The organism is Gilvimarinus chinensis DSM 19667, assembly GCF_000377745.1.
GTDB lineage: Bacteria > Pseudomonadota > Gammaproteobacteria > Pseudomonadales > Cellvibrionaceae > Gilvimarinus > Gilvimarinus chinensis.
The window spans coordinates 346029-403699 of record NZ_KB898708.1 but is presented as its reverse complement, the minus strand read 5'-3'; the positions used below and the strand labels follow the sequence as shown (position 1 = coordinate 403699).

The window sequence follows — 57671 nt, the reverse complement described above, 5'->3', positions numbered from 1 at the left end:
CTATAAAGCTGACGAAGTTTTAGAGCTGGGAGAGGTGCAGTGGGCGATCAATTTGTGCCAGCAGGCGTTGGCCATAGATCCAGATAACGCACACGCGTTTTATCAGCTCGCCTGTGCCAAAACTATGCTGGGTAATTACGATCAGGCGATTCACTATTTAAGTGAAACTCTTGAGCGCTCAGAGAGCTATCGTGAAACCATGATGGATGATCCCGCGCTTGAGCCTTTGCATGAGCTGGCGGAATTCAAGCAGCTTCTCACTTCTAGCCCCGTTGAGTCCTAAGCCGAAGTTCAAGGGCCAGTTGAACTCTATATGCCATAGGTTTTGCAGGGTAGAATGGGTTTTTGCATAACTTATATCGGCACTTATGACTAAACAATTCTCGGTTGAAAGCGACTACCAGCCTGCGGGTGACCAACCTACTGCAATAGCGGGGCTGGTAGATGGTCTCGAATCTGGTTTGGCTCACCAAACCCTACTTGGGGTAACCGGCTCGGGCAAAACTTTTTCCATCGCCCACGTGGTGGCTCGTGCGCAGCGGCCCACCCTGGTGATGGCACATAATAAAACTCTGGCCGCACAGCTGTACGGTGAATTCAAAGAGTTTTTTCCTCACAATGCCGTTGAATATTTTGTTTCTTACTACGATTATTACCAGCCCGAGGCGTATGTACCCTCGTCAGACACGTTTATTGAAAAAGATGCCTCGGTAAACGAGCACATAGAGCAGATGCGTTTGTCGGCGACCAAAGCGTTAATGGAGCGCAAAGACGCTATTGTCATTGCAACCGTGTCGGCCATTTACGGCCTGGGTGACCCAGAATCTTACTTAAAAATGATTCTTCATTTGGTGCGCGGGGATCGCATTGATCAGCGAAAGATTCTGCGACGCTTGGCCGAGCTGCAATACACTCGTAACGATATGGATTTTCAGCGCGCAACCTATCGTGTGCGTGGTGATGTCATCGATATTTTCCCGGCGGATTCTGAGTTTGAAGCGGTACGGGTTGAATTGTTTGATGATGAAATAGAGCAGATTTCCATTTTTGACCCGCTGACCGGCGAGGTGCTGAACAAGGTGCCTCGTATGACGATTTACCCTAAATCTCACTATGTAACGCCCCGCGAGCGTATCGTGCAGGCCATTGAGGATATTAAAGTCGAGTTGGATGAACGGCTGAAACAGCTGCGCGACAACGACAAACTGGTTGAGGCTCAAAGGCTGGAGCAGCGCACCCGCTACGACCTGGAAATGATGCAAGAGCTTGGCTACTGTAACGGCATCGAAAATTATTCCCGCTATCTGTCTGGGCGAGACCCAGGCGAAGCGCCTCCTACGTTGTTTGATTACTTACCTGCAGAATCGTTGTTGGTCATCGACGAGTCCCATGTGACTGTGCCGCAGATTGGCGCCATGTATAAAGGTGATCGCTCCCGTAAAGAAACCCTGGTGGAATACGGATTTCGCTTACCGTCGGCGCTGGATAATCGCCCCATGCGCTTTGACGAATGGGAGGCGAGGGCGCCGCAGATGATTTTTGTTTCGGCCACTCCCGGACCCTATGAGAACGAGCACGCCGGTCAGGTAGTAGAGCAAGTGGTCCGCCCCACGGGTTTGGTGGACCCGGAGGTGGAAATTCGGCCCGCTACCACTCAGGTGGATGACGTGCTATCCGAGTTAAAGCGCAAGGTTGAGGCCGACGAGCGGGTATTAATTACGGTATTAACCAAGCGTATGGCTGAAGATTTAACGGAGTATTTGATCGAACAAGGGGTACGGGTACGCTACTTACACTCAGACATTGATACGGTCGAACGGGTCGAAATCATTCGTGATCTACGCCTGGGGGAATTTGACGTGTTGGTGGGCATCAACCTGTTGCGTGAAGGCCTCGATATGCCGGAGGTGTCTCTGGTGGCCATTTTTGATGCCGACAAAGAAGGCTTCTTACGCTCTGATCGCTCATTGATTCAAACCATTGGCCGCGCGGCGCGAAATGTGAACGGCAAAGCGATTCTCTACGCTGATCGAATAACAGGTTCCATGCAGCGTGCACTGGATGAAACTGAGCGCCGTCGTGAAAAACAAGTTCAACACAATCTTGAGCATGGCATTACCCCTCAGGGTATACGCAAAAACGTGGCGGACATTCTTGAGGGCGCGCAGGTGCCGGGCGCTGGCCTTAAGGGGCGGCGTAAAACCGATAAACGCGGTGCGGCAGAGTCGGTCGTTATTGCTGAAGGTGGTGATGTCTTTAAGCAGATCGAGCGCCTGGAAAATGAAATGATGAAGGCGGCAAAAGATCTTGAATTTGAGAAAGCAGCCGCGCTTCGGGATCAAATTCAAAGCTTAAAGCATCAAGCTGCGGGGTAGTGAAACGGTTTTTTTCGGTTGTTAAAACTGTTCCACAACCAAGCGAATGCCAATGTCTGTATGGTAGGTGTGCTGCGGTTGAAAGCGGCGGCTGTAGCTGTTTATGGCTTCAGCGTCATCATTCATTGAGCCGCCCCGTACCACACGGGCGGGGCAGTTTTCTTGCTGATAGGCCTGGCTGGAAGCGTCAGCGTTGTCATAAGTGTCGCGATAGCAGTCTTCAATCCATTCGGCAACATTCCCTGCGGTATCGTGCAAACCAAAGCCGTTGGCGGCAAAACTTCCCACCGGGGCGGATTCAGAGCGAAATAAACCAGTGTACTCACTGTCGCAATGGCGGCGGCAATTGGCTTTGCCACTGGCGTCTTCTGGGTTGTCACCCCACCAATAGGCGGTGTTTTTCCCCGCTTTAGCCGCGTATTCCCATTCGGCTTCGGTGGGCAGGCGGTAGGTTTTTCCCGTTTGGTTGCTGAGCCATTTGGCATACAGCTTAGCTTCTTCCCAGCTGATATTAATGACCGGGCGCTGTTCTCGGCCCCAGCGATTATCACCAGGTAAGGGCATAGACTGATGCTTTGCAAAACGCTCGTACTCTTCAAAAGTGACTTCGTACTTGCTCATGGCAATAGCATTTTCTAGCGTGACTGTATGACCCGGACTTGCTGCGGTTTCCGGCCCCCCCATATTAAAGCGCCCAGCAGGGATAACTGTCATTACTGGCCCTTTGCCGCCACTGGCCAGGCTGTCTTGAAATTCGCTGCCGGGTTCACGAGAGGGCGCTAAAGTAACCTCAAGGCGTACATCTTCATCTTTAATTTGCGTCCACTGTAAATATTTGCGGTATCCGGGGGCTGTGACCTCCACCTGATAACGACCGGAAGCAAGGGCAATGCCCTCGTGATACTTTTCGCGAATGTTCATTATGCGCACCCGTGCATTGGCGGGTTTAGTCTGAACGGCAAGAGCAAACAGCGTATCACTTTCGTTGGGTTCGGCAGGTATTGACGATTTAGCTGCATCAGAAGCTTGTGCAGAAACTGCGCTGCTGTCTGGCTCGATGGCAGTGACGGTTTGCGAAGCTGGTTCTGATTTATCTTTGTCGGCTGGTGCGGCGTTGTCGTCAGTTGTCGTCGTCAATGAAGTTTGTTCATCGGCTAGGTTTGGGGTTAGCGCGTTGTTGTGCTCCGCTGCCAAAAGCGGTTTATTTTTAAAGGGCTCTACGCTTATGGGGGGCTCACCCGACCCTGTTTCGTATTGACCGGTCGCACTTGAAGCCTGGCCGGCTGAGGTTGATTCTGATGTGCTTAACGGGCCATGAAGGGTGGTTGTTAACTCTGGCTTGGTGTTGCTTGAACCTTGCCAAATCAATAAAACAATGGCGATAACACAAACCGCACAAGCCGCGATTATTAGCTGTCTATTTAACAAAGGAATCTCTCGCCAGGCAACAAGCAAAGTGTTTGCCTGGGCTTGAGGGTGAACCTTGGTTTCAACCAGTGTGTTTTGTTGTGTTAAGCGATGGGTCGAAGTGTCGATTTGGTTGTCCTGGCGAAAGAAGCCGCGTTTTTTATTAAATCGCACAGCACTCACATAGGATATGCCCATGGCCACGCCGTTTTTCACACTGGCTCGGGTTCGCCGTGCCAGCAGGTTGAACAAGTTACCGAATTGACTAACCAGCCCACCCTGAGAGGACAAAAAGTCTTCGCCTTGTTCTCGCATTTGCAGTTGCAGCACATCAATGTCATGAACAAGCTCACGACCATTTTGATAACGTTTGGCGGGATCCTTATCCAAAAGTTTATCAAGTATTGGTTGGAAGCGAATGTAATGGGAGGGTAAAGCAGGCAGTGGGGCGGCCAAATGTTTTAGTGCGATCGCCACAGCCTCTTCGCCCTGATAAGGTACAGAGCCTGTGAGCATTTCATAAAAAACTATCCCAAGACTGTAAAGGTCAGACCGAGAGTCCACCGCTTTACCCCGCGTTTGCTCGGGGCTCATATAATGAGGGGTACCTACAACCGTACCGGCGTGGGTCGCTCGTGAATGTAATGATTGCGCTCGCGCCACGCCAAAGTCAGTGAGCACTGCAGACCCGTCATCACGGAAGAGAATGTTCTCCGGTTTAATATCTCTGTGAACATAGCCTTTTTCATGGGCGTGATCTAATGCGGCGCCGATTTCTTTTAAGATTTTCAGCGCTGAGGCACCCTCCATTCCCGCAAGCATTTTGTCGTGAATGGAGCCTCCGGGGAGGTAGTCCATTGCGATGTAGTTCAAATTATCATGCTTGCCAATGTCGTAAATCGAGACAATATGCGGGTGTGATAATTGACCGACGATATTGGCTTCACGCTGGAATCGTTCGCTAAAACTAGGATCGCCATTCAGGGCAGGGGACATCACTTTCAGTGCGACCACGCGGCCGACACTTTCTTGAATAGCCAAATACACGGTCGACATGCCACCGTGATTTATTTTGCGAATTATTCTATAGCCGGGTATTTGCATGTCGGTTTAGAAAGTCGTCCAGTAAAGCAAGGCAAAAAGCGCTAGCAGTGCCGCACTGTATATAGCCGCATCCAGGCGACGATTATGAGTAAATACCGGCACCCACTCCAGTGCCGAGAAAAAACCTGTTTTGGGTTGTTTCGGGGCGGCTATAATCTGGACAGTGACATTGTCGCGACCGCCAGCGTTCAAAGCCGCTTTAACCAGCTCACGAGTGGCCTGCTCGGGGGATCGACTGCGCTGTAAAATTGCGCTTATTTCGGTCTGGCTCAGCTCATCTGTTAATCCGTCGCTGCACAGAAGCAGCCATTGTTGTGCCTGCCAGTTGCGGCTCAGGGTGTCGACTTTAACCGTATCCATTTCCTGAGAGCCCAGGCACTGGGTAATAATATTTTTGTCTGGATGGGTTTCAGCATCGGCGGGGTTAATGGCACCACTTGCAAGCAGCATCTGCACATAGGAGTGGTCGGTCGTTAGTGCTTGCAAGCCATGCTCTGGAGAGTATTGATAGGCGCGGCTATCGCCCACCCAGGCAACCTCGAAGGTTTCACCGTGATGTTTCAGGGCGACCACGGTCGAGCCCATTCCCTCTGCGCCAATGCCGTTGTCGGCTGCGGTTAAAATGGCGCGATGCGCGCGTTGTATGGATTCGCTAAGAGGCAGACCTGAGTATTCTTTCAAGGTGTCGCGTACGATGGCACTGGCGACTTCACCGGCGTCGTGGCCACCCATGCCATCGGCGACCATCCATAACGCCTGGTCGGGCAAGCTTAAGAAGCAATCTTCATTATTGCTTCTTTTGCTGCCTGGGTTGGTCAACGAACTTGAATCCAGTTCTTGCATAGCTGACGGTTTCATCCCGGTTATGGCTTACATTGGTGTGTTAGCCATACTACTCCATCGGTTATTGTTGTTGGCGGGACCCAATAGGTATTTTTGTAATTGGGGCGCCGCCATTTTCTGTCTTTCCTTGAGTTAATACTTGCGCCAGTTTACAGGTTTTTTATCTCCAGCCCCATAGTTTCCGCGACCTGTTTTGCTGAGCCTGGAATCACCGCGGCAAGGCTCGCGCGCTCTGGCTGTAAGTAGGTTTTAGCCACTCGCTTGAGGTCTGCTTCGGTGACGTCTAGCACTCTGGCGCGAAAGGATTCTCGCTTTTCGCGGCTGCGGCCAAACAGCTCGGCATGGAAGGTTTGCTTTGCTTCACCGGCGGGAGAGGCGGGCTTGTCGATGCTGCTGATTACGCCGAGGATAGACTGTTCGATTTCATCGCTCTCAATGGGTTCGTTTATTGCCCATTGTATGGACTTATCAAAGTCGGCAAAGGTGTCCGCAAAGCGCGGGTCTCGGTATGAGAAAAATCGAAAAGCGCCGCTGTTGTTGTCTTGGCTGGCTCCACCACCGTAAGCGCCACCCTGTTCACGAATACGGGTATGTAAAAAACCATTGCGTAGCACGCCGGCGAGTACGGTGAGTGCTGGAGCGTCAGTATGATCCGAAGCAACCGTTGGATAGGCCTTGGCACAGAAGTTAACTTGCGTGTTGGTAACCCACGCTTGTTTGATCTGCTGGTTTACTGGAATAAACGTAAGCGGGTTGGTGTGATCGGATGGGGGCTGTTGCCATACGTCGGCTAATTGCTCTCGATTGGCGTCTAGTTGTTCGGGCTCGGTCACTAATAACAACTGGCGTGGTGCCCGCAGTAACTTTATATGTAAGCGCTGTAAATTCTCGGCTAGTTGCTCCCGTCCCTCTGCTGTGGAGTTATTGGTGTCCAAGGCGATGAGCCGTGAAATCGCTTCCAGACCGCCCAGTTCGTGAGACAGTTTGGCCGAAGGCGATAAGCCTGCCGCCGCAGCGGTCATGGCAAGACCGTGCCCATTTCCAGTGATTGATTGTTCGCGGCGGGCGCGAGCTTGGGCAATCAATTCACGCAAGCGATCGTGTTCATCAAACCGAGCCAGGGTGAAGGTGTCATTGATAAGCTGCGCACAGGCGTGTGAATTACGCGTCAACGCTTTTGCGGAAAGTGTTAGATAGGCAGAGGTCGCCTGTGGGTCGGTACCGTTACTGCGAATGGATACCCGAGCAGTGATAGCGCCCACCAGTTCTGCTTGTTTTTGTTGTACGGCTAAATAATCCAGATCACCGTGGCCGACTTCGGTAAGGCACATGCTGTAAATTGCCAGCAGTTGTTGTTCCTGCTCACTTAACTCGGGCAGCTGTACTACCAGCTGTTGATACACCAGCCCATTGGTACCTACACCATAGCAACGCAGCGGATAATTACCGAGCCTTTCCTGAGTGCCAGCGGTGTAAGGCATGGCGGCGGGAATATCTTGTAAGGTAACCTTGGGTAAAATTGAGTCATCGTCTTTTTGCGCCTGACGCTTTGCCAGTGCTTGGGCCTGAGCTACGATGGATTCAGATTGCTCTTGAGTCAATGCACTTTTAATGCTGGCTAAACGAGCTGTTTCTGCCTGTTGAATACGCTCGCCCATTTGGGTGTCAGGGCGCAGTGTTAAGGTCACTCTGTGGCTGTTATCTAAAAACAGCTTCTTTATAGTGCGTTGCACGAAATCGGGCTCCGCTACTTTTATACGCAGGCTGGCCAGTGCGCTGTCTAAATCCAGTTGCGCAATTGGGTCGCCACGGTGGGTGGCGGCGGTGAGAGCTGTCATAATCAGCTGCAAGCCATAGGGGAGGCCGTCGCCGCCCACTTCGCGCTGCGATAGCTCCAGTTGATGTAACGAGGATTCGAGTGCGGCTGCGGGCACTCCGTCGCGCGCCACTTGCTCCAGAGTACTAACAATTAAATGCTCGATTTCTAGGGTAGATTGGCTCGCGCAGCCTTCAAGACCGCAGACAAAACTCATTTCATATTGGCTGTCGTCCAACCCGCACAGCGGTGAGGGCGCCTGCCCAAGGTCGGTTTGTTCCAACGCCTTTTGCAGCGGCGATGCACTGTTGTCCAGCAAAACACTGGCTATTAGGTGGGCTTCGAGGGCGGCTTCCAAATCTGTGGCTTTGTTCAACAGCCAGCCGATGACAACGTGGGTTTTGTTGTCCTTGGTTTCTGACTCGTCGGCATCAAGAGGGTAAGCGTCTTCTACACGAATTGGGCTGTGCAGGCGTTTGAGTGGCGCCACCGCAATTTCGTGGTCGAGCGCTTCAACCCCGTTCAGCGCCTGGGTTTCGAAACGCGCCTGATGGGTTGCGGCATCGATATCGCCGTAAGTCATAAAAATCGCGTTACTGGGGTGATAATGGGTGCGATAAAAGGCTTGCAGCTGTTCGTAGGTTAAATCTGGAATATGTTCGGGATCACCGCCGCTGTTGTAGTGGTAGGTGTTGCTGGGAAATAAATGGCTGGAGAGCTTTTGCCACAGTTGCGCCGGAACAGAACTCATGGCGCCTTTCATTTCATTGAAAACAACACCTTTATAAACCAGCTCTGATTGCGGGTTGTCGGCTTCGGCGAATTCCAGTCGATGGCCTTCCTGGGCGAAGTCCAGTTTGTCGAGCGAGGCAAAAAATACGGCGTCCAGATACACATCCAGAAGATTGTCAAAGTCTTTACGGTTTTGGCTGGCAAACGGGTAGGCGGTCCAGTCGGAGCTGGTAAAGGCGTTCATAAAGGTATTCAGTGAGCGCCGGGTCATCATAAAAAACGGGTCGCGAACCGGGTATTTGGCACTGCCGCAGAGGGCCGTGTGTTCAAGGATATGAGCGACCCCGGTTGAGTCCTGAGGCACGGTGCGAAGCGCAACCAAAAAGACGTTTTCGCTGTTGTCCGATGCCAGGTGTATGTGCTGTGCGCCGGTTTGGTTGTGACGATAGAGCTCAACGCGAAGGTTCAGGGCGTCTAAGTGAGCGCTGCGCTCTAGGGTAAAAGCGGGGTGGGTATTGCTCATAGTTTACTCAGTTAATGGGTTTACTTCTGTTGGGGTCGAAACCGACCAGGGTGTCCATAAATTGATCAAAATGGTTCAGTAGTGGACGATAGGTGGCTTCACACGTTTCAAGCTGTTGCAAAGCGTAACAACTTGCTTCCAGTGTGGAAAGCTGCCAGTTATTTTTTGCTTTTCGGATACGATAATTGCCTGAGTACTCTTTGCTTAACGATAACCGCGGCAGCTTGGCAAGGGTGGGGTTCAAAAACAACATTTTATGGCTTTTACGCCAAGTGGCATCAATAATAATCAGAGTTTTCGGCTGGTCGGGGGGGGGCGTGTTTGCCGCTGGGCCACCATCGGTTGGTGGGTAAAGTAAAACGGCCTGCTGTAAATAGGCTTCGAGTTGTGCAGGATTAAATTGCTCGCCAATCAGCAGCTGTGAATGATTTAACGAACGGTGCAGTAGTTCGCCGGTATTCTTGGCGTGAGCCGTTTCATCCGGGTGCTGCAAAATCAGGGTAAAGGTACGGTTGTCCGTTGGTGTGATAAACGGACACAGGCAGCGTTGCTTGGGTCTGTCGCACAGAGGACACAGGATACGTTTACTGGGCACGACAAGCTGGCGACAGAGCAGGAACGGGCAGGGGTGAGTCGCTGCTTAGCAGCTTGAGCTTTTGTGGTCGGCTGAGCTTTTTTATTGCCGCTTCGCGTTTGCTGGCACTGGAGCGATCTTGATAAGGCTCCACTCGGCACAGCTTGCGCGGGGCACTGGTGCGAAAAAAACGGGCGCCCGCTTTGCCCTGGCAGTGTTCGCGCCAGCGTCGCTCTACGTCGGTGGTGATGCCGGTGTATAACTGGCCGTTGTCGCATTCGATAATATAGGTGTACCACATCCCGCTATAATAGCGCCGCACGCGCCAGACGGCGAGCATAATCCGGAGCTTGTATGCCAAAACAAACCACACAAGATGATCGAAACTTCGACGATTTGGCCGAGCGCTTTAATCGCAATATCTACGGAGGCCTGAAGGGTCAAATCCGGCTGGCAGTATTGCAGCGCGACTTTGCGGATTTTATGCCTATTGCACCTTATGTTCCTCTCACCCCAAACGGCCATTTGCGCATACTGGACGCTGGTGGCGGACAGGGCCATTTTTCGCTGCCTTTGGCCGCAGCAGGCCACAGTGTGATGTTGTGCGATATTTCAGCAAAAATGCTGGATAAGGCTCGTGACCGCGCTCACGATTTAGAGTGCCTGCAGCGCGTCGAATTTAAGCACCAAGCAGCGCAAACGCTAAAGGCGGATGAGCCGTTTGATGTGGTTATTTGTCATGCTTTGCTGGAATGGGTGGTGCAGCCTATGGAGTTGCTGGCCAGGCTGCTTACTAAAGTAAAGCCCGGTGGCTATATGTCGGTTATTTTCTACAACCAGCATTCGCTAGTGTATAAAAACCTGCTGCGAGCGAATTACAAAAAAATTCTAAATCAAGATTACAAGGCGTATCGGGGCAGCTTAACGCCCATCAATCCGCTGTTACCAGAACAGGTGAGAGAGTTTTGCCGCGAGAGCGGGTTTCAGCAGCTATGTTGCAGTGGCATCAGAGTGTTTCACGACTACATTTTAGACCCGCAGTTGCGCGCCGCGGACCCTGATGCCGTTATTCAACTCGAGCTGGCTCACTCTCGTCAATTACCCTATCGAGATATGGGGCGTTACATCCACCTGCTGCTAAAACGATCAGACCTGTAGGGACTTCAGCAAGACGTCCTTAGCCTGATTGATTCGACTGGCCAGGTAATCATTGCCCCCGCGATCCGGGTGCACCTTTTGCATTAGGCGTTTGTGGGCTGTAATGATTAATTCTTTATTCAGGCGTCCTGCCGCGAGCTCCTGTTCAAGCCCCAGAATTTCAGCGGCTTCCTGTGGCTGGATCACTCCACTGGTTTGTGTTTTTTTAGCGCGCAAAAAGGGTAATATCTGAGGCAGTAAGCTGAGTAAAGGTTTGGCCAGTGCTACCAGGGCACCTAGAGCTGCGCCCAGCCAGTGAATCCTGCCGGTGAGGGCTAAGAACACCAGTGCGATGATGAGCAGAACAGCTAAAAGCTGCATGATGGATTTACGTTTTTGTTGCGAAGGCTGCTTTTTTAACCAGGAATAGCCAAAGAAGATAAGCCCCAGCAGCAGTAAAACAGGTAATAATCTAAACATATCAGAAACGCGCGCGGGTTCGGTATAGAGTAAGTTACTTTAACAGATGGCCGTAGCTCTCGGTAGCGAGGTTTTAAGGTCGCTTAATCCCCGAGTGTCGGTTATCCTTGCGGCGAATCATGTTGACTGACCGCCAGGCTTGGAGAATTCTTATGTTGCAGTTTTTACGCTCAGCGGGGCAAACTCTGGCTGCAACGGCACTTGTGTCTTTAGTGGGCTGTGGCGGCGGTGGCTCGGATAGCTCCTCTGCATCGAGTGTGGCGCAAAGCTCTATTTCCAGTGATGTCCCCTCATCTTCTCAAGCTTCTGAGTCTAGTTTGAGCAGCTCACAATCGTCTAGCCCGTCCTCCTCGTCGGTGAGTTCAGAGGCTTCTCTCTCTTCCAGCTTGTCCAGCTCAAGCACCGCCAGCTCTGAAGCGACGGTCACATTGTCTGGCTCGCTCAGCTATGATTTTGTGCCTGTGTCCACCCAAGGCCTGGATTACAGCGCTACAGAGTCTCGCCCCATTCGGGGGGCGGTGGTGAATTTATTGTCGGCATCTGGGGAGGTGCTAGCCTCCGTTGAGTCGGATGATGCCGGTGATTACCATTTTGAGGTTACCGCCGCAGAGCAGGTGCAGTTAGAGGTTGAAGCTCGCTCAAGGCGAACCGGCGATCAACGGTGGCACTTACGAGTAGAGGATAACACCTCAGGTAATGCGCTCTATGCCATGCGTGGTCGCTTACTGAGTGTGGGGTATGCGGATTCGGTGCGGGATTTACATGCCCCCTCAGGATGGACGGGCTCGAGTTATGGCTCCGACCGCGTTGCTGCGCCCTTTGCAATTCTAGATACCGCGTGGGGGGTTCTGCAGCAGGTGCTTGCACTCGACCCTCAATTAGCGTTGCCGGTGTCTAGGTTTCGGTGGTCCATTCATAATAAGCCTAGCGTGGGTGAGGTTTCTAATGGCGATATAGGTACCAGTTATTACGATGGGGAAGCGTTGTATATTCTTGGGGCTGCCGATTTTGATACCGACGAATATGACCGTCATGTTATCGCCCATGAGTGGGCGCACTTTTTTGAAGATGCCGTCGGCGGGCGTTTAGATTCTATTGGTGGGCCCCACGGACAGGATGATAAGTTGGATCTGCGGGTGGCCTACTCTGAGGGCCTGGCGAATGCCGTTGCTGGCTTCACCTTATCAGATCCGATTTACTTAGACAGCCTCGGGGCCGGTCAGCGCCAAGCGGTAGGGTTTGATATTGCCCGTGGTGTGGTAGAGCAGGGGGGGTGGTTTAATGAATCCTCATTACAACAGGTATTTTATCAGTGGATGAGTGAGGTAGGACTGGCGCCGCTCTATTTCACCCTGGGGTCGACGGGATATGAAAACAGTGATGCTTTTGCCAGTGTATTCTCGTTTACTGCACAACTGGCTCAAGAAGCCCCCGATTCCTTGCCGCGTTTCACTGAGTTGGCGACTGGGCAAAATATCAATAGCCTGCACCGCTTTGCGCAAGGCGAGAGCAATAGCGGCAATACCCCAAATGCTTTGCCTGTGTATGAAGAATTGATTGTGGGGCAGACGCTTCGCGTGTGTAGCTCGCAAGAAAACGGTCTGGTCGGTGGGGGGTACGAGTCGAACTACAACAAACTCGGTTACAGCCGGTTTATTCGTTTTTCGCCAGAGCTTCCAGCGCTGTACGAAATTCAGGTTGAGGTTGCGAGTACTCCTGTTAATGAACCGGACCCAGATTTTGAATTGTATTGGCGAGGCTCTCTTGAAGGCGGTGGTTTTAGTTCGGAAATCGGCCGCGAGAAGCAAACTCTAGCGCTCAGTGCGCAAAAGAATTACATTTTGTCGGTTTATGATTACGCCTCTCACCCGAATATTGGTACGGCTTTTTACGAGCCTACCTGTATGGATGTCAGTATAAATGCCGTAGGAGCAGAGCCATGATAACGCGGATTCAACGCTGTGCCTTATCTCTTGCGCTGGTATTGGTTCTTTGCGCTTGCGGTGAACAAGATGTGGCAAATAAGAGTAGTGCCGCACAGGACGGTTCACACTCACACAGCGTGCACACGGCTGGCACAAGTCAGCAGGTGCGCGGAAAACCCTCTTTGAATGTGCAGTTGCTAACGCCTGAGTTTACGGTTGCCGGCAACGGTTTTGAGGAGGTTGAGCTACAGCTGGCGGTTCCCCGGTCAGAGGAGTCCTTAATCGTCAGTTTTGAACCTTCTCAAGCGGTTGATGTGTATGGCGAGCTGACTCAGCAGCTAGCGGTGGTTGATGGTTTGGTCCGAGTTCCGACTCAAGTGAGAGTGAAGCACTCAGGACGGCACCACTTAAATGTATTGGTAGAAATGCTCCCGTCATCTGGCTTGAGTAAACGCTCGTTTGCTATTTTGTTGGTTGCTGGCGACGAACCTGAAGCCTCTAACAGGCAGCTAAAAGTTGACAGTGCTCCACAAAAAGTGATTTTGCCTGCGCAAGAAACCGTCTATTAACCGTTACAGCCCTTTCATTAAAACAGAGGCCAATAGTGACTCAATTTACCTTGCTACCTGAGTGGTCGCCGCAGGCGGCTGTTATGTTGACTTGGCCGCACCCTGACACAGACTGGGTGGATATTTTAGAGCGAGTAGAGCGTGTTTATGTTGAGCTGTCGAATATCATAGTTCAGCGCAGCCACTTATTGATTGTCGCCCCCCAGATTATACACTCTCACATTCAACGACTTTTGATAGCAAAAGGCATATCGACCTCTCGCTACAAGCTGTTTGCTTGCGCAACCAATGATACCTGGGCGCGTGATCACGGGCCTTTAACCGTGAGTGATGGCAAGTCGACAAAGTTATTGAACTTTGTATTTAATGGCTGGGGTGGAAAATTCGAGGCAAGCCTGGATAACCAAATTAATACGTATTTAGACGGTGCTGACGTCTTCAGTTGTGCTATGCAGTCTATTGATTGGGTCTTAGAAGGCGGCGCTATCGAAATTGATAGTGTGGGGACTTTATTGGTTACCAGTGCCTGTTTGCTCAATCCAAATCGCAACCCAGGCGACGATAAAAAACGGGTCGAGCAACGGTTAACTGAATATTTAGGTGCCAGAAAAATTAATTGGCTGGAGAGTGGCTATCTCGCGGGTGATGATACTGACAGCCATATAGATACCTTAGCTCGACTTGGGCCGGACGGAGCTTTAGTGTATGTAGGGTGCGATGCGCCAGATGATGAGCATTACGACGAGCTGCATCAAATGGAGCAGCAGTTGCAAGCCTTGACGGACGCGAATGGCAAGCCTTATCGGTTACACCGGTTGCCTTGGCCGGCCCCGATATTTGATAGTGATGGGCATCGCTTACCGGCGACTTATGCAAACTTTTTAATCTTAAATGATTCGGTGCTTGTGCCAACTTATAGTGATGAGGCAGACACGGAGGCGCTTGCTGTGATTGGTCGAGCTTTTCCAGGCTATGAGATAATAGGTATCAATTGTCTCCCTTTGATTGAACAACATGGCAGTTTGCACTGCGTCACTATGCAAATACCTCACGGAGCTATCGAATTTTGAATCAATTGAACGTTGGAATTGTGCAGCAGAGCTGCTCTGCTGATTTAGAGGCAAACCTCGACAAGAGCGTAGCCGGTATACGTAAAGCCGCCGCCGAGGGCGCCAGCTTGGTCGTGCTACAGGAGTTGCATCGGGGGTTGTATTTTTGCCAGCAAGAGGATGTGGCCGAGTTTGATCAAGCCGAAACTATTCCCGGCCCAAGTACGAATCGCCTGGGTGAGCTGGCGCGTGAGCTGGGTATAGTGATCGTCGCCTCATTATTTGAAAAGCGTACTACCGGCTTGTATCACAATACCGCCGTCGTTATTGAGCAAGATGGTTCGATCGCTGGAAAGTACCGCAAGATGCATATTCCCGATGATCCGGGGTTTTACGAAAAGTTCTATTTCACTCCAGGGGATCTTGGTTTTACACCCATTGACACATCCGTAGGCAAGCTGGGTGTGCTGGTTTGCTGGGATCAGTGGTTTCCAGAGGCGGCACGTTTAATGGCAATGGCTGGTGCTGAACTTCTAATTTACCCAACCGCGATAGGCTGGTTTCCGGGTGATGACAGTGCAGAGAAACAGCGCCAGCAAGATGCTTGGGTGACCGTGCAGCGCTCTCATGCTGTGGCTAACGGGGTACCGGTGATTAGTGTTAATCGTGTTGGTCATGAGTCCGACCCTGCCGGAGGGGAGGGCATCGACTTCTGGGGGCACAGCTTTATTGCCGGCCCTCAGGGGGAGTTTTTAGCAAAACTTGGTGATGCTGAAGCCGTTTCTGTGGTCGCTGTGGATAAGCAGCGTTCCGAAGATGTCCGTCGAATTTGGCCTTTTTTGCGTGATAGACGGATTGATCACTACGGTGATTTGACTAAATTACTGCGGGATTGAAGTGGCTGATTCGGATTCATCTGAACGTTTTCAAAACAGCTGTAAAGCTGGCGATGACTGCCCCTGGGTTAATGAGGTGCAGGTTTTGCGTGAGCAGGTAAAGTTGTTATCGGAGCAGGCTCATACCGATGCCCTGACCGGGTTGTATAACTTCCGTTATTTCAACCAAGCACTTGGCTGTGAGATGGAGCGCGTTCAGCGTACAGGTCAGCCGTTATCATTAGTGCTTGCCGATGTGGATCATTTTAAGCGCTTTAATGATCGCTATGGCCATGAGCTGGGTAATACACTGCTGCAGCAAATATCGGTTTGTTTTGAGCAACAACTGCGCAAACTTGATATTGCTTGCCGCTACGGCGGTGAAGAGTTCGCTTTAATTTTACCCTCTACGGATTTATTTGAGGCTCAAGCTGTCACCCAGCGAATACGCAAAGAAGTTGCGAGCTTGAGGGTGATTCACAGCGAAGGCGAGGTGTACACCACGATGAGTTTTGGGATTGTTTGCTATCGGGCGAATCAGTCTCACTCGTTGAATGAGTTGGTTTCACTGGCCGACGCGCAACTTTATCAGGCCAAAGAAAGGGGGCGTAATCGGGTGTGCGTTGCGGCCGACCCTGTCCCCATAGATGCAGTAACCAATGAAGAGAAAGCGGCTTTGTTCGCCTCTATGCGAGATCCTATTAACGAATCAGATCCCCCTACCAGATAAGAGGAGTCGGTATGAGTTTTCCCAAAGTGGGTAATTTAGCCCCCGTGTTTACGTTGGAAAATCAGCGAGGCGAGAAAGTTGCCTTAAAAGACTTTCGTGGCACGAGTAATGTTGTGGTGTACTTTTATCCAAAAGCGATGACGCCTGGGTGTACAACTCAGGCTTGTGGTATCCGCGATACTAAAGAGGAGTTGGCTGCACTGGATACGGTTGTGTTGGCCATCAGTCCAGACCCCGTTGCACGGCTGGCCAAATTTGAAGACAAACATGAGCTGAACTTTAATTTGTTAAGTGACGAAGATCATAAAGTGGCTGAAAAATATGGGGCGTGGGGCCTGAAAAAGTTTATGGGGCGTGAATTTATGGGGGTATTACGAACATCCTTTTTTATCGACAAAGAAGGGCGTTTAAGACATATTTTCGACAAAGTTAAAACAAAGTCCCACGATCAGGATGTACTTGCTTACCTAAAAGAAAACTTCTGATTTGACATTAACAGTTTGCTCTAACCGGTTCTTCTTATAGAGTTTATTCCTGAAGTGGGGCCGGTTTGTGACCGGCTGCATAAAACCACAAAAAGGCCGCTACAAGTGTCAAAAATATCCGCCATCTGACTTATACTCTTCGCAGCCTAATCATTCGCTGATGAGATATATGCCATCGGCTTCTAAGGTTGGGCGCAGAGTGACAATAGTATTCTTAATAATGCGCCAAAGTTGATTGTTATTCTGGTGCGATAACTATATATTTTGCAGACGACAGAGACGTACATTTATGCTTTTAGCTAATGGCACAAGGAGCGCCCCATGATTCAATTGCAGCGGTTGAGCCCTCAAATTACCGATGCGGACGGCTTTACCCGATCAGGTATCCGTTCTTATCATGAGTATGTAGTCCTCGCTGAGTTGCCGAATGTCGAAGGCGTGTCTGCTAAGGTGCTAGAAGCCCTGCAGAAGCGTGTTGGTCATTCTCCCATGGCCATCGAGTATATAGCGGAAGACCTGGCCTTATCGAAGCGTACACTGCAGCGCCGTTTACAGCAGCAAGGTGCCAGTTTTGCTCAATTACGCGACAGTTTGCGTTTTCACTATGCAATAAAGTATTTGATTGACGACCACATGAGTGTTGATTCTGTATCGTCTGCCTTAGATTTCTCAGACCGAACAAGCTTTACCAACGCATTTAAGCGTTGGACCAACCTCTCTCCAAGCGTATTCCGTAAGTTGTTTCGCGATTACGCATAAAGGGTCTGCGTTACCTCAATCGCCTAAAAAACAGTCGCTTTTGCGGCTGTTTTTCATTTCAATTGCCGATCTTAAGCAAAAACGGTAGAGTTACGCCTTTTTTAGCCTGCGAGGTAATTCCATGAGTTTTTTCGTCCAGAGTGCTTGGGCCCAAGCTGAAGCCGCTCCACAGGGTGCCCCGATGTTTGTCAATCTGCTGATGTTTGGCGGCTTGTTTTTATTTATGTATTTGCTAATTATCCGTCCTCAGCGCAAGCGCCAAAAAGAGCATCAGAATTTAGTCTCTGCTTTGCAAAAGGGCGATGAGGTATTACTTACCAGCGGAATGCTCGGTAAGGTGATGAAGGTGGACGATAACTACATCGTTTTAGAAACGGGTAATAATATCGAGCTTAAATTCCAGAAAGTCGCTGTTCATGCCGTTTTGCCAAAAGGCACCATTAAGTCTATTTGAGTTTGGCTAAATAGGCTGGCTTTTCTTTATTCTGGCTCCACTTATAATGTGCGTAAACACAGGTGGAGCTCAGGATGAACCAACTTAAATTCCCTCCGCGCCTCTGTCTGGCGCAACTGCCAACACCTTTTAAACCCTTACCAATACCCACTTACTCGGGTGATCGACGCTTGTGGATTAAGCGCGATGACCTTACCGGCTCGCTACTGAGCGGCAATAAGGTTCGCAAGCTGGAATTTACCTTGGCAGAGGCGCTCTCCCAAGGCGCCGATACCCTGATTACATGCGGTGGTTTACAGTCCAATCATTGTCGGGCCACCGCGGTTCTTGCTGCTGAACACGGGCTGGGTTGCGAGTTAATTCTGCGAGGCGACCCGCCAGCTGTTAGCGATGGCAATATGCTTCTCGCTCAGCTCGCCGGCGCGAAATTGCACATTTATGGCGCAAGAGAATATCAGCATAAGCTGTCCAGCTTGCTAGTAGATCATAGCGAGCAACTGGTCCGAGAAGGGAGGCGCCCCTACATCATCCCTACGGGGGCCAGTGACGAAGTGGGATTGTGGGGGTACGTCAAAGCAGCTCAAGAGCTGGCGAATGATTTCCAGTCCGAGGGGCTCGAAAGCCCTTTGGTTGTCTGCGCTGCCGGCTCTGGTGGCACCTTGGCAGGTCTTGCTGCTGGTCTGGCTCATTATTGTCCACAGGCCCGTGTGTTGGGAGTCGCGGTGTGCGATAGCGCCGCTTATTTCCGTGCCCGTGTAAAAGAAGATATTGCCGGGGCTATGAAGCGCTACAGCGACAGTGGCCTTAGTGTGCCCGATAACTATTGGGTGAATGATCAGTATATAGGCCCTGGCTATGCACTTGGCTACCGGTCACTGTATGACTGTATCGCGCGCATTGCTGCCAATACCGGCGTTATTCTCGACCCGGTGTATACAGGTAAGGCGTTTTACGGCATGTTAGATTTGCTGGAGAAAAGTCAATTGAGACAGAGTGATATTGTTTTTGTGCATACCGGTGGAATATTCGGTGTTTTTCCTGAGCGCGAGGCAATGCAAATTAATAACCCTTGAATAGCGGACCAATCATGGAAGTTTTAGAGCAGTTTTTCTCGACCTTAAGCGGTTTTATTTGGGGTAAGTATTTCCTTTTGTGGCTGCTGCCGTTGGTGGGCGTTTTTCTGATGATTCGGCTGGCGGGGTTCCCTTTGCGGCGTATACCCGAGGCCTTTGCTCGTTTGTGGCGAGGCAGGCAAAGTAATGCCGAAGGGGAAGTTACACCGTTTAACGCTCTGATGACGGCTTTGTCGGCCACTATCGGTACGGGCAATATCGTCGGTGTTGCGACCGCTATTGGTTTAGGCGGTCCTGGTGCGCTCTTTTGGATGTGGTGTATGGCCCTTGTGGGTATGGCAACTAAGTACGCTGAGGCCGTATGCGCCGTGCATTTCAGAGAAAAAGATGCCTCGGGGCACAATATCGGTGGCCCCATGTATTACATCAAAAATGGTTTGGGTGCCCGCTGGCTTTGGCTGGGTGGCGCCTTTGCCTTTTTCGGTTGCATGGCTGGGTTCGGTATCGGCAACACTGTACAGGCGCACTCGGTGGCGGATGCCCTCTACGGTAGCTGGCAGGTTCCTAAGGCCGTCACCGCGGTGATGCTAATGGCCTTAGTTGCTGTGGTGCTGGTGGGTGGTGTTAAGCGTATTGGCGAGGTGGCCGGGCGGCTAGTGCCCACCATGGGCGTTGCTTACGTGTTGTGTGGCCTCGTTGTTATTGTTGTGAACATCAGCTCGGTTCCCGCGGCTTTCGCTTTGATTTTTGACAGCGCCTTTAATGGCACCGCTGCTGCTGGTGGTTTTGCGGGTGCCAGTGTGGCTATGGCTATTCAGTTCGGTGTGGCACGAGGCGTGTTTTCTAACGAAGCGGGGCTTGGCAGTGCGCCTATTGCTCATGCTGCTGCTAAAACAAATAATCCCGTAGAGCAGGGCATGGTCGCTATGTTGGGAACCTTCCTCGATACTATTGTTGTTTGCTCAATTACTGGGCTTGCGATTATTTGTACCGGCGTTTGGCAGGGGGAAGCTCTGGGCGCACAAATGTCTCAGGCCGCTTTTACAGCGGGCTTACCGGGCGGGTTCGGTGAAGTGGTAATTACGTTAGCGATTGCCCTGTTTGCTTTTACTACGTTATTAGGCTGGAGTTATTACGGCGAACGCTGTGCTCAATTCTTATTTGGTGCGCGAATTATCATGCCCTTTCGGGTTGTTTGGGTGTTGGCGATCTATGTCGGGGCTACTGCTGATTTGTCAGTGGTATGGATTGTGGCTGACGTACTCAATGGCTTGATGGCCGTGCCCAATTTAATCGCACTTATATTGCTGTCGGGGCTGGTGGTGAAATTAACCCGCGAATACCGCAAAAAGCATTAAAAACAGTTGGCTGGACGCGGAAGTCCAGCCAATTTATTAACCATTAGCGCGGGATGGGGTGGAAAGAGTTGGAGTAAATAAATGCTTCGCCCTTTCTCTTTGCCTAAGTGTTGCTGAACATAGCGCACCAGAGCACGGCTGGCTGGAGCAAGTTCAAATTCGCGGTAAAACTGTTGTACTAAATCAATAACTTCCCAGTGAGCGTCGCTCAGCTCAATCTGGTTTTGTTCAGCAAGGATTGTGGCTACAGTGGGTGACCAGTCCTGTAAGTTACACAGGTAACCGTCATTGTCTAATTCTGGCAGGGGTATTTCATTCATGATTCGTGTAGGGCGAGATTCTCAATTAACCTAATACCAGCTTTGAATGCACTGATGCTCGCAGCTTAAGCGCACAAAGTCTTTGTCGTCGATCAGTGTAATTCCCTCGAGTACCTGCAGCTCGCCGCGTGCCAGAGTGTCCTGTTTTAATGCGTACACCGACACACCCAGTTGTATTTTTGCGCGAATATCTTCGGCGCAGGGCGACTGAGACGTGCCGCCGTAAACGCCGTCCTCAATAAGAAGTAAAGCGTCTTCGTTGGTGCACAGAAGTAGACAGCTGTGCAGACAGTTGTCGGTAAAGGGGGATTTATTAACCGTATGCAGTGTGCTCATTAAAAGCTAAGGATGTGTTGTTGTGACGCAATGAGCGCCTGAGTCTGTTCATTGGTTAGCAATTGTACGTTATTTAAGCTAAGAGAGTCACGGCTTATGCCTCTCGATTGTAGCGAAGGCTCGTGGACGTAGACTTCTTCTACCCCAAAAATAGGTAGCGCACTGAGGTTTTTGGTGATGTCTTTCTGGTTGATGTGCGAAGGCTGTTGACCTTTAAGTAGTTGCCACACCCCGTCATCCATAAATAACAATTTAATGTCCTGTTCGTAGGCGGCGGCGGCTAGCACCGTGTCTAAGGCTTCACGCGCCAGGGCGTTGCCAGAAGGGGTATGACGGCTGATGCATAACATACTGGTCATTATTTAAGCCCCGAAAGTGATGGTTCGATCGGATGTGGCAGATGCCTCGATCAATTGCCCCAAACCGCTTAGGGTAAAGTCTTGCGAGAGATTAGCGGCACTTTTTTGGTAGCGTTGTTGTTCATCTGCATCTAAAACACCGCGCCTGAGCGCTGCCGCGATACACACGATAGCGTCTAACTGGTTCTCACGGATAAGCGACTGCCACTGCTCAGTCAGTTTGTATTCGTCCTGAGGGGGTGCGGATAAGGATGATCCCGTGTGCACACCGTCGCCATAAAAAAATATTCGTTTCAGGGTATGACCTTGTTCCAGTGCGGCGCGACAAAAGCGAAGTGCGGTAGAGTTTGCGGCGCTGGAGTAGGGCGCACCTAGAACGACAACGGTAAAAATCATTTGATAAGTCTGGATAGTAAAAAGCCCCTTGCGGGGCTTCTTGAGGGTGCTTTTAGTCTTCTGCTGCACCCAATAAGTGGAGCAGGCTGGTAAAAATATTAATGATAGCTAAGTACAGGCTGGTAGTTGCCAGAATGTAATTACGCTCTCCGCCATGGATGATGTTGCTGGTTTGAAACAGGATGATAGCGGACATCAACAAAATAATACCGGCAGAAAATACCAGATGAAGAGTTTCAAGGTGGTAGCCAAACAAAGAGGCGCCAACCAGAAGCAGCATAGCGCCCAGCATAATCATAACGCCCATCACCACAAAGCCTTGCAAAAAGCTGAAGTCTTTACGGCTAATCAGTGCGTAAGCAGAAAGGCCGAGGAAGGTAAAAGCGGTACCGCCTAAGGCTTGTAGAACTATCGTGCCGCCATTAGCGGTGGCAAGGTAGTAATTTAAAATCGGGCCCAAGCTTGCACCGATAAGGCCAGTAAAGGCAAATACCACTACCAGGCCAGTGGCAGAGTTGGCGGTACGGGGCAAGACAAACCAGATCAGCCCCATGGCTACGAGCGACATAACTATGCCCAGCGTGTGTGGCATATTCGCAGCCATAGCGATGCCGGCAGTTACAGCGCTGAATGCTAAAGTCACAGACAGTAATAAGTAAGTGTTGCGCAAAACGCTACTGACTTCAGCGGACTGCGCAATAGCAGAATCTACAGTGCGTATTTGTTCCATGAGATCTCTCCGGTTAAGGTTGACTGCGGCCAATCATACAAGGTTGATTAGGCAAAGCAAAGATATGCAGGTACTTATGTTGGGGCGTGTTTTGTGAGTTGCAAGTGTGAGCAATAGGGGGCTCAAACATAAAAAAAAGCGCCTTGCTCTGAGAGCAAGGCGCTTTTTAATATGGCGGAAGGGCAGGGATTTGAACCCTGGGTAGGCTATTAACCTACGCCGGTTTTCAAGACCGGTGCATTCAACCACTCTGCCACCCTTCCGAGGTGGGGCAAATTATACATAGGTTTTTTTCTGGAGCAAGCGCTGTTAAGAAAAAAAACACTATTTTTCCATAACTTATGGGTGGTCTGAAATAAAAAAAGCCGGGCGTTGCCCGGCTTTTATACGAACTGTCCGATTACTGAGCAGGTTCGCTTTGAGTGGCTTTCACTCGCGGGTCGTTGCTGGGTCTTTGCAGTGGCCGCGGGTTGTGGTTCACCCGTGCTGGCTGGCTGGTATCCAGGGCGCGAGGTAAGGGGCGGTCACGTGTCTCGGTCAGTATTCGTACTTTTTGCACAGGCTTGGGGGCGACCCGTGGGTCGTTTTGTGCCCGGCTAAATGTGCGCACAGCTTTTTGCGTGCCGTTTTTGCTGGCTATGGTCAATGTCTTTTCCTGAGACGCGGGTGCCTCCTCTTGGCTCGCGGGTGCAGCGCTATCATCTTTGGGTTCGGCAGCGTTTTCGTGCTGAACGTTTTCGATGGTCGGTTCAACATTCTCAACGGTGCTTTCAGATTGATCGGCAGCTACTTTTTCTGCTGCAGTCTCCTCATTTAGCTCTACGGCATCAGCTCGAACGGCTTGATTGGCTGGTTCCGCTTGCTCCGAAGCTTCGAGCGTGCCAGCTTCGTTCGTCTCCGTCGCTGTTGGGGTTTCCAGTGCTGCATCGGTACTGGGTGGCTCTTGTGGCGCAATTGAAGGCTGTTTTTCAGCTTTAGGGGCGGCCAAAGGCTGCTCATTTACTGAAGGCTCTTCTGATTTCCCGGAAGCCTCCTGGGCTGCGATTGGCTCTTGTTTTGCCGTTGGCGGCTGCTGCTCTTCGAGTTTGGGCTGTGCTTCACGCTGATGTGGAGCTTGTTCTGCATCAGAGCTCTCAGCGTTAACGTTTGCCGGTTGGGCCGAAGGAAGTTTGTCGTTTTTGACATCCTGCTTGCCGGTTTGGGTGCTCTTTTCTTGAGTGGCAGCTTCCTGCGCGTCGATAGCCTGATTTACCTGGGCGTGTAAGTCCTGGTTTGAGGTGCTGTCTTCGCGGCGACGACGGCGCTGGTTGCCGCGGCGGCGACCAGAGGGGCGCTTAGCTGGGCGTTGCTCGTCGTTATTGTCATGGCTTTGGCTGTCTTGAGGCTGCTTTTGTGACAGGCCCTGAGTGCCGTTGTCGCTGCCTTTGTTGTCGCCAAGATTGTTACGCTGTTCGTCGCGGTTGCGATTGCGATTTCGGTTGCGTCCACGACGATTGCGATTGGAGCGCGATTCGGTGCGCTGCTCGTTACTGTCGCTATCTTTCGTGTTGCGCTCTTTGTTATCGCCAGAATCCTTTTTGCTTTTTTTGCTCTTCTCGTCGCGATCATCCTGACGACGTTGACGGTTTTGTGGGCGACCGCGACGAGAACGCTGGTCACTGTTTCTGCGTTTGTTCTTGGGTTCTGGCTCTTTTTTCTCTTCGCCTTCAAAGAGTTCTTGCAGCCAGTTGATCAGGCGGGCAATTAAGCCTGGCTCGGCTTTGGCCACAGGAGCTGGCGCTTGTTCAGCTGGTGCGGTGGGCTGCACCAGTGGTTGCGGCAGTTTTACTGGCGCGGCTTCGGTAATTTGCTCGTGCTCGGTGTGCTCTTCTGAGGCGACAATCTTGTAACTGGTTTCCAGTGTGCCTTCGTCGTCATCGCGCAAACGCTGAACTTCAAAGTGCGGTGTGGTCATTTCATTGTTGGGCACGACCACGACGCGGGTTTTGTTGCGCTGCTCAATGCTGAAGATCGTTTTGCGTTTTTCATTCAGCAGATAAGTGGCGACGGAGGTGGGGGCAATAGCTCGAATTTCAGCGCTGCGCTCTTTCTGTGCCTCTTCCTCTACTAGGCGTAAGATAGAAAGTGCCAGTGAGCGGGTGCCGCGAATTGTGCCCTGACCATTACAGCGTGGGCAAACTTTAGAGTGCACTTCGCCTAAACTTGGGCGCAGGCGCTGACGGGACATTTCCAGCAGGCCGAAGCGCGAGATGCGACCGATTTGGACGCGGGCGCGATCCATGGCAAGGGCGTCGCGAATACGATTTTCCACTTCCCGTTGATTGCGGCTGGCCTGCATATCGATAAAATCGATTACGACCAGGCCGCCCATGTCTCGCAGGCGCAGCTGTCGTGCAATTTCGTCAGCGGCTTCCAGGTTGGTTTGCAGGGCGGTCTCTTCAATGTCGCCGCCTTTGGTGGCGCGTGAAGAGTTAATGTCGATAGAAACCAATGCCTCGGTTACGTCGATAACAATTGAGCCGCCAGAGGGCAGTTTCACTTCGCGCTGGAAGGCGGTTTCGATCTGGCTTTCGATCTGGTAGCGGTTAAACAGCGGAATGTCGTCTTCATACAGTTTAACTTTGCTGCCAAAATTCGGCATTACCTGGCGAATAAAGCCCGAGGCGAGGTCAAATGATTCTTTGTTGTCGACAATGACTTCACCGATGTCTTGGCGCAAGTAATCTCGAATTGCACGGATGATAACGTTGCTTTCTTGGAATAAGAATGTGGGTGCTTTGCAATTTTGTGCACCTTGGTCAATGGACTCCCAAAGCTGCAACAAATAATTCAAATCCCATTGCAGTTCTTCAGCGCTGCGGCCTACGCCCGCGGTGCGAATAATAATGCCCATGCCGTTGGGTATTTCAATTTGGCTCAAAGCATCGCGAAGTTCGGCGCGGTCTTCGCCTTCAATGCGCCGTGAAATGCCGCCAGCGCGAGGGTTGTTGGGCATCAATACCAGATAGCGACCTGCCAGACTGATGAATGTCGTCAGGGCAGCACCTTTGTTGCCGCGCTCTTCTTTATCGACTTGAACAATTACTTCGGTGCCTTCTTTGACGACGTCTTTGATCTTTACGCGGCCGTCGGAATCGCTGGAAGATTTGGCAAAGTATTCGCGGGAAATTTCTTTGAGGGGCAAAAAGCCGTGGCGCTCGGCACCATAATCAACAAAAGCGGCTTCTAAGCTGGGTTCTACCCGGGTGATACGGCCTTTGTAGATGTTGGCCTTTTTTTGCTCGCGGTTGCGGTTTTCAATATCGAGATCGTACAGCCATTGGCCGTCAACCAATGCTACGCGCAGCTCTTCTGGCTGGGTAGCGTTTATCAGCATTCTTTTCATGCGTTTCCTAGTCTTTCCTGTTGGGCGCAGCGGGGCCCTTGGCGACTAATCAACGCTGTGTGTCTTGCACAGCTCATTTTGGTCCTGTGCGTTAGTGAGCACAGTGACAGCTGACGGATTGTTATTGAACTTCGTCGTCGGTTTGTGCGCGTTGGGCGCAGGGTTCAGCAAACCGAAGTGTCAATATTGTTTTTAAATCCGTTTACCGATTTGGCCAGAACTGACTGGCGCTGTTAAATTGCTTGTCTGTGCAGGTAAGGCTAAGGCCTTCTTTCCTATGAGTGTGTCGGGAGCTTTAGGCTCTCTCATCGTTCAAGTTCTGCCAGATTTTAGCTGGTATATATACAAAACACATCGAGCGGATTAATCGCATTGCGCCTGCTGCGCAATGGTTTTGGTGTTCGCGCTGCCGTAAGCATGGCTTAGCTGAATAGCTTTGGGCGCGCGTCGCACCTCTCATCACTTCACTGGGGCCACCGCATCAATCGTTTACGTTGGGCGGCACCTCGGCTGGCAGCGGTATTTCCTCGCGACACGCCTGATACGCAATGTCCGGAAACCTGCCTGTCCCAGCAGGGCCGAATATAACAGTTAAGACAAAGCACGGCAATCGCATTTTGCTTTTGCAGTTTGTGCCTGCCGGAGAGGGAATGCTGCTAAAATCCGCGCCATGAATACTAAATCTATGTCTTTTAATCAGCTTGATGAGCGTTTCAGTCGAGTTCAGTACCTTACTGTCGACTCTGATCAGGCTGGTCAGCGAGTCGATAATTATCTGGTGGCACGCTTAAAGGGGGTGCCGCGCACCCATATCTATAAGTTGTTGCGCAAGGGAGAGGTGCGTGTCAATAAAGGAAGGGTGAAAGCTGATAGCCGCCTCGCCGATGGAGATGTGGTGCGCCTGCCACCGCTTAAAGTGGCTAAGCGCGAACCGCCTAAAAAGCTCAGTCAAGGGCTTGGCAGGTTGCTTGAAGGTTCAGTGTTGTTCGAGAACGAAGGTCTTTTGGTGGTGAATAAGCCCCCAGGGCTCGCTGTGCATGGAGGTAGTGGTGTGAGCCTTGGTTTGATAGAGGCGCTGCGGCAGTTGCACCCGGAAGCCCGCTACTTGGAGCTTGTGCATCGATTAGATAGAGATACTTCGGGCTGCATAATGGTGGCAAAAAAGCGCAGCTATTTACGGTTTTTACAGCAGTCTCTGCGTGAGAAGACTTTGGGCGCCGGCGGGATTACTAAGGTGTATCAGGCGCTGGTGCTTGGTTGTTGGCCAGCTAGGGCGACGCGGGTGAGTGCGCCTTTGTTAAAGCTTGAGGCCTCTGGTGGGCGTGAGCGAATTGTAAAAATTCATCCTGAAGGTAAGTCCAGTCTGACCCAATTTAAGGTTTTGCAGCGTTATGTGGGGTTTACCTTGGTGGAGGCGAGACCTATAACCGGCCGAACCCATCAGATTAGAGTGCATGCGCAGTCTAAGGGCTGCCCTCTGTTGGGCGACGAAAAATACGGTCGTGATGAGATCAATGAAAAAATGCGGGCAAACGGCTCTAAGCGGCTTTTTCTTCACGCGAGTGCCCTTCGTTTAAATTTGCCTGATGGTCAGGCGGTTGAGGTGAGTGCGCCCCTGCCTGATGATCTGCTAAGCGTGCTTAATAATCTGAGTCTAGAGGTGTAGGTTTGCTGTATATTTTTGATTGGGATGGAACTCTTAGTGATTCCACTGCAACGATAGTGACTGCTATGCAGCGAGCCGCTGAGGATATTGGTTGGCCTCGCCCCGACGATGATGCCGTCCGTAACATTATTGGTTTGGGTTTGCCTGAGGCGCTCAGTGTTATGTATCCAAGTGAAGAGCCTAAAAGCCTGGAGGCGATTCGAGACAGGTATCGTCATCATTATTTAGAGTTGGATCAGGCCAAGCCCGCCGAGTTTTACCCCAAGGTGAAAGAGTCATTGGATAGTTTGCGCTCAGATGGCCACATCTTGGCTGTGGCAACGGGCAAAAGTCGCCGGGGGCTTGATCGCATTTTAGGGGTGATGGGACTCGGTGGTTACTTTCATGCTACCCGTTGCGCTGATGAGACTGCATCTAAGCCAAACCCTTTGATGCTGCAAGAGTTGCTTGCGGAATTGGTGGTGCCCGCCAGCGAGGCGGTGATGGTGGGCGATACCGAATATGATATGGATATGGGGCGAAGAGCTGGGATGGCAAGGTTGGCGGTAAGTTATGGCGCCCACAAGCCTGAGCGTCTATACCCTTACGCGCCTGATCTATGTATGGATTGCTTTAGTGAAATACTTTCTTGGCGCAAGCGGGATTCTTAACTTGAAAGTACATCAATACCAGCTTCGTATAATAGGGCGGTGAGGCGTATTAAGGGTAGGCCAACCAGTGTGTTGGGGTCGTCTCCTTCCAAGCGTTCGAACAAGGCTATGCCCAAGGCTTCGGACTTGAAGCTGCCGGCGCAGTCAAAGGGTTGGTCTTGCTCCAGGTAATGCTCAATTTGTCCGTCCGTGAGTGTGCGAAAGTGCGCTTTGTAAGTTTCTACTGCGGTGTGGTGGTGCCCGGTGTTGGTGTTTAGCAGGCATAACCCGGTATAGAAAATAACGCTTTTACCGCTTGCTGCTTTTAGCTGAGAAAATGCATTTTCTTTGCTGCCTGGTTTTCCGCACAGCTTGCCATCTAGGCTAGCCACCTGGTCGCTACCAATAATAAGGCTGTTGGGGTGGGTACTTGCCAGGGCTTCTGCTTTTAGTTGGGCCAGGCGAAGGGCGAGAGCATCAGGCTTTTCGCCGGCTAGTGGGGTTTCGTCCACTTCAGGTGCTTGCCATTTAAAGGGGTGTCGGAGTTTTTCCAGCAGCTCTCGGCGGTAGCGTGAGCCAGAGGCTAGCACTAGTTTGGGTGTTTGGTTTTGCGGTGACTGTTGCATATTGGTCTCTATGTTTATCTTTATGTCTCTGATAAATGCCGGTTTGATTGGTCGGGTAAAAACGTTGGTTTTTACAGTTGGCTGCACTCAATTGCGTGAGGTTATCACTGTGCAGGGCTAAATTGGCCTAATACCTTGTGTTTAACGGGTAAAAAGACCAAATGTCTTTGACAGACCGCCACTGTATCCCTATTATTGCGCGCTTATGTCTCAAGCACCCATAAATCAGTCATTGCCAAGGCGCGGCGACCCGCGTAAATACGCTCAACAGGGTGTAGAGTTGGTGGGTTTTTTGGCTCTAGAGTCGCTACCGCGTCTGCAGGGTGCTGTGACGGGTGACAGTGCAAGTTTTGATGTGCTGTTATCATTCCGGATTGATGAAGATGGTAAAAAGGTTCTCGAGGGGACGGTTAATGGTGAGGTCAATATGATCTGCCAGCGTTGTCTTGATACCGTTCTGGTGCCTTTGAGCTGTAATCTCAGGCTCGGTATTGTGTGGAGTGAGGATCAGGCTCGGGCCTTACCGCGCGATCTCGATCCTTGGATTGTAGGTGAGGGTGCAGCTGACTTTTACGAAATTGTAGAAGAAGAGTTGCTGTTAAGCCTGCCCGCGGTTGCTTATCACGATTATGCGTGTGTTCCTAGTGAGCACTTCAGTAGTGGAGCAGCCGAGGTCGAAGCAAGCAGCAAACCCAAGCAAAACCCGTTTCAAGTTCTGGAGCAACTTAAAGGAACGCCGAAAAAGTAGTTAAGTCTACCAGAGGCGCCCCTGCTTCAGTTTATTGTTATATAGGAGTTAATCATGGCCGTTCAACAAAACAAAAAGACACGTTCTAAGCGCGGTATGCGTCGTTCACACGATGCGCTGACCGGGCAAACCTTGTCTGTAGATCCCACCAGTGGTGAGAAGCACTTGCGTCACCATGTGACGGCTGACGGTTTTTACCGTGGCCGTAAGGTGATCGATAAAGCATCTGACGAGTAAGTTGTTTGGTAGGAAGACGATTTAGCATTGTCTACTCCAATACGGCTAGCACTTGATGCTATGAGCGGGGACTTCGGTCCCCGTATTACTATTCCCGCTGCGCAAAAATTCGCGCAGATTGCACCTCACGTGCATTTACAAGTGTACGGTGATCCGGTCGCTATTCGCGCTGCCGCCGATAACGCGCTGCCTGCCAATATCAGCATTCATACTGCACACAGTGTTATACCCATGGGAGCTGATCCTAGAAAAACCTTGCGGCAGGGGCAGGATTCTTCGATGTGGTTATCGCTGCAGGCGCTTGCGGATAAGCAGGTGCAAGCCTGTGTTAGTGCCGGGAATAGTGGGGCATTGATGTTGATAAGCAGACGTGTGGTCGGGGTGATACCTGGCGTTGAAGTCCCTGCCTTCAGTAAGGTCATGCCCGCTGAATCTGGTTTTACCCTCATGCTGGACTTGGGGGGCAATCTGCACTGTAGCTCTGAGCAGCTTGTTCAGTTTGCTCGTATGGGGCAGATTCAAGCTTGTGCTGCTGGTGTGCAGAGCCCAAGAGTTGCGCTGCTTAATATTGGCGCCGAGGCTGGTAAAGGTACTCGTACTATTCGTGATGCTGCTGCGATTATGGAGCGAGCGGCGGATATCAATTTCTTGGGTTACCTTGAAGCCGATGCAATTTTCAATGGTGAGGTAGAGGTCATTGTGTGCGATGGCTTTAGTGGTAATGTTGCCCTTAAAACCAGTGAGGGTGTTGCTCGCTTGCTGACTCGCCGTATTGAAAAAAGCTTCGCGTCAGGTCTCGGGCGCTTGGCTGGCCTGCTTTTATGGCCCATCCTCAGACGCTGGCGGATGGAGTTTAACCCCGATGCTTACAATGGCGCGGTGCTGGCTGGCCTGGATGGCGTAGTCGTGAAAAGCCACGGCGGGGCAGGCGTTGATGCCACAGTTAATGCGCTGCATTTGGCGCTCGAGCATGCTCAAACAGGGGTTCCTGAAAAAATTGCTAAAGCCGTGACATCGTTTTAAGTGGCACAGAAAATAGAGTTTCAACCATAAGAGTTAATGATTATGACCGCAGCAAATCTCGCATTTGTATTCCCCGGGCAAGGCTCGCAAAAAATAGGCATGTTGGCCGAGCTTGCGGCGCACTACCCCATAGTTGAGCAGACATTTGCCGATGCGTCGCAAGTGCTTGGCTATGATCTCTGGCAGCGTGTGCAAGAGGGGTCTCAGGACGAAATTAATTTGACTGAATGCACTCAGCCATTGCTGTTAACGGCAAGCGTCGCTTGTTGGCGGGTGTGGTGTGAGAAAGGTGGGGCTACGCCCTCTATGATGGCTGGGCACAGTCTTGGTGAGTGGTCTGCCCTGGTTTGTGCGGGCGTCGTAGCGTTTTCTGATGCGGTTGCGCTGGTACGTCAGCGTGGCAAATTGATGCAAGAGGCCGTGCCAGCGGGTGTGGGTGCTATGGCTGCCATTATCGGTTTGGATGACGCTGCGGTTAAAGCGGCTTGCGACGCGTCTGCGCAGGATGAGGTTGTTGCGCCTGTGAATTTTAATTCGCCTGGCCAGGTGGTGATTGCGGGGCATGCCGATGCCGTGGCACGTGCCGTCGACGCGTGCAAGGAGGCCGGCGCTAAGCGGGCCTTGCCGTTGCCGGTGAGCGCACCTTTTCACACCTCATTAATGCAGCCTGCTGCAGAGCGCCTTGCTGAACAGGTGCAGGCAACCCGATTTAGTGCGCCGCAGGTGCCAGTGGTTCATAACGTGAATGCGGCCTGCGAGTCTGATCCAGACAAAATTAAAGCCTTGATGATTGAGCAAATATACGCTCCTGTGTTGTGGGTGGATTGCGTTAAGACGATGCAGGCGGGCGGCGTTGAGCGATTGATAGAGTGCGGGCCGGGAAAAGTGCTGGCGGGCCTTGCCAAGCGTATTGATCGCGCATTGAACGCCACCTCGGTGGAAGCTCCAGAGGAATTTGAGGCGGCACTTGCCTCCTAGAAAATCACTAAAGGATGTTTTTTAACATGATGAATTTAGACGACAAAGTGGCTTTGGTTACCGGCGCAAGTCGCGGTATTGGCGCCGCAATTGCGCAGCAGCTCGGAGCGGCAGGTGCTGTAGTGATTGGTACCGCAACCAGTGAAAAGGGTGCGGCGGCCATTACTGAAAATATTCAGTCAGCCGGTCACAAAGGCTGCGGTATGGTGCTGAATGTCACTGAGCCGGAGTCGGTCGCAGCGCTGCTTAAGCGAGTCAATGATGAGTATGGCGTGCCGGTAATTTTGGTGAATAACGCCGGAATCACCAAGGATAATCTGTTGATGCGGATGTCTGATGAGGAGTGGTTCGACGTGATCAATACCAACCTGAGCGCGGTGTATCGCTTAAGTAAAGCGGTGTTGCGCGGTATGATGAAAGCTCGCTGGGGTCGCATTATCAATGTTGGTTCTGTGGTTGGCTCTATGGGTAATGCGGGGCAGGCTAATTACGCTGCTACCAAGGCTGGCGTGGCGGGGTTTGCTCGATCACTTGCCGCTGAAGTGGGTTCGCGCGGCATTACTGTGAATACTGTGGCGCCGGGCTTTATTGATACCGATATGACCAAAGTTTTGCCTGAAGAGCAAAAAGTAGACTTGCTAAATCGTATTCCACTTGGCAGGCTGGGCAAGCCTGAAGAGATTGCCGCTGTCGTGGGCTTTTTGGCGTGCGATGCTGGAGGTTATGTTTCCGGTGAAACAATTCAGGTTAATGGCGGCATGTATATGGGATAATTGCTTCTCCAAGCAATTGTTTTTAAAAAGAAAATTAGCATAGGGTAAAGTTTTTTTGTCCGATGCGTTACAACACGGCGAAATTCGATGTAAAATGCGCGTCGATTTCGCCGTAGATAATCTGGAACCGCCACTGTGGTTCGGGTGCGGTTTCGTCGATACTACCTACTAGGAGTTGAATTAGATCATGAGCAGCATTGAAGAACGCGTAAAAAAAATCGTTGCTGAGCAACTGGGCGTTAAAGAAGATGAAGTGAAAGCCGAGGCTTCTTTCGTTGAAGATTTGGGCGCGGACTCTCTGGATACTGTAGAGCTGGTGATGGCTCTGGAAGAAGAGTTTGAAACTGAGATTCCGGATGAAGAAGCCGAGAAGATCACCACTGTTCAGTTGGCTATCGATTATATCAATGCCAACCTGGCCTAATCTGCGAATTCTTTGAATCCAGATTTCAGCGAAAGCCGTATTATTGAAAAATAGTACGGCTTTTTCTTTTATATATCGCGTAAAGCGGTGTCGTTTAACAGGCGGGCGAGGTGTGTGAGCCTTGCTGCGGGAGATAAATAAGTGTCGCGTAAGAGAGTAGTTGTTACCGGATTGGGCATGGTCAGCCCGTTAGGCAATACGGTTGCGGATACCTGGGGTGGAATTCTCAATGGTAAGAGCGGTGTCGAACCAATTACCAGTTTTGATGCCTCTGCGTTTAGCACACAATTTTCTGCGTCTGTAAAAGACTTTTCGGTAGACGGTTATTTCGCGCAAAAAGACGCGCGTAAAATGGATCGGTTTATTCAGTTTGGTATGGTTGCCGGTATTCAAGCCATGCGGGACTCAGGTCTTGAAGTGACCGATGAAAACAGCGCCCGTATGGGTGTGTCCATCGGCTCTGGTATTGGTGGTATTGGCACCATTGAAGATGGCACCTTGGTTGTAGAGCACAAGGGGCCGCGCCGTATGTCGCCATTTTTTGTGCCTGGCGCGATTATCAATATGATTGCGGGCAACTTGTCCATTCACTATGGATTGCGTGGTCCCAATCTGGCTGTTACCACAGCCTGTACCACGGGCACGCACTGTATAGGTTTGGCGGCTCGTTCAATTATGTACGGCGAGACAGATGTTATGTTAGCTGGCGGTGCCGAAATGGCGACAACTCCCGTTGGATTGGGCGGTTTTGCTGCCGCGCGAGCGCTGTCTAGCCGAAATGATAACCCAAAGGCGGCAAGTCGCCCTTGGGACAAAGATCGCGACGGTTTTGTGCTGGGGGATGGTGCGGGTGTATTAGTGCTTGAAGAGTACGAGCACGCCAAAGCGCGTGGCGCCAATATTTATGCTGAGTTAGTAGGCTTTGGCATGAGCGGCGATGCCTATCACATGACCTCGCCACCCGCAGACGGTTCTGGTGCTGCATTATCGATGCAAAATGCCATTAAAGACGCGAATATTGCCCTTGAAGATATTAACTATATTAATGCGCATGGTACATCCACCCCTGCTGGGGATGTGGCGGAGTGCCGGGCGGTTAAGTCGGTAATGCAAAATGCGGTGGATCAGGTGGCGGTCAGCTCTACCAAGTCCATGATTGGGCACTTATTGGGAGCAGCTGGGGCCGTTGAAGCTATTTTTAGTGTGTTGGCTATTCGCGACCAGGTAGCTCCGCCCACAATTAATCTGGATAACCCAGATGAAGAGTGTGGCGATATTAATCTTGTGCCGCATACGGCCCAGGAAAAAGGCATACAGGCAGTGCTGTCAAACTCCTTTGGTTTTGGTGGCACCAATGGTTCACTGGTGTTTTCTCGCTTGAAATAAGCGGCATATTTTCTAAGAAGACGGGCCATGGCCGATAGCACAAAGCCTCAGGTGTGGATTGATGGCAGGCAGGCCGCGGGTCTGTCTCCCCTCGATCGTGGCCTGGCCTATGGCGATGGTTTATTTGAGACTATCGCCCTTTATGGAGGCCACGCGCCTCTACTTTCCCTGCATTTAAACCGGCTTAAACAGTCGGCCGCTGCCCTCAGTATTGATATTGCCGACGAGACTCTCATCAATGGCTTAGAACCAGTATTGGCGCTGCTGGATGCCAAGGCTTGTGGGCTTATAAAAATTATTTTAACCCGAGGTGATGGTGGCAGGGGTTATGACCCTTCTGGTGCCGATCAAAGCCGCCTTATTTGCTTCTATTTCCCGGATTTTATGCCGTTGTCAGACGATCAGTGTGTTAACGCTGTGCGCCTATGCAGACAGACACTAGGGCGTAATCCCACGCTGGCAGGGCATAAACATTTAAGCCGGTTAGAACAGGTTTTGGCTCGAGCGGAATGGCGTGATCCTGCTGTGGCCGAAGGATTGTTGTGCGACTCTGAGGGTGAGGTGATAGAAGCTACCGCAAGCAATATTTTTGTGTTCAATAACGGTGCTTGGGTAACGCCTGTGTTGGATAACTGTGGTGTAAGAGGGGTTATGAGGCAGCTGCTGAGTGACGATATTATTCCGGCATTAGGTCTCTCGGTCATTGAGCGGCGGTTACGTCTTGAAGACTTAAAAACTTCTGACGAACTGATTATTTGCAACAGCGTTAGAGGTGTTAGATCTGTCGGCGTGATTCTGGATGAAGGTGGTAAACCGTGGCACGAATATTCCGGATTTGCTCGTGCTGTTGAGTTACAGAAATCTGTGCGAACGCACTTTGAGAGGGCAATAAATTAATGGTTCAGCTTGCGGTTAATGTTGTTAAAAAGCTGTTATTGCTCGCGGTTTTAGCCGCCCTGGTTGCTGGCCTGGGGGCGTATCAGTATTTTAAAAAATGGCTCAACGAGCCGATGATTGTCGGTAATAATGGCTTGGTTTATGAGCTTCCTGCTGGTGGCAACCTTGGGCAGGTAGCTAATCAGCTAGCCGGGCTTGCGGTGTTAAAGCATCCGCAGGCATTGGTGCTGTATGCAAGACTTACGGGACAGGCTTCTGTAAGGGCGGGCGATTACCGCTTTGAGCCAGGTACAACGCCGGCCGAGCTGGTGACTTTACTGCATACGGGTAATGTTATTGAATACGCTGTGGCGATCATTGAGGGTTGGACCTACGCTGAGGCCGTAGAAGCGTTATCGCGAGCGCCACGGGTGACTTCTCTCTTGCACGAGAAGCCGCTTGAAGAGCAGTTAGCGCTGCTTGATTTGCCTATTGAGCATCCGGAAGGTTGGTTTTTTCCTGACACATACCATTACGATGGCGGCACTACCGATGTTGAGATTATGCGGCGCGCCTATGAAAAGATGTCTGCCACGCTGAACAGTTTATGGCAGGAGCGAGATTTAGCCCTTCCTTATAAAACGCCGTACGAGGCGCTCATTATGGCCTCGATTGTTGAGCGTGAAACCGGCGCTGCCTGGGAGCGGCAAAAAATTGCGGGGGTGTTTGTTCGCCGGTTGCAGCAAAACATGCGCTTGCAGACGGATCCAACCGTTATTTACGGCATGGGCGAGAGCTACCAAGGTAAAATCAGCAGTGCTGATTTACGTCGCAATACACCATATAACACTTATACAAATCACGGCTTAACGCCTACACCTATTGCATTGCCGGGGGAGGGGGCGCTTTATGCGAGCATGCACCCCGAAAGCGGCCAAGACCTGTACTTCGTCGCTAAAGGTGATGGAACCCACGTTTTTTCGGCCACTTTGGACGAACATAACAAAGCGGTGCGCGAGTATCAGCTGAAAAGGCGTGGCGATTATCGTTCCACTTTGCGGCCTTGATGCGGCATTTTCTACCCAGGATTTAAAGCCTCACTACACTTCTGTCGAGGGTGGTGCAGGTTAAGTTGAAGGTAGGAAATCTTCTGCGCAGGTTATACAATACCCTGTTTACTTTCGCCTAATTTATTCTCGTTTGGATTCTGAGCTTTATGAGCGACAACTCTTTAGCGGATGCGCCGGCAAGCGAAAAGCCAGCCCATTTTCTGCAAAATATTATTAAACGTGATCTTGCTGAGGGTAAGGTGGCGTCCATCAGTACCCGCTTTCCTCCTGAGCCGAATGGTTATTTACACATCGGTCACGCCAAATCCATCTGCTTGAATTTTGGTCTGGCTCGTGAATTTGGAGGTCAGTGCAATCTGCGATTCGATGACACAAATCCGGAAAAAGAAAGCGAAGAGTTTGTTGAGTCCATCAAGCGCGATGTGACCTGGCTGGGGTTTGAGTGGAGTGGCGATATTCGCTTTACCTCAGACTATTTTGATCGCTTGTATAACTGGGCGCTGGAATTGATTCGTGCTGGTAAGGCTTATGTCTGTGATCTGAGTGCTGAGCAAGCTCGGGAGTATCGTGGCACCTTAACCGAACCCGGTCGCAACAGCCCCAATCGTGATCGCAGTGTGGAAGAGAATCTGGCGCTGTTTGAGAAAATGAAACTGGGCGAGCTGGAAGAAGGTAGTTGCTCGTTGCGCGCAAAAATTGATATGAGCGCTCCCAATATAAACCTGCGTGATCCGGTTATTTATAGAATCAAAAAGGTACATCACCACCACACAGGCGATACATGGTGCGTTTACCCCTCATACGACTTTGCCCACGGGCAAAGCGATGCTCTTGAGGGTATTACCCATTCGATCTGTACTCTTGAGTTTGAAGATCACCGCCCTTTGTATGAGTGGTTTATCGAGAATTTATCCGTGCCTGCAACGCCAAAGCAGTATGAGTTTGCGCGGCTGAATTTAAATTATACGGTGACCAGTAAGCGTAAGTTGCGGCAGCTGGTGGACGAGGGGTTTGTTGACGGTTGGGATGATCCACGTATGCCGACTATTTCAGGCATGCGTCGCCGGGGCTATACACCGGCCTCTTTACGCAATTTTTGCGAACGGATCGGCGTGACCCGATCCGACAGTGTTGTTGACGTCAGCATGCTGGAATACTGTGTGCGGGACGATTTGGATAAAAATGCACCTCGTGCTATGTGTGTGCTGCGGCCGCTAAAACTGACCTTGACGAATTACCCTGCTGATAAGCAGGAAATTTTCACTGCGCCTGGACACCCTAATCGTGATGATTTGGCTGAGCGAGAGCTGCCGTTTTCCTCGACCCTATACATTGATGCGGATGATTTTCGGGAAGAGGCCAATAAAAAATACAAGCGCTTGGTTATTGGTAAGCGAGTGCGTTTGCGTAACGCTTATGTGATAGAAGCGGATGAATGCGTAAAAGACGACGATGGCAATATCGTCGAGGTAAAAGCTCGCATTATTGAAAATACCGTCGGGCTCGATCCGGAGGACGGCGTTAAACCTAAAGGCGTGATTCATTGGGTGTGCGGTACTAACCATTTGAAATGCGATGTACGTTTGTACGATCGCCTGTTCAGCGAAGCCAATCCTGGTGCGGGTGGTGAAGACTTTTTGAAAGCTATTAATCCAGACAGTCTTGAAGTGTTGACTGGTTGTATGGCCGAACCTTCTTTAGCAGGCGCCGAAGCCGAAAAAGCCTATCAGTTTGAGAGGGAAGGGTATTTCTGTTTGGATGCTGATTACAGTAAAGACGGTAAGCCAGTGTTTAATCGCACAATAGGTTTACGCGACAGCTGGGCTAAAATTTCTCAGCAAAACTAACCGGATACTCAATTTCTGCCAAGATTATGTCATTAAAAATTTACAGCACCTTAAGTCGACAAAAAGAGAGTTTTAAACCGTTGGAGGCCGGCAAAATCGGCCTTTATGTCTGTGGTATCACCGTGTATGACTTTTGTCATATCGGTCACGCGCGCGTGCTGGTTGCTTTTGATGTTATTACCCGCTACCTGCGCTCGCAGGGTTGGGATGTAAACTATGTCAGAAATATCACTGATATTGACGATAAAATTTTGCGTCGCGCGGAAGAAAATAACGAGCCCTATACAGATTTAACCCGCCGCTTTATTGACTTTATGCACGATGATGAAAAGGCTTTGGGTATATTGCCGCCCGATCAAGAGCCCCGTGCAACGGCTCATATCAGCGATATCGTGGCTTTGATTCAAACGCTGGAAGAGAAAGATTTTGCCTACAAAGCCGATAACGGTGATGTGTATTACCGCGTTTCTCGTTTTGAGGGTTATGGCAAGCTTACGAATAAAAAGTTGGATGAGCTGCTGGCCGGTGCTCGAGTCGAAGTGGGTAGCGCCAAAGAAGATCCGCGAGACTTTGCGTTGTGGAAGGCCGCAGAGACGGGGGAAGTGAGCTGGGACTCGCCTTGGGGGCCGGGTCGCCCCGGCTGGCATATCGAGTGTTCTGCCATGAGCAAGCATTGCTTGGGCAGCAATTTTGATATTCACGGTGGCGGTCCGGATTTACCCTTCCCGCACCATGAAAATGAAATCGCTCAAAGTGAGGCGGCAAATGGATGTCAGTACGCTAATTACTGGATGCATGCCGGGGCCGTGCGCTTGGATGGCGAGAAAATGTCCAAATCAGTGGGCAATTTTTTTACCATTCGTGACGTATTGGAAAAGTATCACCCAGAAGTGGTGCGTTACTTACTGATCAGCAGCCACTACCGCAGCCCTATTAATTATTCTGAAGATAATTTGGTGGAGGCAAAGGCCGGGTTGGATCGTTTTTACAGCGCATTGCGTGGTTACGAGGCTGTCTCTTTAGCGGAGAATGAGGTGTTGAGCGCCGATAAGTATTATCAGCGTTTTGTCGACTCCATGAACGATGATTTCAATACGCGGGAAGCCTTGGCGTCAATGTTTGACTTAGCGCGTGCCTTAAACGCTGAGAAAGATGTGGCCAAGGCAGAACAGATGGCCTCCATTCTTAAGGCTTTAGGTGGTATTTTGGGGCTGCTGCAATCTAAACCTGAGGAATTTTTACAGCAGGCTAGCGGAGATTCTATGTCGGCTGAACAGGTAGAGAAATTGATTGCCGAGCGCGCAGCGGCGAAAAGCGATCGTGATTTTTCTCGTGCCGATCAGATTCGTGATGAACTTGTTGCTGCGGGTATCATTTTGGAAGATTCTCCCTCGGGCACTCAATGGCGTCGTGAATGAGTATGAGAGGCCGTAAGGAAGTGGGTGTTGTTTTAAGGCTGTTCATTGCAGTTTGCGCTGCTATGTTCCTGCCGTTAATGGTGAGCAGCGCAGAGCCTGTGGTTTGGGTTGATGTTCGCACGGCCGAAGAGTTTGCCTCGGGCCACATGAGTGGCGCGGTGAATATCCCCCATGAAGATATTGCTTCTGGTGTTGCGGGGCTTGAGCTTAATAAAGATCAGCACATTGTTCTGTACTGTCGTAGCGGTCGGCGGGCTGCTTTGGCGCAGAAAACACTAGAAAGTTTAGGGTACAGCCGGGTCGAAAATGCTGTTGATCGGCAAGGTGCAGTTGCACTGCGCGAACAGCTTGAAGCTTCGGCTGAAGGCGATCAGTAATGTTTAAAAGTTTGGGACGTTACCGTCGCCTTGCGGCCACATGCTTTCTTTCCTGTTTGTGCTTTATTGGTCTCGCAATATATGGCTGGGGCGTAAGCTGGCGCGATGTTTTGAGTTATGCTTTTGCTGCCATTGTGCTGCTTGGCGCCACTATAGCCTTAGCTGCATTGGCTGGCTGGTTACTGCATAAAGTGCGTAAATGATAATTCGTAAACGTTAAGTGTTTATACTCGGAATGTTAGACTAGCGGCTGGGTATAGCTTTTGCTCGGTGCGCTTACTGAAGCTTCTCGTCCATTTTCACCTTAAACCACGTCACCATTTTGTCCGAAATTTCTTCGGTTTCGAACAAGTATTGCTCCAGTGAAAAGCTGATGTTGCCATCTGGGATACGTTCTAGGTACTCCATTGCCAAGCCATTAACGGTTTTGGGGCCATCGATTGGAAGAGACCATTCCAGTGCACGGTTGATATCACGGATGAACGTTCCACCGTGGATGCGATACCAGTCATCGGCTTGTGGAATGATGTCCTGTTCGTTGTCTTCTGCAATATTTGTGGTGAATTCTCCTACGATTTCTTCCAGAAGGTCTTCCATTGTTACTATACCTTGAACTTCTCCATACTCATTCACAACCATAGCAATTCGGCATTTCTGAGTTTGAAAGTTCATTAGCTGAGTGTGTAGTGGTGTTGATTCCGGCACGAAATAGGGTTCATCGGCGTAACTAACGATTAAATCGGAGGTGACGTCTGTGTCAGCACCATTTAAAAACCGTGCGACATTGCGCAGGTGTAACAGGCCTACAACGTTATTGAGGTCAGCGGTGTAAACCGGTAAGCGAGTGTATTCTGAGTTACGAATTTTATGCAGTAAGGTGTCGATATCGTCTTCTAAATCAAGGCCTTCCACTTCGTTGCGTGGAATCATAATGTCTTCGACGGTGGATTTTTCCAAATCCAGAATGTTCAGCAGCATGCCTTGGTGTTGGTCGGGGATAAGCTCACCCGCTTCATCAACCACTGTGCGCAGCTCATCAGGGTCGAGATGTTCGATGTGCGAGTGCTTCTTTTCCAGGCCGAATAGCTTCGTTACTGAATTAGAAATACCATTAACCAGTAATACCGCGGGATGCAGTACGTAAGATAAGGGTTTCAATAGTAGGCTGGCGAAAAAAGAGATGCGTTCGGGGTATAAAGTGGCTAGGGTTTTGGGGGCGACTTCAGCGAAAACAAGCATAAATAGGGTGAGTACTAAACCGCCAATGGCGGGGCCGGAATCTTCGCCCAGCAGCTTTACCCCGATCATGGCCGCGACAATAGCAGCGAAATTGTTAGCCAGGTTGTTACCAATCAGAATCAGGCCAATCAAGCGGTCTGGTCGGGCGAGCAACTGTTCAACACGCAGCGCCCCCTTGTCACCTTTCTTGCTCAGGTGTTTAAGGCGGTAACGGTTGATTGACATCATTGCCGTTTCTGAGCTGGAGAAGAAGGCCGAAATCACTAAAAGTGCGGCCAGAATGCTAAAAAGCAGTTCTAATGAGACTTCGTTCAAGGGTACATATTGCCTGTATTACATGCTGGCCGGCTATCTTGAAGCAGTTTGCATCATTGCGCAATACGCATAAGTGGCCATTTAGTTAAGGATAAACTCGAGCACTAGCTTGCTACCGAAATACGCCAACATCAACATGGCAAAACCACCGAGCGTCCATCGAATTGCGGTGTAGCCGCGCCAGCCCAACTTGTACCTTCCCCAAAGCAGTAAGCTGTAAATAAACCAGGCAGATATAGTGAATACGGTCTTATGCACAGCATGTTGAGCGAATATATCATCGAGAAATATAATTCCGGAGATAATAGAGGCGCTAAGTAAAAGTTGCCCTGCCCATAGGATTTCAAACAACAGGGATTCCATGGTTTGTAATGGGGGCATTAGCTGCAGCGGTGGTAGTGTACGCTTGTGTTTCAGACGGTAATTTTGAAAGGCTAGAAACAGTGCCTGTAAAGTGGCGATGGTAAGAACGCTATAAGCAAGTACAGAAAGCAGGACATGACTGGCTAGGCCTAGCGTTACGGGAAGTACAGTCTTTTGTCCTTTAAATAGAAGTGCTGAGGCGATTGCTATGGTGGTTAGGGGAAACAATAGTAAGAATAAATTTTGCACCGGCCGACGAAAAGCGCTGATAAAAACAATTGAATTAACACAGCAAAAGACGAGCGATAGAACGCCAAACAACTGTAATGTCAGTCCATCGGGCGTGATGATGAGTTTGTAAGACCCTACTATATGCAAAACCAAGGCAATCGGCGTAAGGATGAAAAAAAAGCCATTGCTTGGCATTTTTAACCGCCTAACGCTGTACATCAGGTGGCTCCAGGCGGCGAAATAGAAGCAAATTGCAAGTATGTTGATGGTGTAGGGCATTAGATAGATAATTCCACGACAATATCCATAAGTCACGAAGTGTCGCATAGGAAGTTCGTGATGAGAAGGCTGAAAATGAGAATTAGTCCTGCCCTGGGCTGAATAGTAATGCGCCGTCGTTAGACGGTATAATGCCACCATCAAACGGCTGTGGCCGTGTTCGTGAATGTAATTGGTCAAAAAGTGGCCTACTTGGGAAGCGATACTTATTTATGTTCGATAACTTACAAGACCGTCTTGCAGGTACGTTCAAGAAAATCACCGGTAAGGCGCGATTAACTGACGACAATATTCAAGCAACCTTACGAGAAGTGCGTAAAGCCTTGTTAGAGGCGGATGTGGCGTTACCTGTCGTTAAAGATTTTGTGGGTCGGGTGAGGTCCCGCGCTCTTGGCACTCAAGTGGGTAAAGCGCTGAATCCTGGGCAGCAATTTCTAAAAATTGTAGAGTCTGAATTGGTTGCTGTTATGGGGGAGGCCAACGAGTCCCTCAATCTGGCGGCCCGTCCACCCGCTGTTATCCTTATGGCAGGGTTGCAGGGGGCGGGTAAAACCACATCGGTGGCCAAGCTGGCCAAATTCCTAACTGAGCGCGAAAAGAAAAAGGTGCTGGTAGTGAGTGCGGACGTGTATCGTCCGGCGGCCATTGCGCAGCTGCAAACGCTGGCACAAGAAGTTGGCGTTGAATTCTTCCCCTCAAGTGAGAGCGATAAGCCGGATGCTATTGCCACGGCAGCTATTGACCATGCAAAGCGTCAATTTTTTGATGTATTAATCGTCGATACCGCAGGTCGGCTGCATATTGATGAGGCTCTGATGGATGAAATTCGCCTTTTGCATAAGGTGACGGATCCTGTTGAAACCCTTTTTGTTATTGATGCCATGATTGGCCAGGATGCGGTAAATACGGCGCAGGCATTTAACGATGCACTGCCGCTGACGGGCGTTATTCTTACCAAGGCCGATGGTGATGCTCGCGGTGGTGCAGCATTATCTGTTCGTCAGGTGACGGGCAAGCCTATTAAGTTTCTGGGCATGGGCGAGAAAGTCGATGCGCTGGAGCCTTTCCACCCTGACCGTATTGCTTCTCGGATTCTCGGTATGGGCGATGTTATGTCCCTTATCGAAGAAGCTGAGCGCAAAATTGATAAAGATAAGGCCGAAAAACTTGTTAAAAAGGTGCAAAAGGGCAAACGTTTCGACTTGGAGGATTTGCGCGATCAGCTGCAGCAAATGCAGGATATGGGGGGGTTGACCGGATTGATGGATAAGTTGCCCGGCATGGGCAATATGAGTCAGATGGTCCAGCAGGCTGACATGGGGAAGCAATTCAAGGTCATGGAGGCGCTTATTGGTTCTATGACACCGTGGGAGCGGCGTAACCCAGATAATCTTACAAGCTCGCGCAAGCGTCGTATTACTCAGGGGTCAGGCACTAATATTCAGGATTTGAATCGTTTGTTAAAGCAGCACAAGCAGATGGCAAAAATGATGAAAAAAATGAAAGGCGGTGGCATGTCGAAAATGATGCGCGGTCTAGGAGGTATGATGCCAGGGGGTGGTGGGGGACTGCCGCCAGGCATGGGGCGCTAAAGAGTCAATCAAGTAAAAACACCGGGCTATAGCCCGGTGTTTTTTTATGGGCGTGTATTTTAGTATAAAAATAGCTAAGATCATTGAATAAGCGAAACATGTCGAGCGTGAGGAAGGTAAATGATGGATAAGTGGAAAGGGTGGCTGGGGTTAATCGTTACGGCCGCAATGAGTGCTTGTACCCAGCAGGCACCTAAGCAATCTGATGCCGAGATTATGGGGGGCTTGATGCAGAGCTCATGGCGCATTGAGTCCATCCAGTCCGGTGGTGTAATTGACTACAGCCCTGCGCAGTTGACCTTTGCGGCCGAGGGTAAATTTTCAGGTAATGGTACATGTAACCGAATTTTCGGTGAGTATAGTGTTTCAGGTGAACGATTAGTGATAGCCGATAAGATCGGTGCAACTAGGAGAATGTGTCCACCGGCATTGATGAATCAAGAGCAAAGGTTGCTGCAGGTTTTACCGGGCGAGCATTCAGTTGAGCTCAAAGATGGAATTTTAACGCTACTAAACAGTGAGGGTGATGAGGTCATTCGAGCCGCAGCGGTATCGCTGTAATTCAAATCGAAAAAAAATCGCTACCACGTCAAATCAGTCACAAGACATTAAGGGACACGAGTGAATACTAGGCCAATTTACATACCCTTTGCAGGTCCAGCGCTACTAGAAGCACCGTTGCTGAACAAGGGTAGCGCTTTTAGTCACCAGGAACGCCAGCAATTCAATCTAGAAGGGCTGCTGCCTTATAACATTGAAACAATCGAAGAACAAAAAGCACGTGCCTATGAGCAGCTGTGCTCGTTTAGCACTGATATTGATAAACATATCTATCTGCGCAATATCCAAGATACCAATGAGACATTATATTTTCGATTGGTTACTGAACATTTACAGGAAGTTATGCCGCTCATCTATACCCCAACTGTGGGTAAGGCGTGTGAGCTTTTTTCGAAAATTTATCGGCGCAAACGAGGTTTGTTTGTATCTTATCCTGACCGCGACAGACTTGACGATATTTTGCAAAATGCGACTAAGCATAATGTAAAAGTAATAGTTGTTACTGATGGCGAGCGAATTTTAGGTCTTGGAGACCAGGGCATCGGAGGAATGGGGATCCCTATAGGAAAGCTTGCGTTATACACTGCCTGTGGTGGAATTAGCCCTGCTTATACTTTGCCCGTGGTGCTCGATGTGGGGTGTAATAATCGTAACTTGGTGAACGATCCAATGTACATGGGGTGGCGCCACGAACGAATCAGTGACTCAGAGTATTATGACTTTGTTGATCAGTTTATCCAGGCTGTAAAAGTGCGTTGGCCGAACGCTTTGTTGCAGTTCGAAGACTTTGCGCAGAATCACGCGACCCCATTACTGCACAAATATCGCAATGAGCTTTGTTGTTTTAACGACGACGTCCAGGGAACAGCTTCTGTGACCGTAGGGACGTTACTTGCCGCCTGTCATACAAAACAAGAGAAACTTTCGCAGCAGACTATTGTGTTTGCTGGGGCCGGCTCCGCCGGATGTGGGATTGCGGCGCAAATTGTCGATGAAATGTGCGAAGAAGGGCTCACGCGCGACCAAGCTTTAAAGCAAATATATCTGTTGAATCGTGATGGTTTACTTATAGATAGCTCTGAAGGATTGCTTGATTTTCAGCGCGAATTTTGTAAAGACGATGGCATTTTGCAGGAATGGCTGCTCGATAAACCGGGGCGAGTGGGGTTGGCGGATGTGGTTCGCAATGTACAGCCCACTGTTTTAGTTGGTGTCTCTGGACAGCCCGGCTTATTTAATAAAAACATTATCGAGTCTATGCAGGCGCACTGTGAGCGGCCAATTATTCTACCCCTGTCTAATCCCACTAGCCGGGTGGAAGGTTTGCCGGTGGATATCCTGCGCTGGACATCGGGTTTGGCAATCGTGGCAACAGGTAGCCCTTTTGAATCTGTGGATATTGGTGGTATTAAGTACGAAATTGCCCAATGCAATAACAGTTATATTTTTCCTGGTGTTGGCTTGGGAGTCATTTGCGCTAAAGCGGCAAAGGTAACCGATAAAATGATGTTGGCTGCAGCTCGTGCATTGGCCTCGATGTCGCCTTTAGCAAATACCGGAGCTGGGCCATTGTTGCCAGACTTGGCCAGCATCCGTGAGGTCAGTAAAACAATAGCGGTGGCCGTTTATAAGCAGGCGGTTGAAGATGGTGTTGCCGAGCCTGTACCCGAAGAGTTGATGATGGAGCGAGTTGAGAAAAACTTCTGGTATCCACGCTACCGTACCTATCGGCGTACATCGTTCTGAGGTATGAAAGTTGAGTGTTCCAGATTCTTCGGTATCTTTAGGTCTTCGCTTAAAAACAATACGCGAAGCCAATGGCCTCTCTCAAAGGGAATTGGCAAAGCGAGCGGGCGTCACCAACAGCAGTATTTCGATGATAGAGCAGGGGCAGGTGAGCCCAAGTGTGCAGTCGTTAGAAAGAGTTCTGTCTGGCTTGCCGATGTCACTTTCTTACTTCTTTTCATGTGGAATTGAAGAAGACAGTGAAAGTTTTTTTCATTCAGAGGCTATGCCTCGGCATGAAAAACCTTATGGTTATATGCAGCTGGTGGCAGAAAAAATGCCCCAAAGAAGAGTAACGCTCAAACGATTTGTTTTTGAGCCCGATACAGACACAGGGGATGCCCCTTTGACCAGTTTTTTTGATCAAGTAGGGTGTGTTTTTTCGGGAGCGATTGTGCTTTCGGCGGGCGTTCGAGTGCGTACCTTATCGGCAGGAGATTGCTTTTATCTGCGCGCTTATACGCCGTTTCGTGCACGTAATGAATCAGCTTCGGAGACTGCAATTATTATGGTTTCTTCGGCGGCTGGTGAGTAATCATTAATAATGGGCAGGTGGCAATATGTTTCAAGGTAAAGCGATTCGCCTAGAGCTTCAGGATACTTTCGCGCAACTTATTTTTGCTGCGCAGGGGCCAGTGAATATATTTAATCGGGAGGCTGTAAAAGAATTTACGCAGGCTCTGGACATTCTGGAGCATGAGACTATAGATGGGCTGTTAATCTCAAGTAGCCACAAGGACTTTATTCTGGGTGCTGATATTACCGAGTTTACGCCATTGTTTGAAACGGGAGCAGAGGCGATAAAAGAGTATTTGTCGGTTAATATCGATAATTTTCATAGGCTGCAGTCGCTCCCATTTCCCACTATTGCTCTGCTTAACGGGATGACGTTGGGTGGTGGTTTGGAATTGGCGCTGGCTTGTGATTTCAGGGTGGCTGACCGTACAGCTAAATTAGGTTTGCCAGAAGTAAAGCTTGGCATTATCCCGGGTTGGGGCGGCACAGTAAGGCTTCCACGGCTGGTGGGTGCTGATACAGCCATTGAATGGATATGCAGTGGCCGTCATTACAATTCAGAGGATGCTCTTACCTCCGGGGTGGTGGATGCGGTGGTCGCTTCGGAGAACCTTCAGAGTTCGGGGCGTCAGTTGATTGCCCAGGTTGTCGCTGGAGAGCGAGATTTTCAACAGCGACGTCGTGTAAAAACAGAACCCTTGTCACTCAACCCAATAGAGGCACAGCTGGTTTTTCAGTCCAGTATTGGCGTTGTAACGGCAAAATCAGGAAAACACTATCCGGCTCCAGTTGCGGCAGTTAAAGTTATGCAGCAAGCGGCTGGTATGAGTGGAGAAAATGCCCAGCAAGCGGAGTTAGATGCTTTTTTATCCGTTGCCATGAGCGAAACCGCTCGATCTCTCATTCAGGTTTTCGTGTCGGATCAAGCTGTAGGTAAGAAAGCCAAAACTTGGGCAGCGCTAGCCGAAAAACCGTGTTCACACGCAGCTGTGGTGGGTGCCGGAATTATGGGGGGAGGCATTGCCTATCAATCCGCTTTAAAAGGCGTTCCGGTAGTCATGAAAGACATTGAGCGCAAGGGGATTGAGTTGGGTTTGAATGAGGCGAATAAGCTCCTTCATAAGCAGATAGACCGAAATCGTTTAACCGCCCCCCAAGCCTTAGAGGTATTAAGCCGAATAGATCCGACACTTACTTACGCTGATTTTGCTGGCGTTGATATCGCCGTTGAAGCCGTGGTGGAGAACGAAAGGGTTAAGCAGTCGGTGCTCTATGAAATGGAACAGGCGTTACCGAGCAGCGCGGTGTTGGCCTCGAACACCTCAACGATTTCTATTACCCGGCTTGGTGAACAGTTGAAACGGCCGGAGCAGTTCTGTGGAATGCACTTTTTTAATCCGGTGCCGGCTATGCCGCTGGTTGAAGTTATTCGTGGCGAACATACCGGCGAGGAAACCATTGCCAGAGTCGTAAGTTATGCCCTTCAATTAGGGAAAAAGCCAGTGGTGGTGAACGACTGCCCAGGCTTTTTGGTTAACCGGGTTTTATTTCCTTATTTTGCCGGTTTTTCAATGTTGGTCAACGATGGTGTGGATTATCAACGCATCGATAAAGTTATGGAGTCGTTTGGCTGGCCGATGGGGCCTGCGTATCTGCTTGATGTGGTTGGGCTCGATACTGCAGTGCACGCCGAAGCCGTAATGGCGCAAGGTTACCCGGACCGAATGGCTCGGCATTACAAGTCCGCAATGGAAATGCTGGTAGAGAATAAATTTCTGGGGCAGAAGTCCGGCTCTGGCTTTTATGTTCACGGCAAGGATAAGCGGGGCAAGACTTCCAAGAAGTTGAATCAGCAAGCATTGGAAATACTTGGGATTAATAATCCTTCGCAAATTTCAGATGAAGATATTGTTTTGCGTATGATGATTCCCATGGTTAATGAGTTAGCGCGCTGTTTGGAGGAGAAAGTGGTTTCATCTGCGGCGGAAGCTGACATGGCTATGATTTATGGCACTGGTTTCCCGGCTCATCGTGGTGGAGTACTGCACTGGTTGGATCGGGTTGGCATTGACACGTTTGTTGATGACATGAGTGCCTACCAGCATTTGGGGGCACTCTACATGCCCGCTGACTTGCTGTTGAGTAAGGCCCGTCAAGGCTCAGGTATCTATTAAGGAGGTTTCCATGGCATTTGAAAAGAATGATCCGGTTATCGTCGATTTTGCTCGCAGCGCCATGGGACGGTCAAAAAATGGCTGCTTTCGCCATACCCGTGCTGACGATATCTCAGCCACCGTAATACGAGAGCTGCTTGAGAGAAGCCCTCAGTTGAACCCGGCGGATGTGGATGACTTGATTTGGGGTTGTGTTTTACAGCGCGAAGAGCAGGCATTTAATATTGCTCGCTACGCGCTGCTATTAGCGGGGATGCCGCACTCTGTTCCCGCGCAAACGGTTAATAGGTTATGTGGCTCTTCTATGGCGGCGTTACACATGGCCAGCGCTCAAATTCGGGCAGGCCTTGGCAGTGTGTATCTTGTTGGTGGCGTAGAGCATTTAGGCCATCTGCCAATGTACGAGGCCATCAAACCCAACCCTAGGCTCGGCTTGTCGGTAGCAAAGGCGGCAGGCAATATGGGGGTCACGGCTGAGTATTTAGCTCAGTTGCACGGTATAGAGCGCCATCAAATGGATGCGTTTTCGTTGCGCTCGCATCAGCTTGCAGCACAGGCTCGTCGAACAGGTTTGTTTGAACGAGAGATTGTACCGGTAGAAGGGCATGATGAGCTGGGCAATACAATTATGGTGACTGCAGATGAAACCATTCGTGAAGATACCACTGCCGAAGGGTTGGCGGCACTTAGGCCAGTTTTCGATCCCGTAAACGGCAAGGTAACCGCTGGCAGCTCCTCGCAGTTATCCGATGGGGCGTCTGCCATGTTGGTAATGTCTTACCAGCGCGCCTGTGATTTGGGTCTGCAGCCTATTGCGCGGATTTTGTCACAGGCAGTTGCGGGGGTGGACCCATCAATTATGGGGTATGGTCCTGTGCCTGCAACACAAAAGGCTTTGGCGTTAGCGGGGGTCACCATAGATGACATTGATTGCGTCGAATTAAACGAAGCGTTTGCGGCTCAAGCTTTACCGGTGTTAAAAGATCTGAATTTGCTGGATGTCATGGATGATAAAGTCAATTTGCATGGGGGCGCGATTGCGTTGGGACATCCTTTTGGCTGTTCTGGTACCCGTATAACTGGCTCACTACTGACGGTGATGGAATCTCGTCAGGGGACCTTGGGGCTTGCGACCATGTGTATTGGCTTGGGACAGGGCATATCCACGGTTATCGAACGCTGCTGATCTGGTAAACTGCCGCCTTTAATTGTCAGAGGTTGATGTCGCTTTGCGAATTCAGTTTACTAACGACCCCGAGGGGCAGGTCGAATTATTAAAACGAGATAATGTTGCTGGTTTGCGAACCATCAGTTTTCAGCATTACGAGTTTTACTCTTCGCGTCCATCGAATATCCGCTTGTTAGCAGTGCTAGGACACTGCAGCGGCAGACCTGTTGCGATTATCACGAAAGATGAGCCGCAGGCTAGGCAGTTGATCGAGGCTTTCGAGAGTCTTGATGAAGTAGAAAGTCTAGCTGAACGTCTCCACTCGCCAGTCTTATCGCTCGATACGCCAGTGCACCTAAAGCCTACACATATAGCCAAGCCGTGGGGGCAGGAGGTTTGGTTTACGGGGATGGAGGTACGTGGGGTATCTGGCGTCGGCTGTGTCCGATATTCCATTCCATTACCCTGGCTCTTATCGCTAATGCCGAACACTTTTAGCGCTGGCCAGCCCGAACAGCTCACCCTACTGAAAATACTTGATCCTTTGCCTGATGAGGTTTTCGGTGACCTCTATTTTGAAATGCATGAGCGTAAACAAGAGGTGTATGTGGTGACACACATCGATAAGCGTGCATGGCCAAAGGGGGTTGGGGGTATAAGGTTCGGGTTTAACCAAAAGTTGCGAGCGGAATACTCAAATGATGTTGAGTTTAAAGCAGCTTATTTATCCTCGGTAAAGCGCTATGAAAAAGTTCGGCGTGAAATCGATGCTTGCCTGGATATTGAAAAAAAAAGGGATGGCTTGGCAGTTAATGAGCCGGTCCAGCCACAGCAAACCAAATGCTGGATGAAAGGACTTTCCGTTAAGCTGGTAGAGCAGGAGGCGCGGTTGCGTGAGCAGATGAACGCGTTCAGCAACCTCATGCCCTTAAAAGTTGGAGATGTAGTGCAAGTACCCTGTATGACGCCTCATTCGCTTTTGCATGGTGTGCGTACAGTCGAGTTCCAAACTCCGGTTTACGAGCGCAAAATTTTGTCTTTCGCGCAAAAAGTACTAACGCAGGACAGTTGGGATACCGAGGAGGCGTTGCAGGCGGCTAAGCTTGACATCGATCCGTCAGTGCCAGCAGAAAAGGTTGAGTTGACCCGAGGGTTGACCAGTCAGTTAATCGTTAATTTTGATGATTTCAAGGTTTGGCGTATACGGGCGGAGCAGTCTGTTGATTATGCGCTGCCAAGTGTCGGGGTTTATCGATTACTGATGGCTGTGAGTGATGGTTTGACGTTGGCCGATCAAAAAATGGCGGCAGAGCAGGCTGCTTTAATCCCCGCAAATGCCGGATCACAGAGCCGTTTACGTATGCCTGCGGGAGCTGTGGCATTACTGGCAGAGCCAAATAACGCTAATTGTTAATAACATTTGTTGAACCTCTCGCCGGTCTATGGCAAAATTGCCACCCTTCTCGTAACCGGCAGCTCGATTTTTTGAAAAAACTTATAAAAATCAGAGTATTAGGGTTACTGATTTGATTTGCCAGCTAGGCAATGCGGTCGTGGTGAAATTGGTAGACACGCCAGATTTAGGTTCTGGTGCCGCAAGGTGTGAGAGTTCGAGTCTCTCCGACCGCACCATTTAATGTAGACGTGTCAGGCAGGGTCTGGCACCAAATGATGTCTAAGCATCGAAGTTATGCACGAGGATACTATGCAGGTTTCAATTGAAACGACTTCTGGTCTAGAGCGTCGCCTGACTATCGGCGTACCCGCTGATACCGTAGAAGGCGAAATTGAAAAGCGACTGAAAGAAGCCGCTAAAAACATTCGCATCAACGGTTTCCGCAAGGGTAAAGTGCCTTTGAAAATCGTCAAGCAGCGTTATGGTGCTGGTGTTCGTCAGGAAGTTGTGGGTGAAGTGATCAGCCGCTCTTTCTATGAGGCCGCGCAAAAAGAAGACGTTAAGCCTGCAGGTCAGCCAAGTATTCAGCCCAAGCAAATGAAAGAGGGCGAAGATCTGGAGTTTGTAGCAACTTTTGAGGTCTATCCTGAGGTTGAGCTTGGTGATGTAAGTGGCTTCAAAGTAACTCGCTACACCGCGGACATCACGGATGAAGACATCGACAAAATGATCGAAACATTGCGTAAGCATCAGGCGACCTGGGAAGAGGTTGATCGTGCTGCGGCCGATGGCGATCAGGTGAATATTGATTTCACTGGAACCAAAGATGGCGAAGAGTTCCAGGGTGGTAAGGCGCAGGGGCACAATTTAGTGCTTGGCTCAAAATCCATGATTCCTGGCTTCGAAGACGGAATCGTGGGCATGAAAGCCGGTGAAGAGAAAACCATCAAGGTTACCTTCCCCGAAGATTATCAAGCCGACGAGCTCAAGGGTGCTGAAGCTGAGTTTGCGATTAAAGTAAACTCTGTTTCTGAGCAACAATTGCCTGAGCTGAAAAAACCGTTCTTCCAAAAGTTTGGTCTGGAAAAAGGTGGAATTAAAACGTTCCAGAAAGAAGTCAAGACCAACATGGAGCGTGAGCTGAAAAACGCACTTAAGGCTAAGGTAAAGTCTCAAGTTATGGATCAGCTGCTAGAGTCTAACGAGGTTGAATTACCTAAAGCGCTGGTTGCCAACGAAATTCAGGTGCTGCGCAATCAGATGATGCAACGTTTTGGGCAGCAGCCTAAAGGCTTTGATGCAAAATCAATGCTTCCTGACACCATGTTTGAAGAAGATGCAAAGCGTCGTGTCGCTCTGGGGTTGATTGTGGGCGAGGTGGTTAAAAAGGCTAAAATCAAGCCGGAAGCCAAAGCGGTTCGTAAGATGGTAGAAGAGATAGCCAGTACTTACGAAGACCCTCAAGAGGTTGTGGATTACTACTATAGCCAGCGCGAGCTTCTCTCAGGTATTGAGTCGGCGGTTCTTGAGGATCAGGTTGTAGAGCACATTATAGAGCAGGCAGAGGTGAGTGAAGAGACTGCAAGCTACGATGAAATTATGCAGCCAAATGCCGAAAAATAACCCTTATTGAGTAAAAAAGCCGCGAAACGCCTGTTTCGCGGCCTCCCCCTCCAGCTTTTCTCTTTCTTTACTGGCAATGCGCCGTCTCACAGGTTAAGCTCCCTGCTATTGGGCTTGCTTAGCTGCAAGTCAGTGTTTGGAATGTTATACAGAAGGGTGTTTCATTGATGTCATATCAGCTAAACGACAGCCGATCTCAAGATATTACAGCCAGTGGCTTAGTGCCTATCGTGGTGGAGCAAACCGCTAGAGGGGAGCGCTCCTACGATATTTATTCCAGGCTATTAAAGGAGCGGGTGATTTTTCTGACCGGTCAGGTTGAAGATCACATGGCGAACCTGGTAGTGGCGCAGTTGCTGTTTTTAGAAGCGGAAAACCCGGATAAAGACATTCATCTCTATATTAATTCTCCTGGTGGGTCTGTAACCGCGGGCATGTCGATTTACGATACCATGCAGTTTATTAAACCCGATGTAAGCACTATGTGCATGGGACAAGCCTGCTCTATGGGGGCTTTCTTGTTGGCATCAGGTGCAGAAGGTAAGCGTTTTGCGCTGCCAAACTCTCGGGTAATGATCCATCAGCCTAGCGGTGGAGCGCAGGGCCAGGCTTCGGATATTAATATTCATGCTCAAGAAATCTTAAAAATTAGACGTCGTCTAAATGAGTTACTCGCTAAGCATACTGGACAAACTCTGGAGCAGGTAGAGCTGGATACTGAGCGAGATAAGTTTATGTCTGCTGATGAGTCAAAGGAATACGGTATTATTGACTCTGTTGTCGATAGCCGTATTCAGGCAAAATAAGTTTACTTAAGAGTAAATTCAGTGCTGTCTGTGGGCAATTAAAGCCACAGGCTTGAAAATTGGGGTTGAAGGGCGCATCTTTTAATCCGTGGCAGAGAAATTGGGAGTGGTTTAATGACCGATCACACCGGAGAAAACGGCGACAAAAACGGCAAGCTACTTTATTGTTCGTTTTGTGGTAAAAGCCAGCATGAGGTCCGTAAACTGATTGCGGGCCCCTCGGTGTTTATTTGCGATGAATGTGTGGATTTATGTAACGACATTATTCGTGAAGAGATCCAGGAGAGTGCTACGGAAGGGCAATCTGAAAAGTTGCCTAAGCCTAGTGAAATATCAGCAATTCTTGATCAGTATGTGATTGGTCAGCAGCGGGCTAAGAAAGTGCTGGCTGTGGCTGTGTACAATCACTATAAGCGACTAAGGGTTGGTGGCAAAGGTAAAGATAAAGACGCCGTAGAGCTGGGCAAAAGTAATATCTTGCTGGTTGGTCCCACTGGTAGTGGTAAAACGCTTCTGGCTGAAACCTTGGCGAGACTGCTGAATGTTCCCTTTACAATCGCTGATGCAACGACGCTTACTGAAGCCGGCTATGTGGGTGAGGACGTCGAAAACATCATCCAGAAACTGTTGCAAAAATGCGACTATGATGTGGAAAAGGCTCAGCAGGGAATTGTTTATATTGATGAAATCGATAAGATTTCACGTAAATCGGACAACCCTTCAATTACTCGTGATGTTTCCGGTGAGGGTGTGCAGCAGGCTTTGCTTAAATTGATTGAAGGTACTGTTGCCTCTGTTCCTCCTCAGGGTGGACGAAAGCACCCGCAGCAAGAATTTTTGCAGGTTGATACGGGAAATATCCTTTTCATCTGTGGCGGTGCTTTCGCAGGGCTGGATAAAGTTATTCGTGATCGCTCTGAGAGGGGTGGCATTGGTTTTGGCGCAGAAGTTAAAAGCAAGAACGATGACAAGAGCTTTGGTGACACTTTACACGAACTAGAGCCCGAAGATTTGGTTCGTTATGGGCTTATCCCTGAGTTTGTTGGTCGTCTACCCGTTATTGCAACACTGGATGAGCTTGACCGCGAAGCTTTAGTGGAAATTCTGGCAGAGCCAAAGAATGCTTTAACCAAGCAATACCAGCGATTATTCGATATGGAAGGTGTTGAGCTGGATTTCCGTCGGGATGCTTTGGAAGCAGTGGCACAGAAAGCTATGGACCGTAAAACGGGTGCCCGCGGGCTTCGCTCTATAATGGAGTCGGTGTTACTTGATACGATGTATCGAATTCCTTCTGAAGAGCATGTAAAAAAAGTTGTGGTGGATGAGACTGTGATTAAAGGCGAGTCTGATCCAATTTTGGTGTACGAAAATAGTGAGCCTGCTCAAAGTCAGGGGCGGACTGCATCAAAAGAAGAGTAAGTTGAGTGTGATACTTTAAGTAAAAAGGGTGCCTCTGGCACCCTTTTTGCGTTTTAGATGGGTGTAAAGGTTGTAATACACCCGGTCTGCCCCCAATGAATGGGCAGATCCTGAAGATATACGTTAAAGGGGGTCAGAAATGTATCAGAGCGAGCAAGGTGATATGAATACAGATTTACCCTTATTGCCATTACGTGATGTAGTGGTTTATCCGCACATGGTAATACCATTATTTGTAGGTCGTGATAAGTCTATAGAGGCGCTTGAGAGCGCCATGCGGGCCGACAAGCAAATTGTATTGGTTGCACAGAAAAATGCTTCGGATGATGACCCTGCTCCTGATGCCCTTTACAAGGTGGGAACCTTGGCGACTATTTTACAGTTGCTTAAATTGCCTGACGGCACCGTTAAGGTGCTTGTAGAGGGGGGGCAGCGTGTCACAATTGATAACGCCTTGGAGCAGGACGGCCATTATCGTGTGGCTGTAACCGCTCATGAGGAAGAGCGTTTGGACGCCGTAGAGGCTGAGACGTTGATCAAGACAGCCAAAGAGCACTTCGAGCAGTACGTCAGCTTGTCTCGTAAAGTGGCTTCAGAAGTAATGAGCTCTTTAAGTGGTATTGATGATCCTGGCCGGTTTGCTGACACCATTGCTGCCCACATGGCTTTGGAGCTGGAGCAAAAGCAAGCGGTTCTCGAGATTGTAGGCATCCGTGAGCGTATCGAAAGTCTGCTGGAGCTAATGGACGGCCAAATTGATCTGCTTCAGGTGGAAAAGAAGATTCGCGGACGCGTTAAGAAGCAAATGGAAAAAAGTCAGCGCGAATACTATTTGAATGAGCAGATGAAGGCCATTCAAAAAGAGCTTGGCGACATAGGGGAAGAGGCCAATGAAGTTGATGAGCTGGAGCAAAAAATAGCTGACAGTGGGATGCCTGAAGAGGCGAATGAAAAAACTCGAGCTGAACTTGCCAAGTTAAAAATGATGTCCCCCATGTCTGCCGAAGCTTCGGTTGTTCGTGCTTATATTGACTGGATGATCAAGGTTCCATGGAAAAAGCGCAGCAAAGTTCGCCATGATTTAGAGCGCGCCGAAGAAGTTCTTGAGCGCGACCATTACGGCCTGGAAGAGGTCAAGGAGCGAATTCTTGAATACTTGGCTGTGCAAAAACGTGTGAAGAAGATAAAGGGGCCCATTCTTTGTCTGGTGGGGCCTCCGGGGGTTGGTAAAACTTCATTAGGGGAGTCAATAGCTCGTGCTACTAATCGTAAGTTTGTTCGCATGGCGCTAGGGGGGGTCCGGGATGAGGCTGAGATTCGCGGCCATCGGCGTACCTATATAGGATCTTTGCCTGGTAAGTTAGTGCAAAAAATGGCTAAAGCCGGGGTGAGAAACCCGTTGTTTTTGTTGGATGAAATAGACAAGATGGGTATGGATAACCGTGGTGACCCTGCATCTGCGTTGCTTGAAGTCTTAGACCCTGAGCAAAATAGTCATTTCAATGATCACTATTTGGAAGTGGACTACGACTTGTCTGATGTGATGTTTGTTTGCACCTCGAATAGCATGAACATTCCTGGCCCTTTGCTAGATCGCATGGAGGTTATACGTATTCCGGGTTACACTGAAGACGAAAAGCTTAATATTGCTCGTAAATATTTGATTCCTAAGCAGCTTAAGGCTAATGGGCTGAAAGAAGGAGAAATGAGTATTGAGGATGATGCGGTAAGGGATGTCATCCGTTTCTATACTCGTGAGGCTGGCGTTCGTGGCCTGGATCGTGAGATTGCTAAGCTTGCTCGAAAGGTGGTTACTCGCCATGTTAAAGAGAAAAGTGGCGGGCAGGACAACGTTAGCTCGGCAGACCTTGAAGCTTTGCTGGGTGTGCGTAAGTTCGATTTCGGCCGAGCAGAAAGTGATGACCAGATTGGGCAAGTGACAGGTTTGGCTTGGACCCAAGTTGGCGGTGAGTTGTTAACCATTGAGTCATCTGCGGTGAAGGGCAAGGGGCGAATAGTAAAAACCGGCTCTCTTGGTGATGTCATGCAAGAGTCAATTCAGGCGGCCCAAACAGTTGTACGTTCTCGTGCCCAGGTTTTGGGAATTGCTCCTGATTACCATGAGAAAGTGGATGTGCATATACATGTCCCCGAGGGAGCTACACCTAAAGATGGGCCAAGTGCGGGTATTGCTATGTGTACGGCGCTTGTGTCGGTGCTTACGGGTATTCCCGTTAAAGCTCAAGTGGCTATGACCGGCGAAATCACTCTGCGTGGTGAAGTGCTGCGCATTGGCGGTCTTAAGGAGAAGCTATTGGCGGCTCATAGA

General features: G+C 50.1%; 53 protein-coding genes and 2 tRNA genes (2 of these 55 cut by a window edge). 39 read left to right on the top strand and 16 right to left on the bottom strand.

Annotated features, from left to right (window positions below):
- Together D568_RS0111325 and uvrB are read left to right on the top strand one after the other, a co-directional pair.
- A protein-coding gene (locus D568_RS0111325; protein ID WP_020209719.1) for a tetratricopeptide repeat protein crosses the window boundary here: on the top strand, positions 1 to 283 show its final stretch. Its footprint begins 641 nt before the window's first position; only the last 283 of its 924 coding nucleotides appear in the window; its start codon lies off the left edge, out of view; it ends in the stop codon at positions 281 to 283.
- A gap of 85 nt (positions 284 to 368) precedes the next feature.
- Positions 369 to 2375 carry an excinuclease ABC subunit UvrB gene (uvrB, locus tag D568_RS0111320; protein WP_020209718.1) on the top strand — a complete coding sequence of 669 codons (2007 nt, stop codon included), beginning with the start codon at positions 369 to 371 and terminating at the stop codon, positions 2373 to 2375.
- Positions 2376 to 2396: 21 nt separating this feature from the next.
- Here the strand turns inward: uvrB and D568_RS0111315 are convergent, their stop codons facing one another.
- The 5 genes from D568_RS0111315 to D568_RS0111295 form a co-directional block, all read right to left on the bottom strand.
- A complete protein-coding gene (locus tag D568_RS0111315; RefSeq protein WP_245551631.1) occupies positions 2397 to 4838 on the bottom strand; it encodes a bifunctional serine/threonine-protein kinase/formylglycine-generating enzyme family protein in 2442 nt (813 codons plus the stop codon).
- Positions 4839 to 4892: 54 nt separating this feature from the next.
- Positions 4893 to 5729, bottom strand: coding sequence for a PP2C family protein-serine/threonine phosphatase (locus tag D568_RS0111310; RefSeq protein WP_040516717.1), 837 nt, complete (start codon positions 5727 to 5729; stop codon positions 4893 to 4895).
- A gap of 149 nt (positions 5730 to 5878) precedes the next feature.
- Complete coding sequence (locus tag D568_RS0111305; protein WP_020209716.1) at positions 5879 to 8800, bottom strand: insulinase family protein; 2922 nt, start codon at positions 8798 to 8800, stop codon at positions 5879 to 5881.
- Positions 8801 to 8807: 7 nt separating this feature from the next.
- The gene (locus D568_RS20005; RefSeq protein WP_040516611.1) at positions 8808 to 9395 is read right to left on the bottom strand and encodes a tRNA-uridine aminocarboxypropyltransferase; all 588 of its coding nucleotides are present in this window, start codon (positions 9393 to 9395) and stop codon (positions 8808 to 8810) included.
- On the bottom strand, positions 9385 to 9714 hold the full coding sequence (locus D568_RS0111295) for a GIY-YIG nuclease family protein (protein ID WP_020209714.1): 330 nt from the start codon (positions 9712 to 9714) through the stop codon (positions 9385 to 9387). The genes D568_RS20005 and D568_RS0111295 overlap by 11 nt, the downstream gene beginning before the upstream one ends.
- A gap of 14 nt (positions 9715 to 9728) precedes the next feature.
- Between D568_RS0111295 and D568_RS0111290 the strand changes: the two genes are divergently transcribed.
- The gene (locus D568_RS0111290) at positions 9729 to 10532 is read left to right on the top strand and encodes a methyltransferase domain-containing protein (RefSeq protein WP_020209713.1); all 804 of its coding nucleotides are present in this window, start codon (positions 9729 to 9731) and stop codon (positions 10530 to 10532) included.
- Here the strand turns inward: D568_RS0111290 and D568_RS0111285 are convergent.
- Positions 10521 to 10991: a J domain-containing protein gene (locus D568_RS0111285; protein WP_020209712.1), complete on the bottom strand. Its 471-nt coding sequence runs from the start codon at positions 10989 to 10991 to the stop codon at positions 10521 to 10523. The genes D568_RS0111290 and D568_RS0111285 overlap by 12 nt on opposite strands.
- A 152-nt stretch (positions 10992 to 11143) precedes the next feature.
- On the opposite strand from D568_RS0111285, the gene D568_RS0111280 reads away from it, so the two are divergent.
- The 10 genes from D568_RS0111280 to D568_RS0111235 all read left to right on the top strand — a co-directional run bounded on the left by D568_RS0111280 (position 11144) and on the right by D568_RS0111235 (position 20268).
- Positions 11144 to 12934, top strand: coding sequence for a hypothetical protein (locus D568_RS0111280; protein WP_020209711.1), 1791 nt, complete (start codon positions 11144 to 11146; stop codon positions 12932 to 12934).
- The gene (locus D568_RS0111275) at positions 12931 to 13485 is read left to right on the top strand and encodes a hypothetical protein (RefSeq protein WP_020209710.1); all 555 of its coding nucleotides are present in this window, start codon (positions 12931 to 12933) and stop codon (positions 13483 to 13485) included. The genes D568_RS0111280 and D568_RS0111275 overlap by 4 nt, the downstream gene beginning before the upstream one ends.
- A 35-nt stretch (positions 13486 to 13520) precedes the next feature.
- Positions 13521 to 14555, top strand: a complete 1035-nt coding sequence (locus tag D568_RS0111270; RefSeq protein WP_040516606.1) for an agmatine deiminase family protein — start codon at positions 13521 to 13523, stop codon at positions 14553 to 14555.
- Positions 14549 to 15430, top strand: a complete 882-nt coding sequence (locus D568_RS0111265; protein ID WP_425401967.1) for a carbon-nitrogen hydrolase — start codon at positions 14549 to 14551, stop codon at positions 15428 to 15430. The genes D568_RS0111270 and D568_RS0111265 overlap by 7 nt, the downstream gene beginning before the upstream one ends.
- 1 nt (position 15431) lies before the next feature.
- Positions 15432 to 16139: a GGDEF domain-containing protein gene (locus D568_RS20000; RefSeq protein ID WP_020209707.1), complete on the top strand. Its 708-nt coding sequence runs from the start codon at positions 15432 to 15434 to the stop codon at positions 16137 to 16139.
- A gap of 11 nt (positions 16140 to 16150) precedes the next feature.
- Positions 16151 to 16624, top strand: a complete 474-nt coding sequence (bcp, locus tag D568_RS0111255) for a thioredoxin-dependent thiol peroxidase (protein ID WP_020209706.1) — start codon at positions 16151 to 16153, stop codon at positions 16622 to 16624.
- A gap of 321 nt (positions 16625 to 16945) precedes the next feature.
- Complete coding sequence (locus D568_RS0111250) at positions 16946 to 17383, top strand: helix-turn-helix domain-containing protein (protein ID WP_020209705.1); 438 nt, start codon at positions 16946 to 16948, stop codon at positions 17381 to 17383.
- A 121-nt stretch (positions 17384 to 17504) separates the two neighbouring features.
- Complete coding sequence (gene yajC, locus D568_RS0111245) at positions 17505 to 17837, top strand: preprotein translocase subunit YajC (protein ID WP_020209704.1); 333 nt, start codon at positions 17505 to 17507, stop codon at positions 17835 to 17837.
- Between the two features lie 74 nt (positions 17838 to 17911).
- Entirely contained in the window at positions 17912 to 18910 is a 999-nt protein-coding gene (locus D568_RS0111240) for a 1-aminocyclopropane-1-carboxylate deaminase/D-cysteine desulfhydrase (protein WP_020209703.1), read from the top strand.
- A gap of 14 nt (positions 18911 to 18924) precedes the next feature.
- Positions 18925 to 20268, top strand: a complete 1344-nt coding sequence (locus D568_RS0111235) for an alanine/glycine:cation symporter family protein (RefSeq protein WP_020209702.1) — start codon at positions 18925 to 18927, stop codon at positions 20266 to 20268.
- Here the strand turns inward: D568_RS0111235 and D568_RS0111230 are convergent.
- The 7 genes from D568_RS0111230 to rne form a co-directional block, all read right to left on the bottom strand.
- Positions 20265 to 20588: a TusE/DsrC/DsvC family sulfur relay protein gene (locus D568_RS0111230; protein WP_020209701.1), complete on the bottom strand. Its 324-nt coding sequence runs from the start codon at positions 20586 to 20588 to the stop codon at positions 20265 to 20267. The genes D568_RS0111235 and D568_RS0111230 overlap by 4 nt on opposite strands.
- Positions 20589 to 20618: 30 nt before the next feature.
- Entirely contained in the window at positions 20619 to 20924 is a 306-nt protein-coding gene (tusB, locus tag D568_RS0111225) for a sulfurtransferase complex subunit TusB (protein WP_020209700.1), read from the bottom strand.
- Entirely contained in the window at positions 20924 to 21283 is a 360-nt protein-coding gene (gene tusC / locus D568_RS0111220; protein ID WP_020209699.1) for a sulfurtransferase complex subunit TusC, read from the bottom strand. The genes tusB and tusC overlap by 1 nt, the downstream gene beginning before the upstream one ends.
- Positions 21284 to 21286: 3 nt before the next feature.
- Positions 21287 to 21679 (bottom strand): sulfurtransferase complex subunit TusD, encoded by a 393-nt coding sequence (gene tusD / locus D568_RS0111215; RefSeq protein ID WP_020209698.1) that lies wholly within the window; start codon positions 21677 to 21679, stop codon positions 21287 to 21289.
- A gap of 52 nt (positions 21680 to 21731) precedes the next feature.
- Positions 21732 to 22409, bottom strand: coding sequence for a Bax inhibitor-1/YccA family protein (locus D568_RS0111210; RefSeq protein WP_020209697.1), 678 nt, complete (start codon positions 22407 to 22409; stop codon positions 21732 to 21734).
- Positions 22410 to 22581: 172 nt separating this feature from the next.
- Positions 22582 to 22672 (bottom strand) — tRNA-Ser (locus D568_RS0111205).
- A 137-nt stretch (positions 22673 to 22809) separates the two neighbouring features.
- The gene (rne, locus tag D568_RS0111200; protein ID WP_020209696.1) at positions 22810 to 25794 is read right to left on the bottom strand and encodes a ribonuclease E; all 2985 of its coding nucleotides are present in this window, start codon (positions 25792 to 25794) and stop codon (positions 22810 to 22812) included.
- Between the two features lie 670 nt (positions 25795 to 26464).
- On the opposite strand from rne, the gene D568_RS0111190 reads away from it, so the two are divergent.
- Both D568_RS0111190 and D568_RS0111185 read left to right on the top strand, forming a co-directional pair.
- Complete coding sequence (locus D568_RS0111190) at positions 26465 to 27460, top strand: RluA family pseudouridine synthase (RefSeq protein ID WP_020209694.1); 996 nt, start codon at positions 26465 to 26467, stop codon at positions 27458 to 27460.
- Between the two features lie 2 nt (positions 27461 to 27462).
- Positions 27463 to 28110, top strand: a complete 648-nt coding sequence (locus tag D568_RS0111185) for an HAD-IA family hydrolase (RefSeq protein WP_026286997.1) — start codon at positions 27463 to 27465, stop codon at positions 28108 to 28110.
- On the opposite strand, the gene D568_RS0111180 is transcribed toward D568_RS0111185, so the two are convergent.
- A complete protein-coding gene (locus tag D568_RS0111180) occupies positions 28107 to 28715 on the bottom strand; it encodes a Maf family protein (protein ID WP_020209692.1) in 609 nt (202 codons plus the stop codon). The genes D568_RS0111185 and D568_RS0111180 overlap by 4 nt on opposite strands.
- 205 nt (positions 28716 to 28920) lie before the next feature.
- Here D568_RS0111180 and D568_RS0111170 point away from each other — a divergent pair, with 205 nt between their 5' ends.
- From D568_RS0111170 to D568_RS21435, 12 genes are all read left to right on the top strand, one after another.
- Positions 28921 to 29463, top strand: a complete 543-nt coding sequence (locus tag D568_RS0111170; RefSeq protein WP_020209690.1) for a YceD family protein — start codon at positions 28921 to 28923, stop codon at positions 29461 to 29463.
- Between the two features lie 54 nt (positions 29464 to 29517).
- Complete coding sequence (gene rpmF / locus D568_RS0111165; RefSeq protein ID WP_020209689.1) at positions 29518 to 29700, top strand: 50S ribosomal protein L32; 183 nt, start codon at positions 29518 to 29520, stop codon at positions 29698 to 29700.
- A 27-nt stretch (positions 29701 to 29727) separates the two neighbouring features.
- Positions 29728 to 30723 carry a phosphate acyltransferase PlsX gene (gene plsX, locus D568_RS0111160; RefSeq protein WP_051084046.1) on the top strand — a complete coding sequence of 332 codons (996 nt, stop codon included), beginning with the start codon at positions 29728 to 29730 and terminating at the stop codon, positions 30721 to 30723.
- A 42-nt stretch (positions 30724 to 30765) separates the two neighbouring features.
- A complete protein-coding gene (fabD, locus tag D568_RS0111155) occupies positions 30766 to 31701 on the top strand; it encodes an ACP S-malonyltransferase (RefSeq protein WP_020209687.1) in 936 nt (311 codons plus the stop codon).
- A 29-nt stretch (positions 31702 to 31730) separates the two neighbouring features.
- Positions 31731 to 32474 carry a 3-oxoacyl-ACP reductase FabG gene (gene fabG / locus D568_RS0111150; RefSeq protein ID WP_026286996.1) on the top strand — a complete coding sequence of 248 codons (744 nt, stop codon included), beginning with the start codon at positions 31731 to 31733 and terminating at the stop codon, positions 32472 to 32474.
- A gap of 187 nt (positions 32475 to 32661) precedes the next feature.
- Positions 32662 to 32898: an acyl carrier protein gene (gene acpP, locus D568_RS0111145; protein WP_020209685.1), complete on the top strand. Its 237-nt coding sequence runs from the start codon at positions 32662 to 32664 to the stop codon at positions 32896 to 32898.
- A gap of 141 nt (positions 32899 to 33039) precedes the next feature.
- Positions 33040 to 34284, top strand: a complete 1245-nt coding sequence (gene fabF / locus D568_RS0111140) for a beta-ketoacyl-ACP synthase II (RefSeq protein ID WP_083915349.1) — start codon at positions 33040 to 33042, stop codon at positions 34282 to 34284.
- A 27-nt stretch (positions 34285 to 34311) separates the two neighbouring features.
- Positions 34312 to 35181 carry an aminodeoxychorismate lyase gene (gene pabC / locus D568_RS19995; RefSeq protein ID WP_020209683.1) on the top strand — a complete coding sequence of 290 codons (870 nt, stop codon included), beginning with the start codon at positions 34312 to 34314 and terminating at the stop codon, positions 35179 to 35181.
- Positions 35181 to 36227: an endolytic transglycosylase MltG gene (gene mltG / locus D568_RS0111130; protein WP_020209682.1), complete on the top strand. Its 1047-nt coding sequence runs from the start codon at positions 35181 to 35183 to the stop codon at positions 36225 to 36227. Before pabC ends, mltG begins: the two co-directional genes overlap by 1 nt.
- A 149-nt stretch (positions 36228 to 36376) precedes the next feature.
- A complete protein-coding gene (locus D568_RS0111125; protein ID WP_020209681.1) occupies positions 36377 to 38077 on the top strand; it encodes a glutamine--tRNA ligase/YqeY domain fusion protein in 1701 nt (566 codons plus the stop codon).
- A 26-nt stretch (positions 38078 to 38103) separates the two neighbouring features.
- Positions 38104 to 39495: a cysteine--tRNA ligase gene (gene cysS, locus D568_RS0111120; protein WP_020209680.1), complete on the top strand. Its 1392-nt coding sequence runs from the start codon at positions 38104 to 38106 to the stop codon at positions 39493 to 39495.
- Entirely contained in the window at positions 39492 to 39872 is a 381-nt protein-coding gene (locus tag D568_RS21435; protein ID WP_020209679.1) for a rhodanese-like domain-containing protein, read from the top strand. The genes cysS and D568_RS21435 overlap by 4 nt, the downstream gene beginning before the upstream one ends.
- A 276-nt stretch (positions 39873 to 40148) precedes the next feature.
- On the opposite strand, the gene D568_RS0111105 is transcribed toward D568_RS21435, so the two are convergent.
- Complete coding sequence (locus D568_RS0111105) at positions 40149 to 41426, bottom strand: HlyC/CorC family transporter (protein WP_026286994.1); 1278 nt, start codon at positions 41424 to 41426, stop codon at positions 40149 to 40151.
- Positions 41427 to 41507: 81 nt separating this feature from the next.
- Positions 41508 to 42299 carry a cytochrome C assembly family protein gene (locus D568_RS0111100; RefSeq protein WP_051084045.1) on the bottom strand — a complete coding sequence of 264 codons (792 nt, stop codon included), beginning with the start codon at positions 42297 to 42299 and terminating at the stop codon, positions 41508 to 41510.
- A 212-nt stretch (positions 42300 to 42511) separates the two neighbouring features.
- On the opposite strand from D568_RS0111100, the gene ffh reads away from it, so the two are divergent.
- The 12 genes from ffh to lon all read left to right on the top strand — a co-directional run.
- Complete coding sequence (ffh, locus tag D568_RS0111095) at positions 42512 to 43891, top strand: signal recognition particle protein (protein ID WP_020209674.1); 1380 nt, start codon at positions 42512 to 42514, stop codon at positions 43889 to 43891.
- Between the two features lie 120 nt (positions 43892 to 44011).
- Positions 44012 to 44452, top strand: a complete 441-nt coding sequence (locus D568_RS19985) for an META domain-containing protein (protein ID WP_020209673.1) — start codon at positions 44012 to 44014, stop codon at positions 44450 to 44452.
- A gap of 60 nt (positions 44453 to 44512) precedes the next feature.
- Positions 44513 to 46198: an NAD-dependent malic enzyme gene (locus D568_RS0111085; protein WP_026286992.1), complete on the top strand. Its 1686-nt coding sequence runs from the start codon at positions 44513 to 44515 to the stop codon at positions 46196 to 46198.
- A 10-nt stretch (positions 46199 to 46208) separates the two neighbouring features.
- The gene (locus D568_RS0111080) at positions 46209 to 46772 is read left to right on the top strand and encodes a helix-turn-helix domain-containing protein (protein WP_020209671.1); all 564 of its coding nucleotides are present in this window, start codon (positions 46209 to 46211) and stop codon (positions 46770 to 46772) included.
- A gap of 25 nt (positions 46773 to 46797) precedes the next feature.
- Positions 46798 to 48927, top strand: a complete 2130-nt coding sequence (fadB, locus tag D568_RS0111075; protein ID WP_020209670.1) for a fatty acid oxidation complex subunit alpha FadB — start codon at positions 46798 to 46800, stop codon at positions 48925 to 48927.
- 10 nt (positions 48928 to 48937) lie between these two features.
- Positions 48938 to 50113, top strand: coding sequence for an acetyl-CoA C-acyltransferase FadA (gene fadA, locus D568_RS0111070; protein WP_020209669.1), 1176 nt, complete (start codon positions 48938 to 48940; stop codon positions 50111 to 50113).
- Between the two features lie 43 nt (positions 50114 to 50156).
- Entirely contained in the window at positions 50157 to 51509 is a 1353-nt protein-coding gene (locus D568_RS0111065; protein ID WP_157497827.1) for a hypothetical protein, read from the top strand.
- A gap of 133 nt (positions 51510 to 51642) precedes the next feature.
- Positions 51643 to 51727 (top strand) — tRNA-Leu (locus D568_RS0111060).
- A 73-nt stretch (positions 51728 to 51800) separates the two neighbouring features.
- A complete protein-coding gene (gene tig, locus D568_RS0111055; RefSeq protein WP_026286991.1) occupies positions 51801 to 53114 on the top strand; it encodes a trigger factor in 1314 nt (437 codons plus the stop codon).
- Between the two features lie 167 nt (positions 53115 to 53281).
- Entirely contained in the window at positions 53282 to 53920 is a 639-nt protein-coding gene (clpP, locus tag D568_RS0111050; protein ID WP_020209666.1) for an ATP-dependent Clp endopeptidase proteolytic subunit ClpP, read from the top strand.
- Between the two features lie 114 nt (positions 53921 to 54034).
- Positions 54035 to 55342 (top strand): ATP-dependent Clp protease ATP-binding subunit ClpX, encoded by a 1308-nt coding sequence (gene clpX / locus D568_RS0111045; RefSeq protein ID WP_020209665.1) that lies wholly within the window; start codon positions 54035 to 54037, stop codon positions 55340 to 55342.
- Positions 55343 to 55481: 139 nt separating this feature from the next.
- Positions 55482 to 57671: the 5' portion of an endopeptidase La gene (lon, locus tag D568_RS0111040; RefSeq protein WP_020209664.1), read on the top strand. It continues 225 nt past the right edge of the window; the window shows 2190 of its 2415 coding nt (coding positions 1-2190); its start codon is at positions 55482 to 55484; its stop codon lies off the right edge, out of view.

What these genes read in the sequence shown, in the direction of transcription:
- uvrB (WP_020209718.1), top strand. Translation starts at nt 369, where the DNA reads ATGACTAAACAATTCTCGGTTGAAAGCGACTACCAGCCTGCGGGTGAC.
- D568_RS0111315 (WP_245551631.1), bottom strand. Translation starts at nt 4,838, where the DNA reads ATGTCGACCGTGTATTTGGCTATTCAAGAAAGTGTCGGCCGCGTGGTC.
- D568_RS0111310 (WP_040516717.1), bottom strand. Translation starts at nt 5,729, where the DNA reads ATGCAAGAACTGGATTCAAGTTCGTTGACCAACCCAGGCAGCAAAAGA.
- D568_RS0111305 (WP_020209716.1), bottom strand. Translation starts at nt 8,800, where the DNA reads ATGAGCAATACCCACCCCGCTTTTACCCTAGAGCGCAGCGCTCACTTA.
- D568_RS0111295 (WP_020209714.1), bottom strand. Translation starts at nt 9,714, where the DNA reads ATGCTCGCCGTCTGGCGCGTGCGGCGCTATTATAGCGGGATGTGGTAC.
- D568_RS0111290 (WP_020209713.1), top strand. Translation starts at nt 9,729, where the DNA reads ATGCCAAAACAAACCACACAAGATGATCGAAACTTCGACGATTTGGCC.
- D568_RS0111285 (WP_020209712.1), bottom strand. Translation starts at nt 10,991, where the DNA reads ATGTTTAGATTATTACCTGTTTTACTGCTGCTGGGGCTTATCTTCTTT.
- D568_RS0111280 (WP_020209711.1), top strand. Translation starts at nt 11,144, where the DNA reads ATGTTGCAGTTTTTACGCTCAGCGGGGCAAACTCTGGCTGCAACGGCA.
- D568_RS0111275 (WP_020209710.1), top strand. Translation starts at nt 12,931, where the DNA reads ATGATAACGCGGATTCAACGCTGTGCCTTATCTCTTGCGCTGGTATTG.
- bcp (WP_020209706.1), top strand. Translation starts at nt 16,151, where the DNA reads ATGAGTTTTCCCAAAGTGGGTAATTTAGCCCCCGTGTTTACGTTGGAA.
- D568_RS0111250 (WP_020209705.1), top strand. Translation starts at nt 16,946, where the DNA reads ATGATTCAATTGCAGCGGTTGAGCCCTCAAATTACCGATGCGGACGGC.
- yajC (WP_020209704.1), top strand. Translation starts at nt 17,505, where the DNA reads ATGAGTTTTTTCGTCCAGAGTGCTTGGGCCCAAGCTGAAGCCGCTCCA.
- D568_RS0111240 (WP_020209703.1), top strand. Translation starts at nt 17,912, where the DNA reads ATGAACCAACTTAAATTCCCTCCGCGCCTCTGTCTGGCGCAACTGCCA.
- D568_RS0111235 (WP_020209702.1), top strand. Translation starts at nt 18,925, where the DNA reads ATGGAAGTTTTAGAGCAGTTTTTCTCGACCTTAAGCGGTTTTATTTGG.
- D568_RS0111230 (WP_020209701.1), bottom strand. Translation starts at nt 20,588, where the DNA reads ATGAATGAAATACCCCTGCCAGAATTAGACAATGACGGTTACCTGTGT.
- tusB (WP_020209700.1), bottom strand. Translation starts at nt 20,924, where the DNA reads ATGAGCACACTGCATACGGTTAATAAATCCCCCTTTACCGACAACTGT.
- tusC (WP_020209699.1), bottom strand. Translation starts at nt 21,283, where the DNA reads ATGACCAGTATGTTATGCATCAGCCGTCATACCCCTTCTGGCAACGCC.
- tusD (WP_020209698.1), bottom strand. Translation starts at nt 21,679, where the DNA reads ATGATTTTTACCGTTGTCGTTCTAGGTGCGCCCTACTCCAGCGCCGCA.
- D568_RS0111210 (WP_020209697.1), bottom strand. Translation starts at nt 22,409, where the DNA reads ATGGAACAAATACGCACTGTAGATTCTGCTATTGCGCAGTCCGCTGAA.
- rne (WP_020209696.1), bottom strand. Translation starts at nt 25,794, where the DNA reads ATGAAAAGAATGCTGATAAACGCTACCCAGCCAGAAGAGCTGCGCGTA.
- D568_RS0111190 (WP_020209694.1), top strand. Translation starts at nt 26,465, where the DNA reads ATGAATACTAAATCTATGTCTTTTAATCAGCTTGATGAGCGTTTCAGT.
- D568_RS0111180 (WP_020209692.1), bottom strand. Translation starts at nt 28,715, where the DNA reads ATGCAACAGTCACCGCAAAACCAAACACCCAAACTAGTGCTAGCCTCT.
- D568_RS0111170 (WP_020209690.1), top strand. Translation starts at nt 28,921, where the DNA reads ATGTCTCAAGCACCCATAAATCAGTCATTGCCAAGGCGCGGCGACCCG.
- rpmF (WP_020209689.1), top strand. Translation starts at nt 29,518, where the DNA reads ATGGCCGTTCAACAAAACAAAAAGACACGTTCTAAGCGCGGTATGCGT.
- fabD (WP_020209687.1), top strand. Translation starts at nt 30,766, where the DNA reads ATGACCGCAGCAAATCTCGCATTTGTATTCCCCGGGCAAGGCTCGCAA.
- fabG (WP_026286996.1), top strand. Translation starts at nt 31,731, where the DNA reads ATGAATTTAGACGACAAAGTGGCTTTGGTTACCGGCGCAAGTCGCGGT.
- acpP (WP_020209685.1), top strand. Translation starts at nt 32,662, where the DNA reads ATGAGCAGCATTGAAGAACGCGTAAAAAAAATCGTTGCTGAGCAACTG.
- pabC (WP_020209683.1), top strand. Translation starts at nt 34,312, where the DNA reads ATGGCCGATAGCACAAAGCCTCAGGTGTGGATTGATGGCAGGCAGGCC.
- mltG (WP_020209682.1), top strand. Translation starts at nt 35,181, where the DNA reads ATGGTTCAGCTTGCGGTTAATGTTGTTAAAAAGCTGTTATTGCTCGCG.
- D568_RS0111125 (WP_020209681.1), top strand. Translation starts at nt 36,377, where the DNA reads ATGAGCGACAACTCTTTAGCGGATGCGCCGGCAAGCGAAAAGCCAGCC.
- cysS (WP_020209680.1), top strand. Translation starts at nt 38,104, where the DNA reads ATGTCATTAAAAATTTACAGCACCTTAAGTCGACAAAAAGAGAGTTTT.
- D568_RS21435 (WP_020209679.1), top strand. Translation starts at nt 39,492, where the DNA reads ATGAGTATGAGAGGCCGTAAGGAAGTGGGTGTTGTTTTAAGGCTGTTC.
- D568_RS0111100 (WP_051084045.1), bottom strand. Translation starts at nt 42,299, where the DNA reads ATGCCCTACACCATCAACATACTTGCAATTTGCTTCTATTTCGCCGCC.
- ffh (WP_020209674.1), top strand. Translation starts at nt 42,512, where the DNA reads ATGTTCGATAACTTACAAGACCGTCTTGCAGGTACGTTCAAGAAAATC.
- D568_RS19985 (WP_020209673.1), top strand. Translation starts at nt 44,012, where the DNA reads ATGATGGATAAGTGGAAAGGGTGGCTGGGGTTAATCGTTACGGCCGCA.
- fadB (WP_020209670.1), top strand. Translation starts at nt 46,798, where the DNA reads ATGTTTCAAGGTAAAGCGATTCGCCTAGAGCTTCAGGATACTTTCGCG.
- fadA (WP_020209669.1), top strand. Translation starts at nt 48,938, where the DNA reads ATGGCATTTGAAAAGAATGATCCGGTTATCGTCGATTTTGCTCGCAGC.
- tig (WP_026286991.1), top strand. Translation starts at nt 51,801, where the DNA reads ATGCAGGTTTCAATTGAAACGACTTCTGGTCTAGAGCGTCGCCTGACT.
- clpP (WP_020209666.1), top strand. Translation starts at nt 53,282, where the DNA reads ATGTCATATCAGCTAAACGACAGCCGATCTCAAGATATTACAGCCAGT.
- clpX (WP_020209665.1), top strand. Translation starts at nt 54,035, where the DNA reads ATGACCGATCACACCGGAGAAAACGGCGACAAAAACGGCAAGCTACTT.